General features: G+C 66.7%; 48 protein-coding genes (1 of these 48 cut by a window edge). 24 read left to right on the forward strand and 24 right to left on the reverse strand.

What is annotated here, in order from left to right; genetic code table 11:
* Nucleotides 1–22: 22 nt before the first annotated feature.
* From CFB82_RS34230 to CFB82_RS34245, 4 genes are all read right to left on the reverse strand, one after another.
* Nucleotides 23–1,132, reverse strand: a complete 1,110-nt coding sequence (locus CFB82_RS34230) for a polyamine ABC transporter substrate-binding protein (protein WP_089487025.1) — start codon at nt 1,130–1,132, stop codon at nt 23–25.
* A 242-nt stretch (nt 1,133–1,374) separates the two neighbouring features.
* Entirely contained in the window at nt 1,375–1,596 is a 222-nt protein-coding gene (locus CFB82_RS44240) for a hypothetical protein (protein ID WP_089486846.1), read from the reverse strand.
* Between the two features lie 407 nt (nt 1,597–2,003).
* A complete protein-coding gene (locus CFB82_RS34240) occupies nt 2,004–4,415 on the reverse strand; it encodes a hypothetical protein (protein ID WP_089486847.1) in 2,412 nt (803 codons plus the stop codon).
* Between the two features lie 38 nt (nt 4,416–4,453).
* Complete coding sequence (locus CFB82_RS34245; protein ID WP_256990595.1) at nt 4,454–6,016, reverse strand: SLC13 family permease; 1,563 nt, start codon at nt 6,014–6,016, stop codon at nt 4,454–4,456.
* A 157-nt stretch (nt 6,017–6,173) separates the two neighbouring features.
* Here CFB82_RS34245 and CFB82_RS34250 point away from each other — a divergent pair, with 157 nt between their 5' ends.
* From CFB82_RS34250 to CFB82_RS34300, 11 genes are all read left to right on the forward strand, one after another.
* Complete coding sequence (locus CFB82_RS34250; RefSeq protein ID WP_089486848.1) at nt 6,174–6,914, forward strand: GntR family transcriptional regulator; 741 nt, start codon at nt 6,174–6,176, stop codon at nt 6,912–6,914.
* A gap of 168 nt (nt 6,915–7,082) precedes the next feature.
* Nucleotides 7,083–8,516 (forward strand): pyruvate kinase, encoded by a 1,434-nt coding sequence (pyk, locus tag CFB82_RS34255; protein WP_089448936.1) that lies wholly within the window; start codon nt 7,083–7,085, stop codon nt 8,514–8,516.
* 1 nt (nt 8,517) lies between these two features.
* Nucleotides 8,518–9,258, forward strand: a complete 741-nt coding sequence (locus tag CFB82_RS34260) for a TSUP family transporter (protein WP_089486849.1) — start codon at nt 8,518–8,520, stop codon at nt 9,256–9,258.
* An 11-nt stretch (nt 9,259–9,269) separates the two neighbouring features.
* Nucleotides 9,270–10,187 carry an AEC family transporter gene (locus CFB82_RS34265; RefSeq protein ID WP_089448934.1) on the forward strand — a complete coding sequence of 306 codons (918 nt, stop codon included), beginning with the start codon at nt 9,270–9,272 and terminating at the stop codon, nt 10,185–10,187.
* Nucleotides 10,188–10,708: 521 nt separating this feature from the next.
* The gene (locus CFB82_RS34270; RefSeq protein ID WP_089486850.1) at nt 10,709–11,512 is read left to right on the forward strand and encodes a transporter substrate-binding domain-containing protein; all 804 of its coding nucleotides are present in this window, start codon (nt 10,709–10,711) and stop codon (nt 11,510–11,512) included.
* A 4-nt stretch (nt 11,513–11,516) separates the two neighbouring features.
* Complete coding sequence (locus tag CFB82_RS34275; RefSeq protein WP_089486851.1) at nt 11,517–12,251, forward strand: ABC transporter permease; 735 nt, start codon at nt 11,517–11,519, stop codon at nt 12,249–12,251.
* A complete protein-coding gene (locus tag CFB82_RS34280) occupies nt 12,248–13,015 on the forward strand; it encodes an ABC transporter permease (protein WP_089486852.1) in 768 nt (255 codons plus the stop codon). Before CFB82_RS34275 ends, CFB82_RS34280 begins: the two co-directional genes overlap by 4 nt.
* 26 nt (nt 13,016–13,041) lie before the next feature.
* Nucleotides 13,042–14,424 carry an LLM class flavin-dependent oxidoreductase gene (locus CFB82_RS34285; protein WP_089487027.1) on the forward strand — a complete coding sequence of 461 codons (1,383 nt, stop codon included), beginning with the start codon at nt 13,042–13,044 and terminating at the stop codon, nt 14,422–14,424.
* 101 nt (nt 14,425–14,525) lie between these two features.
* On the forward strand, nt 14,526–16,097 hold the full coding sequence (locus tag CFB82_RS34290) for a sugar ABC transporter ATP-binding protein (protein WP_089486853.1): 1,572 nt from the start codon (nt 14,526–14,528) through the stop codon (nt 16,095–16,097).
* Complete coding sequence (locus tag CFB82_RS34295) at nt 16,094–17,173, forward strand: ABC transporter permease (protein ID WP_089486854.1); 1,080 nt, start codon at nt 16,094–16,096, stop codon at nt 17,171–17,173. Before CFB82_RS34290 ends, CFB82_RS34295 begins: the two co-directional genes overlap by 4 nt.
* A gap of 167 nt (nt 17,174–17,340) precedes the next feature.
* The gene (locus tag CFB82_RS34300; protein ID WP_089486855.1) at nt 17,341–18,411 is read left to right on the forward strand and encodes a substrate-binding domain-containing protein; all 1,071 of its coding nucleotides are present in this window, start codon (nt 17,341–17,343) and stop codon (nt 18,409–18,411) included.
* A 506-nt stretch (nt 18,412–18,917) separates the two neighbouring features.
* Here CFB82_RS34300 and CFB82_RS34305 read toward each other — a convergent pair.
* The 7 genes from CFB82_RS34305 to CFB82_RS34335 form a co-directional block, all read right to left on the reverse strand.
* On the reverse strand, nt 18,918–19,907 hold the full coding sequence (locus tag CFB82_RS34305) for a patatin-like phospholipase family protein (RefSeq protein ID WP_089448927.1): 990 nt from the start codon (nt 19,905–19,907) through the stop codon (nt 18,918–18,920).
* 783 nt (nt 19,908–20,690) lie between these two features.
* Nucleotides 20,691–23,318, reverse strand: coding sequence for a hypothetical protein (locus CFB82_RS34310; protein WP_089486856.1), 2,628 nt, complete (start codon nt 23,316–23,318; stop codon nt 20,691–20,693).
* 96 nt (nt 23,319–23,414) lie between these two features.
* Nucleotides 23,415–24,683: a hypothetical protein gene (locus CFB82_RS34315; RefSeq protein ID WP_143751008.1), complete on the reverse strand. Its 1,269-nt coding sequence runs from the start codon at nt 24,681–24,683 to the stop codon at nt 23,415–23,417.
* 101 nt (nt 24,684–24,784) lie between these two features.
* On the reverse strand, nt 24,785–25,039 hold the full coding sequence (locus CFB82_RS44640; protein WP_089449058.1) for a response regulator transcription factor: 255 nt from the start codon (nt 25,037–25,039) through the stop codon (nt 24,785–24,787).
* Complete coding sequence (locus tag CFB82_RS34325; RefSeq protein WP_089486858.1) at nt 24,943–25,203, reverse strand: response regulator transcription factor; 261 nt, start codon at nt 25,201–25,203, stop codon at nt 24,943–24,945. Before CFB82_RS34325 ends, CFB82_RS44640 begins: the two co-directional genes overlap by 97 nt.
* Nucleotides 25,204–25,535: 332 nt before the next feature.
* Nucleotides 25,536–26,381, reverse strand: coding sequence for a lysozyme inhibitor LprI family protein (locus tag CFB82_RS34330; RefSeq protein WP_179255489.1), 846 nt, complete (start codon nt 26,379–26,381; stop codon nt 25,536–25,538).
* Between the two features lie 88 nt (nt 26,382–26,469).
* Entirely contained in the window at nt 26,470–27,450 is a 981-nt protein-coding gene (locus CFB82_RS34335; protein WP_089486860.1) for a bifunctional helix-turn-helix transcriptional regulator/GNAT family N-acetyltransferase, read from the reverse strand.
* 267 nt (nt 27,451–27,717) lie between these two features.
* On the opposite strand from CFB82_RS34335, the gene CFB82_RS34340 reads away from it, so the two are divergent.
* Complete coding sequence (locus CFB82_RS34340; RefSeq protein ID WP_089448922.1) at nt 27,718–28,092, forward strand: sugar ABC transporter ATPase; 375 nt, start codon at nt 27,718–27,720, stop codon at nt 28,090–28,092.
* 40 nt (nt 28,093–28,132) lie between these two features.
* On the opposite strand, the gene CFB82_RS34345 is transcribed toward CFB82_RS34340, so the two are convergent.
* Nucleotides 28,133–30,568, reverse strand: a complete 2,436-nt coding sequence (locus CFB82_RS34345; RefSeq protein WP_179255490.1) for a PEP-utilizing enzyme — start codon at nt 30,566–30,568, stop codon at nt 28,133–28,135.
* Nucleotides 30,569–30,929: 361 nt separating this feature from the next.
* Here CFB82_RS34345 and CFB82_RS34350 point away from each other — a divergent pair, with 361 nt between their 5' ends.
* Nucleotides 30,930–31,328 (forward strand): surface-adhesin E family protein, encoded by a 399-nt coding sequence (locus CFB82_RS34350; protein WP_143751009.1) that lies wholly within the window; start codon nt 30,930–30,932, stop codon nt 31,326–31,328.
* Nucleotides 31,329–31,489: 161 nt separating this feature from the next.
* Here the strand turns inward: CFB82_RS34350 and CFB82_RS34355 are convergent, their stop codons facing one another.
* The 5 genes from CFB82_RS34355 to CFB82_RS34385 all read right to left on the reverse strand — a co-directional run bounded on the left by CFB82_RS34355 (nt 31,490) and on the right by CFB82_RS34385 (nt 36,669).
* Entirely contained in the window at nt 31,490–32,665 is a 1,176-nt protein-coding gene (locus tag CFB82_RS34355) for an ABC transporter ATP-binding protein (RefSeq protein ID WP_069249814.1), read from the reverse strand.
* Complete coding sequence (locus tag CFB82_RS34360; protein ID WP_089486862.1) at nt 32,662–33,315, reverse strand: ABC transporter permease; 654 nt, start codon at nt 33,313–33,315, stop codon at nt 32,662–32,664. Before CFB82_RS34360 ends, CFB82_RS34355 begins: the two co-directional genes overlap by 4 nt.
* Nucleotides 33,316–33,325: 10 nt before the next feature.
* On the reverse strand, nt 33,326–34,237 hold the full coding sequence (locus tag CFB82_RS34365; RefSeq protein ID WP_089486863.1) for a glycine betaine ABC transporter substrate-binding protein: 912 nt from the start codon (nt 34,235–34,237) through the stop codon (nt 33,326–33,328).
* Complete coding sequence (locus CFB82_RS34370; protein ID WP_089486864.1) at nt 34,234–34,950, reverse strand: ABC transporter permease; 717 nt, start codon at nt 34,948–34,950, stop codon at nt 34,234–34,236. The genes CFB82_RS34365 and CFB82_RS34370 overlap by 4 nt, the downstream gene beginning before the upstream one ends.
* A 624-nt stretch (nt 34,951–35,574) precedes the next feature.
* Nucleotides 35,575–36,669 carry an AraC family transcriptional regulator gene (locus CFB82_RS34385; RefSeq protein ID WP_089486865.1) on the reverse strand — a complete coding sequence of 365 codons (1,095 nt, stop codon included), beginning with the start codon at nt 36,667–36,669 and terminating at the stop codon, nt 35,575–35,577.
* 251 nt (nt 36,670–36,920) lie between these two features.
* On the opposite strand from CFB82_RS34385, the gene CFB82_RS34390 reads away from it, so the two are divergent.
* From CFB82_RS34390 to CFB82_RS43485, 6 genes are all read left to right on the forward strand, one after another.
* On the forward strand, nt 36,921–38,312 hold the full coding sequence (locus CFB82_RS34390) for an APC family permease (RefSeq protein ID WP_089486866.1): 1,392 nt from the start codon (nt 36,921–36,923) through the stop codon (nt 38,310–38,312).
* A gap of 64 nt (nt 38,313–38,376) precedes the next feature.
* Nucleotides 38,377–39,774 (forward strand): aspartate aminotransferase family protein, encoded by a 1,398-nt coding sequence (locus CFB82_RS34395; RefSeq protein ID WP_089486867.1) that lies wholly within the window; start codon nt 38,377–38,379, stop codon nt 39,772–39,774.
* A gap of 30 nt (nt 39,775–39,804) precedes the next feature.
* A complete protein-coding gene (locus tag CFB82_RS34400; protein ID WP_089486868.1) occupies nt 39,805–41,229 on the forward strand; it encodes an aldehyde dehydrogenase family protein in 1,425 nt (474 codons plus the stop codon).
* A gap of 163 nt (nt 41,230–41,392) precedes the next feature.
* Nucleotides 41,393–42,898 carry a M81 family metallopeptidase gene (locus CFB82_RS34405; protein WP_089486869.1) on the forward strand — a complete coding sequence of 502 codons (1,506 nt, stop codon included), beginning with the start codon at nt 41,393–41,395 and terminating at the stop codon, nt 42,896–42,898.
* Nucleotides 42,899–43,026: 128 nt separating this feature from the next.
* Nucleotides 43,027–44,214, forward strand: a complete 1,188-nt coding sequence (locus CFB82_RS34410) for a YncE family protein (protein ID WP_089486870.1) — start codon at nt 43,027–43,029, stop codon at nt 44,212–44,214.
* A 701-nt stretch (nt 44,215–44,915) separates the two neighbouring features.
* Nucleotides 44,916–45,347: a hypothetical protein gene (locus tag CFB82_RS43485; protein ID WP_235986555.1), complete on the forward strand. Its 432-nt coding sequence runs from the start codon at nt 44,916–44,918 to the stop codon at nt 45,345–45,347.
* A gap of 53 nt (nt 45,348–45,400) precedes the next feature.
* Here the strand turns inward: CFB82_RS43485 and CFB82_RS34425 are convergent, their stop codons facing one another.
* Both CFB82_RS34425 and CFB82_RS44245 read right to left on the reverse strand, forming a co-directional pair.
* Nucleotides 45,401–45,985 (reverse strand): class I SAM-dependent methyltransferase, encoded by a 585-nt coding sequence (locus tag CFB82_RS34425; protein WP_256990598.1) that lies wholly within the window; start codon nt 45,983–45,985, stop codon nt 45,401–45,403.
* A 304-nt stretch (nt 45,986–46,289) separates the two neighbouring features.
* Nucleotides 46,290–46,424 (reverse strand): hypothetical protein, encoded by a 135-nt coding sequence (locus CFB82_RS44245; protein ID WP_006767081.1) that lies wholly within the window; start codon nt 46,422–46,424, stop codon nt 46,290–46,292.
* Between the two features lie 398 nt (nt 46,425–46,822).
* Between CFB82_RS44245 and CFB82_RS34435 the strand changes: the two genes are divergently transcribed.
* The gene (locus CFB82_RS34435; protein WP_089486871.1) at nt 46,823–47,272 is read left to right on the forward strand and encodes a hypothetical protein; all 450 of its coding nucleotides are present in this window, start codon (nt 46,823–46,825) and stop codon (nt 47,270–47,272) included.
* 70 nt (nt 47,273–47,342) lie between these two features.
* Nucleotides 47,343–48,155: an alpha/beta fold hydrolase gene (locus CFB82_RS34440; RefSeq protein WP_089486872.1), complete on the forward strand. Its 813-nt coding sequence runs from the start codon at nt 47,343–47,345 to the stop codon at nt 48,153–48,155.
* A gap of 90 nt (nt 48,156–48,245) precedes the next feature.
* On the opposite strand, the gene CFB82_RS34445 is transcribed toward CFB82_RS34440, so the two are convergent.
* Genes CFB82_RS34445 through CFB82_RS34455 form a run of 3 tightly spaced genes read right to left on the reverse strand, consistent with a single transcriptional unit; the run spans nt 48,246 to nt 52,317 of the window.
* Complete coding sequence (locus tag CFB82_RS34445) at nt 48,246–50,234, reverse strand: DUF4034 domain-containing protein (protein WP_256979402.1); 1,989 nt, start codon at nt 50,232–50,234, stop codon at nt 48,246–48,248.
* A 14-nt stretch (nt 50,235–50,248) separates the two neighbouring features.
* On the reverse strand, nt 50,249–51,031 hold the full coding sequence (locus tag CFB82_RS34450) for a DUF1266 domain-containing protein (protein WP_089486873.1): 783 nt from the start codon (nt 51,029–51,031) through the stop codon (nt 50,249–50,251).
* Complete coding sequence (locus tag CFB82_RS34455; protein ID WP_089486874.1) at nt 51,025–52,317, reverse strand: hypothetical protein; 1,293 nt, start codon at nt 52,315–52,317, stop codon at nt 51,025–51,027. The genes CFB82_RS34450 and CFB82_RS34455 overlap by 7 nt, the downstream gene beginning before the upstream one ends.
* 611 nt (nt 52,318–52,928) lie before the next feature.
* On the opposite strand from CFB82_RS34455, the gene ampC reads away from it, so the two are divergent.
* Nucleotides 52,929–54,098: a class C beta-lactamase gene (ampC, locus tag CFB82_RS34460; protein WP_089486875.1), complete on the forward strand. Its 1,170-nt coding sequence runs from the start codon at nt 52,929–52,931 to the stop codon at nt 54,096–54,098.
* 27 nt (nt 54,099–54,125) lie between these two features.
* Here ampC and CFB82_RS34465 read toward each other — a convergent pair whose 3' ends face one another.
* Nucleotides 54,126–54,497, reverse strand: coding sequence for a cupin domain-containing protein (locus CFB82_RS34465; protein ID WP_373452989.1), 372 nt, complete (start codon nt 54,495–54,497; stop codon nt 54,126–54,128).
* A 186-nt stretch (nt 54,498–54,683) separates the two neighbouring features.
* Here CFB82_RS34465 and CFB82_RS34470 point away from each other — a divergent pair, with 186 nt between their 5' ends.
* Entirely contained in the window at nt 54,684–55,346 is a 663-nt protein-coding gene (locus CFB82_RS34470) for an ankyrin repeat domain-containing protein (protein WP_089486876.1), read from the forward strand.
* A gap of 25 nt (nt 55,347–55,371) precedes the next feature.
* Here the strand turns inward: CFB82_RS34470 and shc are convergent, their stop codons facing one another.
* Nucleotides 55,372–57,426 (reverse strand): squalene--hopene cyclase, encoded by a 2,055-nt coding sequence (gene shc / locus CFB82_RS34475; protein ID WP_089486877.1) that lies wholly within the window; start codon nt 57,424–57,426, stop codon nt 55,372–55,374.
* 52 nt (nt 57,427–57,478) lie between these two features.
* On the opposite strand from shc, the gene CFB82_RS34480 reads away from it, so the two are divergent.
* On the forward strand, nt 57,479–57,671 hold the 5' portion of the coding sequence (locus CFB82_RS34480; protein ID WP_089486878.1) for a TetR/AcrR family transcriptional regulator. Its footprint extends 509 nt past the window's final position; the window shows 193 of its 702 coding nt (coding positions 1–193); the start codon lies at nt 57,479–57,481; the stop codon falls past the right edge of the window.

The raw sequence follows: 57,671 nt of genomic DNA on the forward strand, positions 1-57,671 counted from the left end.
ATTCGTGACCGCGGCGCGCGGTTCAGCGGCCCGTCTTCAACTGCGCCCACAGCCGGTTCTGCAGCCGGCGGATCTCCGGCGGCATCGGCTTGAGCAGCGTCATCTTGCTCAGCACTTCGTCGGACGGATACACCGACGAATCGCGCGCGATCGCCGGCTTCACGTACTGCCGCGCGGCCTTGTTCGCGGTCGGATAGAACACCGCGTTGGTGATGCCGGCGTTGACCTTCGGATCCTGCACGTAGTTGATCCACTTCAAAGCGGCGTCGCGATTCGGCGCGTCCTTCGGGATCACCATCATGTCGAACCACAGCAGGCCGCCTTCCTTCGGGTTCGCGAAGCCGATCTCGTACGGGCGCTTCGCTTCGGCGGCGCGGCGGTGCGCGATGCCGACGTCACCCGAATAGCCGAACGCCACGCACAGGTCGTTGTTCGCGAGATCGTTGATGTAGCCCGACGAGTTGAACTGCGTGATGTACGGGCGCACCTTCTTCAGCACCTCGTACGCGGCGCGGTAGTCGGCCGGGTTCGTGCTGTTCGGATCCTTGCCCATGTACTGCAGCGTGGCCGCGAACACGTCGACGGCCTGGTCGAGGAACGACACGCCACAGCTCTTCAGTTTCGCCATGTTGGCCGGGTCGAACACCAGCGCCCAGCTGTCGACCGGCGCCTTGTCGCCGAGCGCCTTCTTCACGGCCTGCACGTTGTAGCCGATGCCGTCGGTGCCGTATGCCCACGGCACGCCGTACCGGTTGCCCGGATCGGCGTCGGCGACCATCTTCATCAGCAGCGGATCGAGGTTCGCGAGGTTCGGCAGCTTCGACTTGTCGAGCGGCTGGTAGACGCTCGCCTGGATCTGCTTGGCCATGTAGTTCGACGTCGGCACGACGATGTCGTAGCCGGAATTCCCCGACATCAGTTTCGCCTGCAGCGTGTCGTCGCTGTCGTAGTTGTCGTAGCGGACGTGGAGGCCCGTCTGCTTCTGGAAGGTCGGGATCGTGTCCGGCGCGATGTAGTCGGACCAGTTGTAGATGTTCAGTTCGCCGGCCGCGTGGGCGGTCGTGCCGGCGGCCGCGGCGGCCGACAGGAGGGCGGCGGTTGCCAGGGCGCGGCGAAGCGTGCGGATTCGCATGATGGAGTCTTCCATTTCGGTGCGCGTGTCGATCCGCTTGGCGCGGGTCGTTGCGCGATGGTTCATCGGATGAAGCGGGCGTGCGCAGCCAACGCTCGCAGTGAGCGAACGCGGTGCACAACGATCAGGAGTCCATTTGACGGCGAGCCGGCTCGCGCGGAACACGAAGCGCGAGCCGATCCCTTCACCGGTCGGGTGACACGGCGAATGGGTCGAACGGAGTCAGGGAAAGAGGCGGGACGCTAAGGCAGCAGCGATGCCACGTCGTCGGTATGGATCGCGACGTACGCACGCGCGGCGACGGCGTTGTGGCGGCGAACGGAGCGGCGGGACAGGATGGTGTAGATCGACAGAGGCAGGCGAGGGCTTTGCCCGCCGTCACTGTCGTCGGGGGACGCGATCGTAGCGCGCAGGTTTCGCGCATCGCCTCGTCTCCACCGCACCAGCGGGCCACGGAATCTCACGATTACTCTCGACCGGGTTGTTGAAAGTATTGAACACCTGACGATTCGCCAGCGGCTGCCGTTTCAGGTTTCGGTCAGCGCATTTGCCGCGCGGCGGCATCGGCTGCATGACACCGATTGAAAGCTCGGCGGACGTCGGAATCGTTGAAACATGACGCTTCCATGAATCATCAGGTAAATCGCTGTAAGGATGTCTCGGGATTTTCCCTAGGGATTGGAGGGCCCATGAGCGCGTTCGGCGCGGTGGTGATGGCGGGGGAACCGCGCAGGCAACGCTGCTTTGGGTGATCAGGAAACGCTCGAAGTGATGAGAATATTCGACGGTTCGCTGCCGCGATCGTCACCAGGCGATCGTCGGAAAGGCCGTCGAAAGATCCCGGTGACAAGGTGGGTCGAGTCGGACGCGCTCAATCTTCGAACGTGATGAACTGCGCCGAAGACCAGACCTTCGCATCATCGCGTTGCCGCCCGAAGAAATACACGGGGCGGTGGCCGAACGAGGCGTTGGCCGGGTCGATCTCGATGCTTCCCGAGAGGTCCGTCGGCAAGGTCTGCTCCGTCAGCCGTTCGATGGCGAGAAACAGCTCGGTGCCACCGAGCTGGTGCGTCGCGGAGCCTGCTGCCAGCAGATCCGCACCACGAATCTCATGACGGAACGTCGGCGCATGCGCAAACGGATTGCCGGCCAGCGGATCGCCGACCTTGATGAAACCGTCAATGGTGCCTTCGACGACGATCGTGGCATGGGCCAGGCCGCCCACTTCGATCTCGACGCTGTCGGCATCGCCGTACGTATCGCTTGCGAAGCCAATGTCGGTCGTCCCGGAACGCCAGGCCGCCTCCTCGAGGTGCTCGAAACCGGTTGATCTGAAATTGTGGATCGTGCCGTTCAGCACGCGGATCGTGCCGCGCCAGGAGGCCCAGCGATAGCGATCGCGAATGCGTGCACCTCCCCAGCGAATCCGGATGTGCCGCTGCGCGTATCCCAGCTCCGCGTGAAGATCGCGTTCCCAGATCACGCCGGTATGGTCGTATGCCGCCACGTATTCCCAGCCTGCATTGCCGAGCAGGCGGTAATCGAGCCTGGCTGGCCCGCGATGCCGGAACGCGTCGCCTTGCCGGTATTCGCCGCATTGAACGAGCAGTGCAGTGTGCTCTCCCGTCGTCGCCCAGGTATGACGGGCGCGAAGCGCCTCGCCGATGCTGCGGCGGTCGAGGGATTCGGCCAGCACGCCGGTCAGCCCGCCACGCACGCCGAACACCTGTACGCCGGGCGCGCCACCGCCGGGCCGCCCGCGATGCTCGTCGCCGCTGGCCGCCACGCCGAGCCGATAGCCGCGCGCGATCACGTCCTGGTAAAGCCAGCCGAAGTGTCCCCACGACGACGCGATCTCGACGAGCCGTTCGAGCTCGGGATGGTGCCAGTCGGGGATATAGCGGCGGCCACCCACGTGCGGCATCACCAGATGATGCGCGGCATCGTCCGCATACGCATCCCACAGTTCCTCGACGGGCCAGCGGCCGAGCTCGACCGCATTGCCCTTCATGTCCTCGTTCCAGACCAGCGTGCGGTTGTGCTCGCCGCGCGCGTTGTACGGGAAATCCGGCCGCGCGTCGCCGAGAAAGACGACATTGTGGTCGCCGCCCGCGGTCGAACTGCCGCACCATTCCTGCACCGGATAGACGACGAAGCGGCCCGGGGCGTTGAACTGCTCGACCGCCTCCACCCCGAGTTGCCAGTTCTCGTCGGTGATCTGGAAATCGTTCGCCGTATAGCCGAGCACGTCGATGCCGCCGATGTCGCGTGCGTAGCGCGCGTTGTACGCCGGGCTGTTGGTGCCGACCGTATCGTGGGCGTGGACGTGCAGGTCGGCGTACAACGCACGGGGCGCAGGCAGCGAAGCGTCGCTCGTGAGCCACGCTTCGGCCGCGCGCACGTCCGGGCGGGCGGGGATGTCGGCCACGATGCGCAGCGTGCCGGCATCGACCGGCAGGTCGTCGACCGCGCAGGTCGCGAGCCCGGCATCGGGCAGCGCGTGCTCGCGTCGGTAGACGGCTTCGCCGCGTACGTCGTATGCGACGACGCGTGCGGTGCTGCCTGCGTCTCGGCACGCATTGCCCCAGCGGTCCTGCAGCGATAGCCGGAATGGCGCGCGCGTGCCGGGCCGCACGAAGCGCGGGCCATTCAGGAGTACGTCGGAAGGTGCGCCGGCACGGATGTCGATCGAGATGTCTCCGGGCACGGCGACGAAGCGCGACGTACCGAGCGGATCGACGTAGAGCCGGAACCGGAAGTTGTCCTCGGCGAAGGTCTGCACACGCGTGCCGGGGCCGCGACGACGATCGCCGAGCCGGATCACGATCCGGTCGCCGGCATTCACGTAACCGTCGACGATGTCGACGATCACGGCCTTCTGGAACGGCCGCTCGTGTCCCTTCTGGTCGAAGCGCACGTTCAGCGCCTGCACGGTGGCCGGGCTCTGGCCCGGCACGGGCGGTGCGGCATGGTATTCGGCACTGATGTAGTTCGCGGCGCTCGGATCGCTGGTCTGGAACAGCGCCCAATCCGAATAGAACTTGAAGGTGGCCTTCAGCCAGCCGCCGTCGGCGATGCCCGACGAGCCGACTTCGTAATCGAGCACGATCTCGCTCCATGCGCCGGCTTCGAGCTGGGCAACGTTGCAGCGCACGCGTCCGGCGAACGGCAGGCGTTTGTGGCGCTCATACAGGCCTTCGGGTGCGACGTGCGGGCCCAGGCGGTCGCGCAACGCGGCGGCGCGGGCATCGACGGTATCGAGGGCGTCGTTGGATTCGTTCATGGTCAATCCAGAAGAAATGGCGAGGGAAATCGAGCGCTTCAATGCGCGAACGGCCAGGGCGCGCCCGGGTCCCAGACGGGGATGCCCATGTACGCGTACCACGGTGCAATCACGCAGAGGCCGTAGACGATCGCGATCAGCACGGACACCGCGCCGACCTTCGCGTAGTCGACCGTCGAGAACGCGCCGCTGCTGTACGCGATGACGCCCGCGGTGATCTGCGTGGGCAGCAGATAGGCGAAGCTGTCGGTGTCGCTGACGAGCATCGTGAAGGCGACTGGATGCAGCCCGAGACGCGGCGCGAGTGCGAGCGCGATCGGCGCGATCATCGTGACGGCCGCGACGTTGGACAGCATGCCGATGCGGATCACGTGCGTACCGAGCATCACGATCGCGATCGCCAACCACCAGCCGTGACCGCGCGCGGCGACATAGATGTGATCGGCGGCCCAGCTCGCGAGCCCCGACGCGCTGATCGCCGACGACAGCGACAGCGCGCCGGCCAGCAGGAACAGCGTGCCCCAGATCGTGCGCTGTTCGACTTCAGCCCAGCCGAAGCGCAGCACGCCGGGCGCGAACAGCAGCGCCAGCGCGATCAGCGCGACGATTTCCGACGGCAGGTGATGCAGCGGCTCGGTCGCCCACAATACGGCGACGGCGGCCAACAGCATGAGCACGGCCCAGTCGTTGCGCGTCGCGCTCGGCTGCGCACGGCGCATGGCCGCGATTGCGCCCGGGCCACCCGGAATCGCGACGGCGCGCGAGCGGAAATGGAATTGCACCCAGGCTTGCGTGATCGCGAACATCCCGAGGTACGGCCACTGGAGCTTGAGCCAGGTCAGATACGAGATCCGGATGCCGAGCTGTTTCTCGAGCAGCCCGGACACGACCATGTTCGGCAGGTGGGCCGTCAGGATGCACATGCCGCTGATCATCGCGCCGTAGACGAGCGTCTGGATCACGATCGCCTTGCGTGCGGCACGCTCGCGCGGCGACTCGCCGAACAGCCGGACGATCCCGTTCGTGACGGGCAGCAGCGTAGCGGCCCGTGCATTCGCGGCCGGCACGACGAGCGCCATCACGCAATTCACCGCGAACATGGCCCAGATCACGCCGTTGGCGGTTCGCACCTTCAGGCGGTCGAGGAGCAACAGGGCGATGCGGCGGTCGAGTCCACACGCCTGCATGATCGCGGAGAACAGGAACGCGGCGAGGCACAGGAACACGACGGGCGCGGCGAAGCCGCTGGCCGCCTTCGGCAACGACGGGCTCGCGTGCGACAGCACGAGCAGCATCGGCAGCAGGATGCCGCTCACGCCAACCGGAACCGCGTCGGTGATCCATACGATCGCAACCCACGACACCACCGCGAGTGTCGCCTTGCCTTCCGCGGACAGATGCGCGGGGGCAGGCAGCCACCATGCGATCGCGAAGAACGCGAGCCACGCTGCGGCGAAGCCGATCGCGGCACGCCAGTGCGCGCGACGCGATCGGCCTGTCGCGTGCGGATCGGCGTGTCGTGCCGCCGGCGATCCGGCCGGTGGCGGCCGGCTGGCGTGCGTGCTGTCGAGCGGCGGCGTGCCGATTGCGTTTTCAGTCACTGGTATGCTCCCCGTGCGTCGGGCCCTGAGACAGCAGGCCCGATCGTCTATCGAGATGTCATAATACGTATTAATACAAGTTGGGCGATCCAATTGCTTTTCATATCGAAATCAGGATTCGCGCATAGCGCGAGCCGAGCACGGAGAGGAAGATTCGATGACGCTGCTGCGTGATGACGCGACGTCGCTTTACGAGCAGATCGCGACAACGCTGCGCGACGAGATCGAGCAAGGCGCGTACGAGCCGACCGGCAAGCTGCCCTCGGAGGCACAATTGAGCGAGCGTTTTCAGGTGAGTCGCGTGACCGTCCGGCTCGCGCTCGACCGGCTGACCGACGCGCGAATCGTCGAGCGCAAGCAGGGCAAGGGCACGTTCGCCGCAAAGCAGCGGCTGCGGCATCGACTGGATGTGCTGCGTGGACTGCACGATTCGATCGCGGGACAAGGCGCGCAGGCACGGATGGAACTGCTGCGCATGGAGACGTGCGACGTGCCGCCCGGCTTGCGATATGCGTTCGCCGCCGACGTGACGCGCTGCGTCTATCTCGAACGCCTGCACTGGGTCGACGACGAGCCCATCGCGCTCGCGCAGACCTGCCTGCTGCCCGAAGCGAGCGACGTCGCTTATGCGCGGGCCGACAGCCTGCCGACTTACGAGCTGCTGGAGCAAGTACTCGGCTGGCGCATTGCCGACGCCGACATGTCGGTGACGGCCGTGGCCGCGCCCGACGATATCGCCGTCCGGCTCAAGACCGCAAAGCAGGCGCCGCTGCTCGTATTGCGGCGCACGTCGCGTCTGGCCGACGGTCGCACGTGTGAATCGACCGTGTTTCATATTCGTCCGGAGCGCTTCGACCTGGTGGTGCGAAGCGGTGTCGAAGCGCGATTTGTCGGTTAAACGTGCGTTTGGCCGCGGGCCGTGGCAATGGCCATGCGCGGTCAGTCGATCGGACAAGGTGCGCGTTTTCTAAATCACTTTCGGATCTAGGTTTCGCATTTTTAATTCTTTCTGAGAATTTCACGGTTCTGTCATATTTCTGTGCACCGAATTCATCGGATCAGAAAAATGTCAAAGACCACCATCATTGCGACGATCGGGCCGGCGTCGAATACCACTGAAACGCTGCTCGCGCTGCACCGTGCGGGGATGACCGTCGCGCGCCTGAACGGTTCGCACGGCTCACTCGACTGGCATCGGGCGACCATCGAGCTGATCCGGCGGACCTTGCCGGACCTCCCGATCCTGCTCGATATTCCCGGGCGAAAGATTCGTACCGTGCAACTGCGCACGGAACCGTCGTTCGAGGTCGGCGGCCGGCTCGTGCTGACGACCGATCTGTCACATGACGGCAGCAGCAAGGTGCCGGTCAACTACGATCGGTTTCATCTGCAGTTGCGCGCCGGGGTGCGCATCTATGCGGACGACGGCACGCTGTCGTTCGTGGTCGAGGCGGTGCGTGGACAGGACGTCCACGTCGTCGCGGAGACGGCAGGAACGTTGAAGAGCCGCAAGGGCATCAACGTGCCGGAGGTCGATCTGGGGCAGCAACTCGTCACGCCCCGCGATCGGGAAATGGTCGCGTTCGCGAAGCACGCGGGCGTCGACTTCGTCGGGATCAGCTTCGTCGAATCGGCGGCACACGTGGCGGCGATTCGAGCGTTGATCGACGCGCCGTCGCCACGCATCGTCGCGAAGGTCGAGAATCAGGGCGGCCTCGATCACCTCGACGAAATCGCCGGCGCGACGGACGTCATCATGATCGATCGTGGCGATCTGTCGGTGGAGACCAGCATCGATCATGTCTCGCTGTACCAGAAACGGATCATTGCGGCGGCGCGGCAGCACGGCAGGCCAGTCATCGTTGCGACCGAGTTGTTGCACAGCATGATCGAGAGCCCGCTGCCGACCAAGGCCGAGATCGGAGACGTCACGAATGCGGTGATCGACGGCGCATCGGCCGTCATGCTGTCCGGCGAGACCGCCGTCGGCAAGTTTCCGGTGGAAGCGGTGGCGAGGCTGCGCAGCATCGTCACGCTTGCTGAAGCCCATCGGCATGCGTCGCTCCCGGCGGCGGGCGGGTTGGCCGACGCGCCGAACGATCTGCGAGCCGCGACGCTTGCGCTGACGCGCACGCTGCCGATCTCGAAGGTCGTCGTGTTGTCGCGCACGGGCTACGCGGCTCGGCTCGTGTCGATGGCCCAGGTGCGGCAGCCTGTCATTGCGGTCGGCAGGGATGCGGCGCTCGCGCGCAGCTGGAACCTGCTGCCGGGCACGACGGCGGTATTCCTGCCGGACCTCGATCTGGCGGCGGACGGCGCCGGCACCGCCGCGCTGAAGTCACTGTGGGAGGGCGGCAGGCTTCAGGTCGACGACGTCGTGCTCGTCGTGCTGGCCGCCAGCGACGATGCACAAGCGTCGTTGAGTTCGCTGCAAACCGTCCGCGTCGGTCAGCTTGCCGCGCAACTTGCGTGGTCCGTGGACAGCGGCGTGGAGGCCTGACATGCACGATCCGCACCTGTTGGTCGGCATCGTCGCGCTGCTTGCGATCGTGCAGTCCGTATTCGGCATGGGCATCCTCGTGTTCGGCACGCCGACACTGCTGCTGATGGGATACGATTTCACGTCGGTGCTCGGACTGCTGCTGCCCGCTTCCGTATCGATATCGGCGGTTCAGGCCGGGTCCGCGCGGCGACGTGCGGTGCCGGCCGCCGAACGGGTCACGATGGTGATCTGCGCGATCGCGGTGCTTGTATCGCTTGCGATGCTGGTGCGCTTGAACCTGAAGGCGCGCGCCGACCTGCTGATCGGTGTCGCAATGCTGAGCGCCGCCGCGATGCGCTATTCGTCGCGCCTGCAGACCAGGCTGCGCAAATTCGTTCACGCGCGCAGCCGGCTGTATGTCGGGGCGATGGGCGTCGTGCACGGCCTCACCAACATGGGCGGTGCGTTGCTCGCCGTCTATGCGGCCAGCCGGTACGATGACAAGCACGCAGTGCGCGCGGCGATCTCGCGCTATTACCTGCTGTTCGGTGCGATCCAGCTCGGGACGCTGGCGCTGCTGCGACCGGCGGCGCTCAGTGTCCAGGGCGTCGCGATGGCACCCGTGGCGGTCGCGATCTATTTCGCGGTCGGCAACGTGCTGTTCGCGCACGCCGGCGCACCCCTGTACGAGCGCGCGATGACCGCATTCATCGGCGTCTACGGCGCGGTCGTGCTCGCGAAGACGCTGGTCTTCGCGTGACGGAGCGGCCCATGCAGAATGTCCTGACCGCACTCATTCCGATCTTCGTGCTGATCCTGGCAGGATTCGTGCTGCGGCAGCGCCGCCTGCTGCCGGACGAATTCTGGCTGCCGTGCGAAACGCTGAACTACTACTACATGTTTCCCGCGCTGATGTTCAGTCAGGTCGCGAAAGCCAATCTGACGCAGTTTCCGGTGCGGCCGATCGCGGTCGCCATCCTCGGCGCGGTGGTCGCGAGCGCGGCGCTGCTCTATGCATGGCGAGCGTGGAGCCGGCAGCCGGGGGCTGTGTTTTCGTCGGTGATCCAGGGGGCGCTGCGACCCAATACGTATGTGGGTGTTGCCGCCGCCGCCGCGTTGTACGGAAGCGTGGGTCTCACGCTCACGTCGATCAGCATCGCAGTCGCGATCCCGTTGCTGAACGTCGCGTCGATCATCATCCTGATGCGTCACGGCAGCGGCGGTGCGCCATCGGCGCGGCAGATCGGCGGCGCATTGCTGAGAAACCCGGTGATCATGTCGGTCGTGCTCGGCGCCGCGTTCAATCTCGGCGGCCTGCCCTTGCCGGGCGTGCTGTCGAGCGTGCTGTCGATTCTCGGCGCCGCATCGCTCCCGCTCGGGCTGCTCGCCGTGGGCGCAGGTCTCGACGTGAAGGCCGCGAAGGCGGCGCGCGGCCCCGTGTTCCAGTCGTCGGTGATCAAATTGCTGCTCGTGCCCCTGCTGACCTTCTGGATCGGCTTCAGCCTCGGCATCCGGGGCCCGGCACTCACGACGATCGTGTTGTTCAATTCGCTGCCGTGCACACCGTCCGCATACATCATGGCGAAGCTGCTCGGCGGTGATCATCGCTTGTCCGCCGGGATCATCACCGTGCAGACCGCGCTTGCGGCCGTCACGATGCCGTTGGTGCTGCTCGTGTTCCACGGTTGAATCGGTTCGCGCCCGCGCCCGCGCCCGCGTCGGCGCGGCGCAATGAGAAAGGCAAAGGCCGGTCGGGTCGCCCTGACTGGCCTTTCTCGTCAGTGACCCGCGTTTCGGACGGGATGCCGAGGGTTGCGCGACGCACACGGGATTCGTTATCTGCGCGCGATAGCGGCTGACACTGCGCGAGCTGATCATCCGTGCGCAGGAGACTGGCCACTGGTCCGTCGCCGGCACGCCGGAACAGCTCGCCGTCGCGATCTGCTCGATACCGACTACGTGGGCGGCGATTTCCGCGCGAATCTGGAGCTGCCGGCGGTGCAGCGCGAAACAGCGCAGGCGTGAGCGGCCGGACAGTGGAACGATGCACCGTGGGGCGCGTTCGACGGTGCGCCATTCCGCCATATCGCGCGATCAGATATCCATCGAAAAAATAACCATTTGGTACACGCTTCGGCAGGCACTAAAGTCACGCATCCCGATGCCGGAGCGACACCGGCGATGTCGACGTTATCCGAGAAGTCTGCCAAATGAATCGTTTGATGCCTTCAACGGTCCGCCGCGCCGCGGCCGCGCTGTTCGTAATCGGCCTTTTGCCAGCCGCCCACGCGGCGCAACCGACGCTGCGCGTCGGCATCGACGCCGAGTCGTACCCGCCGTTCTTCTCGAAGGATGCAACCGGCAAGTGGAAGGGCTGGGAGGTCGACCTGCTCGACGCGGCATGCAGCAAGCTCAATGTACGCTGCGAACTCACCGACATCGCATGGGACGGGCTGATCCCCGCGCTGCAGAACCGCAAGATCGACGTGATCTGGTCGTCGATGACGATCACCGGCGAACGGCAGAAGGCGATCGACTTCAGTCGTGCCTACTATGAGTCGCCGACGGTTTTCGTCGGCGCGAAAAGCGATCGGCGCCGCGTCGATTGCGCAGCGCCGGCAACCTTCAAGGATCGCGTGATCGGCGTGGAGGCGGGCACGAACTTCTCGGCGTTCCTCGATGCACGTTTCAAGCGCGACGCCCAGATCAAGGCGTTCGACAAATTCGACAACGCGCTCGCGGATCTGGTCTCGGGCCGTGTCGATTACGTGCAGGAAGCGAAGGGCTTGTTTACGGCCTTCCTGTCGTCGCGTGACGGGAAGGATTTCGAGGTCAAGGCCACCTGTGCGGACAACCCCGTGCTGGGTCTCGGCATTGGCGCGGGCGTGCGTCAAGGCGATGCATTGCGCGGCCGGTTGTCGACCGTGATCGCGCAACTGCAGCAGGACGGCACGTGGGATGCGATCACCGCACGCTATCCGAACCTGAAGGGTACGATCGAGAAGGGGCGTTGAGTCGATGGCCGCGGACGATTCGCTGCTGGCATTGCTTGCGTTCGGCGACGGCGGTTACGGGCGAATCTTCGCCGGCGCGTTCGCACTGACGCTCGGCGTCGCGTCAGCGTCGTTCTGCGCCGGGACGCTGCTCGGCATCGCGGGCGCGCTCGGCAAGCTGTCGCGGCACACCCCGCTCGTGTGGCTGGCACGGCTTTACACGACACTCGTGCGCGCCCTGCCCGAACTGTTGTGCCTGCTGCTCGCGTTCTATGCAGTCGCACCTGCGCTCGAGTCCGCCTTGCACTGCAGCGGTCTGGTGCCCGATGGCTTCGCATTCGATCCGTTCATCGCGGCCGCGTTGTCGCTCGGCTTCATCCAGGGCGCCTATCTGACCGATATCTTCCGCGCGGCGCTCGTCAACGTACCGGTCGGGCATATCGAGGCCGCGCACGCGTACGGAATGAGCCCGTGGCAAACCTTGACCCGCATCCGGCTTCCGGTTGCAGCGCGGCTCGCGCTGGCGGGCGTCGGCAACGTGTGGCTGAACGCGACCAAGGATGCGTCGTTCATCAGCGTGCTCGGGTCTTTCACGGATCTGCTGAAGGCGAGCCAGCTCGCCGCCGGCGCGACGCGGCATTACGTTTTCTTTTACCTGGTCACGGCCGCGCTGTTCCTGTTGTTGAGCGTCGCGTCGACGGGCCTTTTCGCGATGCTCGAACGTTACGTGAATCGTGGTACGAGGCGCGCCTGCGCATGAATTTTTCGCTGACGTTCCTGCTCGACACGGTGATGCCGAAGCTGCTCGCCGCGGTGCCCACGACCCTGGCGTTGCTGCTGTTGTCGGGTATTGCCAGCGTGGTGATCGGCATTCCGCTCGCGCTTGCGGCGGGTTCGCGTCACGCACCCTACCGCTGGCCCGCGCGCGGCTGGATCATGCTGGTTCGCGGTACACCGCTGCTGGTGCAGCTTTATCTCCTGTATTACGGCTTCGGCCAGATCGTCCCGCGCGAATGGATGCGTGACAGCTGGGCGTCGCCGCTGTTGCGCGACGCGTTCTGGTACGCCGTCGTCGCGTTGAGCGTGAACGAGGGCGCGTATGTCGCGACGATCCTGCGCGGCGCGATTGCCGGGGTGCCGGCCGGCGAAATCGAGGCCGGCCATGCATACGGAATGACGCGGGCGGGTGTACTGCGCCGTATCGTCGGTCCGCGTGCGTGGCGACTCGCGCTGCCGGCGCTCACCGGCGAAGCGATCCTGCTGCTGAAATCGACCGTCCTCGCTTCGACCGTCACGGTGTTCGACGTGATGGGGACGGCCAATACGCTGCGTTTCGAAACCTTGCGAGTTTATGAGCCGCTGGCCGGCGCGGCGATCGTCTATGTCGTGCTGGTCGCGCTGCTGACGATTCCCGCCGCCCGTCTCGAGAAACACCTCAATCGCTACCTGACGCGCGAGCCCGACGATCGCATGCCCGCACGGCGCCGCGGCGCATCGTCCGGCGCATGGGCGGCACCCAACTGATTCCTGCTTTTGCACTGAACACGACGATGTCCGATCCTCGCCCCTTGCTGTTTTCCCTTTATGAACAAGCCAGCGTCGGCTGCGGCGGCGCGCCGAGCCTCTGGACTCATCCCGCCGATGAACGGCTACGCGCGAATACGCTCGCGTACTGGTCGGATCTCGCGCGCACGGCCGAGCAGGCCGATCTCGACATGCTGTTCTTCGCGGACGTGCTTGGCCTGTACGACGTCTATGGCGGGTCGGCCGATGCGGCGGTCCAGTGGGCGGTCGAGGCGCCCGCGAACGATCCGATGATGCTGATCCCGGCGCTCGTCGCGCAGACCGAGCGGCTCGCATTCGGCGTGACCGCGAGCACGACGTATGAACATCCATTCGCGCTCGCGCGGCGCTTCAGCACGCTCGACCACCTGAGCAACGGCCGGATCGGCTGGAACATCGTGACCTCCTACCTGACGAGCGCGGCGCGCAACTTCGGGCTCGACCGGATGATCGGCCACGACGAACGCTACGCCCGTGCGGAGGAGTTTCTCGACGTCGTGTACAAGCTGTGGGAAGGGAGCTGGGCGGACGACGCGGTCGTTGCCGACAAGCGCGAGCCGCGCTACGCGCGCGGCGACCGTGTGCGGTCGATCGAGCACGTGGGCCCGCATTATCGCGTGCATGGCCCGCACGTCTGCGCGCCGTCGCCGCAGCGCTCGCCGGTGCTGATCCAGGCCGGCTGGTCGGGGCGTGGGCGCGAATTCGCGGCAAAGCATGCGGAAGTGGTGTTCGTCGCGAAGTCGAATCCGCACGAGATACGCGCCGGCCTCGATGAAATCCGGCGGCTGGCGGTCGAAAACGGCCGGGCAGCGGAGGATGTGAAGGCGCTCACGGTGCTGCGGATCGTGACGGCGCGTTCGTCGGCCGACGCGAAGGAGAAGTACCACGCGCTGCAGCAGCACTATCACCTGCAGGCTCAACTCGTCAGCTATGCGGGCGATACCGGAATCGACATCGATCGCTATGCAGACGACGAGCCGTTGACGACGCAAACGGAAGGGCTCACGTCCTACGTGGTGCGGCCGGACGGCAGCGGCAAGCCGCTCACCGCCGGCGACGTGCGGCGCAAGTTCGCGAATGTCACGCGCGGCACCGACCTGATTCTCGTCGGCTCGCCTGACGAAGTCGCCGACCAGCTCGCGGAGCATGCGCGGCAATCGACGACGAGCGGCTACATGCTCAATCCGCTCATCAGCCCGGGTACGCTGGACGATTTCGCCGAACTGATCGTGCCGGAACTGAAAAAGCGTGGCCTGTACCGGATGACGTCCCCGGTCGGTACCTTCCGCTCGCGACTCGGCGGCGGCGATCGCCTGCCGGATAGCGCCTATGGCGCATCGTTCCGGTTTCCCGTGCCGGAAGCGGGCTGACGCGCCGATCGATACCGGACGACCCTCAGCGGAGTGGCGTGACATGACCCACGACGACCTGTTTCTCCTGCAACCGCATCGCGCCGACCGGAATCTTCGGTATGAATAGCGCTACGAACGAGACGATGGACGTGACGCGCGACGATCGGCCCCATCGATCGGCGTCACCGCCTGTCCTGAGCGCCAGCGGCATCGCGAAGCGTTTCGATGCGACCGTCGCGCTGTCGGCGCTCGACCTGTCGATCGGCGCCGGCGAAGTCGTCGCGTTGATGGGCGCAAACGGCGCGGGCAAGTCGACCTTCGTCAAGATCCTGAGCGGGGCGCTGCAAGCGGACAGCGGCGCGCTGACGCTACGCGGCGAACCCTATCGACCGGCGTCGCCGCACGCGGCCAAGCGGCTCGGCGTCGCGACCGTGCACCAGTCCGTGGCCGACGCCGTCGTGCCGACGCTGTCGATCGCCGACAACCTGCTGCTGGACCGGCTGTGCGATCCGGCCTCACCGTGGCGCGTGCCGCCGGCCGCGCGGCGCGCCGCGGCGCGATCGCTTGCCGCACGGGTCGGGCTCGACGTCGACCTGACGGCGCCGCTCGCCTCGCTGTCGCTGGCCGACCAGCAGCGCGTGACCCTGGCGCGTGCGCTGGCCGGGCAGCCATCGTTGCTGATTCTCGACGAGCCGACCGCGAGCCTGTCGGCGGCGGAGGCCGAGCGGCTGTTCGTGCTGGTGGACGCGTTGCGCCGCGACGGCGTCGCCGTCCTGCTGGTGTCGCATCGGCTCGGCGATTTGCGCCGCATCGCCGACCGCGCGGCGATCGTCCGCGACGGGCGGATCGTCGCCGATCTGGCCGCGCCGATCGATTTCGACGCGGCTGTGGAAACGATGATCGGCCGGCCGTTGCCGCGTACGCGCGCACCGGCGCCGGAGCGTGCCGGGCTGGCCGGAGCCGGGGCAGGCCCAGGCCCAGGCCCAGGCTTCAGCGTGCGGCAGATGCGGCTGACGCCGGCCAGTACGCCGTTCGACCTCGATGTGCGGCGCGGCGAGATCGTTGCGATCGCAGGCCCGGTCGGCGGCGGCAAGTCGCGCTTCGCGCGGACGATCTTCGGCGCGGTGCGGGCGGCGGCCGGCCAGATGACGCTCGACGGCCGGCCGTGGCGGCCACGAACGCCCGCCGACGCGATTCGTGCTGGCGTATTCCTGGCCGGCGAGGACCGCTGGCGCACGTCGTTGTTTCCCGACAGCGTGCCGTTCGCCTCGATCGCGGGCACGATCGGCTTTCCGTTCCTGTCGCGCTGGTTCGCGAGCGGCGCGGTGCGCCGAACGCGCGAACGCACGGCGGCCGCGGCGGCGATCGCGCGGTTCGGCATTCGCTGCGACGGGCCGGACGATCGCGTCGCGCATCTGTCCGGCGGCAACCAGCAGAAGGTCGTGCTCGCGCGCTGGCACGCCGAGCCGGCGCGGCTGTTGCTGCTCGACGAGCCGTTCCAGGGCATCGATGCGGGTGCGCGCGCCGATATCGTCGATACGCTGCGGCGTCATGCGCATGAGCGCACGACGATCGTGTTCGTCAGCGATCTCGAGGAAGCGGCCGAGATCGCCGATCGTATCGTGCGATTCGATCGCGCGACGCTCGATTGCCTGCCTCCCACTTCTTCCATCGTGCGTGCCTGCTCATGAAACCCGTGACTTCTTCCGCTGTACGCCATGCCGCATCCGTCGAACGGCCGTCGCGCCCCGGGCCGGCGCGCATCCGCGATGTGCTCGAACGAACCGGCATCCTGCTCGTGCTGGGCGTCCTCGTGGTCGTGTTCGCGCTCAGGGAGCCCGCGTTCCTGAACGTCGACAATCTGTTCAGCATCCTGCAGGCGGTGTCGATCGTCGCGTTGCTCGGCATCGGCGTGACGATCACGCTCGCGGCCGGGGGCTTCGACCTGTCGGTCGGCAGCGTGGCCGCGACCGCGCAGATGGCCGCGAGCTACGTGCTGGTCGTCTGGCACGGCAGCGCATGGGCGGCCGTGCTCGCCTGCGTCGTGCTTGGGGTGGCGGCCGGCTTGTTCAACGGCTTGCTGATTACGCGGCTGCGCGTGCCCGACCAGCTCGCGACGCTCGGCACGCTGTTCCTGCTGGCCGGCCTGCAGTTGATCCCGACCGGCGGCCGCTCGCTCGCGACCGGCGGCCGCTCGCTCGCGACCGGCTCCGTGCTGCCCGACGGCACGGACGCGACGGGCGTATTCCCCGACGCCTTTCTCGCGCTCGGCCGGCTGCGCGTGTTCGACGTGGTACCGCTGCCGGTGCTGCTTCTCGCGGCCGTGACGGTGCTGGCCTGCATCACGATGGAAGCGACGCGCTGGGGCCGCGTGATTTACGCGATCGGCGGCAACGAAACGGCCGCGCGGCTGGCCGGTGCGCCGGCCGCGCGCTATCGCGTCGCCGCGTATGTCGTGTCGGGTGCGATCGCGTCGCTGGGCGGCGTGCTGATCGCCGCGCGGGTCGGCCGCGGTGACGTGAGCGCGGGCCACTCGCTGCTGCTCGATGCGGTGGCGGCCGCGCTGATCGGTTACGCGGTGTGGGGCGCGAAGCGGCCCAACGTATTCGGTACGGTCGTCGGGGCGGTGTTCGTCGGCGTGCTGCTCAACGGGCTCACGATGCTGAACGCACCCTACTATATGCAGGATTTCATCAAGGGCGTACTGCTCGTGCTGGCCCTTGCATTTACGTTCGGCATCGGTCGCCGTACGGATGCCCGGGCGTGATGCGTGAGGCCCCCGAGACTCGGCTCGGGCACCCACGGTTCGAATGATCTTCAGGCAGGACCGTTTGTTATCCAAAGTAATATCCATTGCCGAATCGGTCGGTTTGAATTCGCTTGGCGCGCTGATAGATTGAGCCGAAATCGTCCTTGTACGGAGACAGACACGCCATGCGCTCGTTGCTTCGCCGAAAGTCGCGCTTCGAACTGAAACTCGGTGCACTCGTGCTGGGCACCGCGCTCGTGCTCGGTGTGCCCGCGGCCTATGCCGGCCCGCTCAAGGGGGCGCCCGCGCCGTTCGACAAGGGCGGCGTGAAGATCGCGCTCGTCAACTACCTGTCGACCGGCGATTTCTTCCAGGCCTACGAAGCCGGCGCGCAGAAGCAGGCGCGTGCGCTCGGCGTCGATCTGCGCATCTACGAAGGGCGGCAGGACGCTGCCGAGCAGCGCGAGCAGTTGCAGCAGGCGATCAGCAGCGGCGTGTCAGCGATCATCGTCAATCACGGCTTGCCGGAATCGCTGAAGGACGTCGTTCAGCGCGCGCTCGACAAAGGCATCAAGGTCGTCGCGTTCGACGTCGATCTCGCCAATCCGAAGGTGCCGCAGATCGAGCAGAACGATCGCGACCTGGCGAACCTGCTGCTGAATCAGGCGTTGAAGGACAACGGCGACGCGTTCGCGGCAGGGTACGTGTACGTGGCCGGATTCGCGCCGCTCGACCGGCGCGATGCCGCGTGGCGCGATTTCAAGCGTGCGCACCCGAAGGTGCGGGAAAAGGCGCGCTGGGGCACCGTCGACAATCCGATCGCGCAATCGGTCGCGAACCAGGCGGCGGCCGTATATCGCGCGAATCCCGACATTCGGGTCGTGTTCGCGCCGTACGACGAGTTCGCGCGCGGCGCAAAGCTCGCGGCGGACGAGGCCCGGCTCTCGTCGAAAATCCGCATCTACAGCGCGGACGTGTCGACGGCCGACATCGAGGCCATCCGCGCGCCGAACAGCGCGTGGGTCGCGACGGCCGCGACCAATCCGGCGGTCGTCGGCGCGGTGTCGGTGCGGGCCGCGGCGCTGCTGGTCGCCGGGCAGGACCCGGGCGCGCGCATCGCAGTGAAGCCGACGCTGATCACGCGTGACGATCTCGTGAAGAACGACATCCATACCGTGGCCGAACTCGGCGCGAAGTTTCCGGCGTTCCGCGCGAGCGACGCGGCGACTGCCGCATGGATTCCGGCGGTCGACTGATCGCGTCGGCACGCAGCGCACGACGATCACATTCTCAAGACGCGGACGCTGAAGGTGACCGCGCACGCGCTCGGTCGCAGCGGCGTGCGCGAGATCCGGATACGAGTGCGGACTCTTGTGGCCTTTTTCGCGGGTATGCGGCTACTTGGTGAGGTGGCGTGCCAGCTTTCTGCGACATCTGCGGACGATTACGGAGCTGCTGTGCCTGTCGTGGCTGGCAACGGAGGAACGGACATTTTTGTATACCCACAATACGGATCCTCAGATCCAGCTTCAAGCGATGCGATCACGACAACCAGCGCTTCATTGATCATCGCCCATCCCGATCGCCAGCAACACGAACCCCTGTTTTCCCCATCGCGTGATTGACCATGTCGGGGCCGCACGGAACGTAGAACCCGCCCCGGGATTAAACGAGTGCCTGTCTACGCCGATCGCGTAGTATCCGCCCGCATACCTGCAAACCGCCGGAAGCATCGCGGCGAAGCCTGGCTATCGATGCGCCATCAGCGCCAGAATTGCTCCACCCACTGGCACACACGTTGCCACTCGGCGGTTCTCATGTACGCCTGGGCTTCCTTCTCCAGTTCCGGCGCCTTTTGCCATTCGTCCAGGCCGACGAATTGACTGAGCTCGAAATTTCCGCGCTGGTAGTGGGAGTTCAGTATCTGCCCGCACTGTTGTGCGGCGATCGTCGCTGTCGTATCCATCGTCAGCCCGAGCAGGGCTGCTGCCGGTACGCCCCCGCTTTCGAACGGCCACAGCCATTTCGAAACGCCCCAGGCCAACGGGTTGCCGACAGCGTCCCGGGGAATACCTGCGGGGATGGTTCCGGTGCCAAGCGACAGCAGGCGCAGATCGTCCAGATTGCCTGCGCGACGGCTGGCCAGCGCCTCGGCAATGGCGGACACGGAAGGATTGTTCGCAAACACGCCGCCATCGGCGAAATAGCCGAGCCCGGCGATTTCGTACGGCGGGAAATACGTCGGTGCAGCCGACGTGGCAAGTGCGGCATCGGACAGGCTGACATTGCGATAGGTGTTGCCGTTTCCGTTGGAGAGGGTGCACGGAGCCCAGCTCTTGGTCGGCGGATCCCACAGGCGTGCCGAGTTGATTGCGACGAAGTGAGACAGATCGGCCAGCTTGCCGTTGCCGACCAGCGATTTGGCGATCTCCTGTAGCCCGGTGTTGACATACTGGCATTGGTACACGCCGGGTCCAGCCAGGATCGTGTCCTGTTCGGGTGCTTGCTTTTGGGCCAGCCATGCCCCGTTTTCACGAAAGATGACCGAACCCTTCGTCCTATAGATATCGACGATCTCGGAAATGGATACGCCGCGCGCGAGCCCTAGCGCGATCAGGCCGCCCGTGGATGTGCCGGCAAAGCCGTCGGCGCTCGCGATGATCCGACTGCGCTGGTCAAGATCCTGGATGAGCAGGGCAGTGATCAATCCCCGGATACCGCCACCATCGCAACTGAGAATTTTGAAGGTCATCGTGTTTCCTCTTTTGATTGTGAGATGAATATGAATGTCGCAACCCGGCGGGTATCCCGCCCGTGTTGCCGCGGGGATCCCCGCTTCCTGCGCTGTGTCGACGCCAGGAACTCAAGCCAACGGGCGAAGCGTCATGCAGGCGTGATTGTGTTGGGCGTCACCGTTTTATTGCCGATCGATTTGGTACCAGTGATTTATAGAAAATGAAATGACGAATGACAAGGTATGCGAAAGAGGCGAATTTAAATTAAAACAATGCGAATCGAATTGCATATATTTGAAACATTCGAATCCGTCCGGTTTATGGGTGATTGCCTATGCTTCGGCTGGCGGGAGACGCGATGACACGCTTACGCTTTAGCGCGGAGAGAATCCGCCGGTTGGCCTCATCCGATCCTGCCCGTGATTGGGTCGCCGACCAGTCCAGCCCCGGAGTGCGGACTCTTGCGTCTTTCTCGCGGGTATCCGACTACTTGGTGAGGCCGAGTGCCAACTCTTTGCGACATCTGCCGACGATCACGGAACTGCTGTGCCTGCCGTGGCTGGCAACAGAGGGCTGGACATTTAGGTGTGGCAACAGATTGACCGCCCATGAATAGTCACCAGCGGGTTGCCGGCTGCCGGCCGGCATCGTAGTCGTGACGGGTGACCCGCCGATTGATCGTGGACAAATCGCGCAATCGCCCGGCCTGAAAAATCGACCGAACCGGAATTAAACGGCGTAACCGTCCACGGAAACGGGCCCCCGACAGCGGCAGGTTTGCACGCGTAGCAGCACGCATTCTATTCAAGCTGCCGTCCCAGGATCTCATTGACGATCAGCTTCATCGAGTTGCGTCGCAATTGGCGGATGCCGTAGTCCTCGGCGGCAGCGGCAGCCTCAAGGAACCGCAATGCGAGAACTCTCGCGGGCGTGACCGGCCAGCCATTGATCGAGTCGTTGACCTGCCCCGAGCGCAGGCTGGCATCGACCACGCTCACCGTAGCCAGCACGGGCTGCGAGTCTTCGATCACCGTTGCCGGACTCACGACACCGGGCTTCGGTATCACCAGCAATACCGCACTTTCGGCTTCACCGACGGTTTTCGTGTCGATGCGACCCGCGAGCGAGCCCAACCGTGTGGCCAGTTGGTTCAGAATCTGCACACTTTGCGGCAAGCTGGATGGTGTGAGCCACAACTCGAGCTCGATCTGTTCAACCGGCCATGTGCCGTCTGCAAGTTCGGATGACAGGCCTGCGTGCAGCAGATGCAGTCGCGCCGCAAAGGCACCGACGATCGCGACGGTTGCATTGGCGCCCGTGACGTGGCGGGGCGTGGGCGCCAGCGCTGTCACGATGTTCGAGACCAGTTCCCACGCCCCGGTTGGGAGCGGCTTGCCGAGATCCGGCATGCCGAACGCGATTTCGAGACGCTTGAGATCCTTCACGATCGTCGACACGAGCGCGCGAGTACCGGTAAAGACGCCCAGCAACTTTCGGGCATTGGCTCCTTTATCCGAAGCCGATTCCAACTCATCCGAGATCCGCGCCCAGATTGATCTCAAGACATCGGATCGTTCATCGTAAAGCTGGCCGCTCGTCACGAGCGATGCGACATATGTGTCGAGCGCTTCGCCCCACGACCGGTGACCCGGGGCGTCAACGTCGAGCGATTCCAGAAGGGCGTCAAGCGTCCAGATCTGAAGACGGCCCTCGGCGGTGCTGTCGACAGGCTTTAACGCGCCGATGGTTTTCGGGACCTGCTGCTTGAGTCGCGCCAGTTTCTCGGCGACAACGCCGGTGATTGCGTCGCCACCGCTTTGCAGTACAAGACCGAGCCGATCCAGCCGTTTTGCGAGCTTTCTGTCCACCGTTTCGGGTGTTTCCACGGCGTCGCGCAAGATCGTCGAGAAGTCGTCGACGAAGAAGCCCAGTTGCGGCACGGGTACCAACGCTCCGGACACCCCCTTCGTCTTTGTGACGGTAACGTGAGCCCAGTGCTCGCGCAACTCGACCGAGCTTCGCGTGGAGATCCCGATATCGATCAGCTCCCCGTTGATGCCGGTCGGTCGCGCGGTCCCGCTGGCGGCTGCCTGCAGCCCGGCCATGGACATTAGCGTCAGTTGGGACTGTGGCGCACGCGTATCCTGGGCGGCCTCGGCCAGCGCTTCCGCCTGTGCTCCGGCGAGGGTGTATTCGTTGGGCTCTTCGTCTTCGTCGCGCGGCACGACTGCCGCCAGCGTTGCCGTCGCAGGCGCGGCGAGCGCCGCCTTGTTGCCGTACAGCAGTTCGGTATAGCCATAGCGAAGTTCGTCGAGTGTCTTGATCACGGTATCGTTGACCGCAGCGAAAGCCGTGTACCACGCCTCGGCAGGAAGCTCGGGGTCTATCAGCACCCCGGTATCCCAGTCGTTCGTACCCAGTCGCGGCGTGCCGAGTGCCGTGAACATCGCTCGTCCGCCCTTCAGATAGAAGCGGAGGACGGGCCCGGGCCGGCCGAATTTCGCCTGAAGCTTGCGGCTCAGGTTGTCCAGCTGTTCACCAAGCGCGGCGATCTGCTTTTCATGCCAGGCGCAAAGCCATTCCAGTTGTGCAGGGTGCATGGATCCGGTGACCAACCCGCTCGCTTCCTGTTTGATCGCGTGGGTCATGGCCTCGATCGAGGAACCGCCGTGGAAGCGGTGCATCAGTCGATAGAGATAGAACGCGCTGATGTTGTACAGCGAACGGGACGACGCCACCACATTGCCCGGGTCCGAAAGCGGGCGCACGAGCTTGCTCTCGAGTTCGTCGGCCAGTGCCAGCAGGTCGTCGCGTTGCGATACATTTTGACGCTCGTAGATCCAGCGCCGCGCGATATCGGCGGGCTCGGTGTTATCGGGAAAGCCCAGGTATTTCGCTGCCTTTTGCAGCTCGGGAGCCATCGCGTCGGTCGACTTGCCCGGCGCCATCCGCATCAGGAGGCTTACGGCACGGTCGACCACGGTGCCCATTTCGCCGAGTGGGCTGCGGTCGGCGGACGGCTCGTTGATGAGTCGCCGTGCCAGATGGAGCCGGCTTTTGATTGCGTCAAGTTCGTCATCGATGAGTGGCCACCGTCGCAGGTCTGCGTCGATACCGTCATCGTCGACGTTCAGAAGGCGGGGTTTGTCTGTCGTCAGCAAGAAGAAGCGGGAAAGCGCCTGATGCTCAGCGTCTTTGCGGGCATCGTCCCCGCTCGCCGTGGCAGTCAGGCGCCTGACGACTGCCTGATACCCCGTCTCCAGCGACTGAAGCGGATGCACGGCGACCGCTTGCCATCCCGTCATCTGCGCCTGTTGTCCCGTGTTGGCGACGCTCAGGGCATCGGCCGGCATCGATGGGTGCCGGGCCCGGAGGGTCGATGCCGCGTTGCTCGCGAGCGTCGCAAAGTAGCTCTGTATCTCGTCCATGTCATACCTCGGCAAACCATGAAAAAGTGAGGATGCAAAGTGCCGCACGCAACGCAAATGCGCGCGTTGCGTGCGAATCGCTGCGTTGAGTTCCGGTCAGTTCGGTGCGTTCTGTACCGTGACGCCCCAGATCTGGACGAGGCCCTTGTTCAGCGTGTATGTGACGGTCAGGCTGCCGTCGTTATTGATCGTCTTTCCCGTCGTGACCGAGCTCTTCGCGGACGCACTGAAGAACGGCCAGATGCCGAACTCCGCTGCCGCAGTGATCGTCTGCTGGTCGGATGCGCTGTACGACGCGTGGCTGGTCACGCTGATCTTGTAGTCGCTCACCAGGACGAGCTGCGACACGCGTCGCGCGAGCGAACCATTGGGCTGCGAGAAGAACGAATCCCAGTTGCCTGCGCTGGCGCCCGGCGTCCAGACCGTGTTGTCGTTCTTCGCGCTGTAGGCACGCGAGAATTCCGACGACGTGAACCAGGCGCCGGGTTGCGTAGCGAGCGTGGCGAACGAACCGATGTGCCCCTCGATCGACAGGCGGGAGCTCGCGGCTTTCGTATTCAGCTGCTCGAAACTGCCTCGTGCGCCTGCCGAAAAGATGTCGTAGAAGCCGGAAGCCGCCCCTTCGACCCAGACGTGGCTCAGCGAAGTGTTCATCGACTGCGAATCGAATGCGATATCGGCAGACGCACCGTTCGCGATCGCTTGCTGGGCTTCGTCCAGCGTCGCCGAATACTTGTACAGGGAGTAGGGATTGCCGGCGGAATCAACGAACGACTGCTTGTTCGAGGCGTTCGCAACAGCATCCAGCGCGACATTTAGCGGCAGCGTCGCCTGCTGCTTGAAGACGGTCACGGCCGCTGCCGCCTTGTTCGGATCGAGATGCCGGTCAGCCCACTTCTGGAAAAGCTGCAGCTGGGTAAGACTCGAGGTGTCCGCATCCCGATAGGCGATCCATTTCGCATATTGGTCGCCGAGTGCAGTTTGCAGCGTATTGCCTCCTTCGCCGCGGAGCGCATGCAGCAGCATGTCGTAAGCGCTCGCGCGACTTGACAGTCCCGACGCATCGTAATGCGCCACGGCGCTGACGGGCGGAACGGCGTTGGAAATCAGGAAAAGTCCGCTTGAATCGGTCGAGGCGAGCGCCAGCGTCCCCTGCGCAAGCTGGAACGTGTTCTCGTCGAGATTCAGCGCTTGACGGACCACGTTGTACCAGCCGGCGTTCAAGTCCATTACCTGTTTGCTGATGTCGGTCATTTTTTTCTCCAGATAGTCGTCGTTGCTTCGTTGGATGCGCTGCACGGTTCGTTTCGGAATCGGAATGGCAGCACGTGCAAGCACCGGAGGGCGGCCCTGACGGGCGTTCATCTGATGAATGCAGGGGAAATATAGGTCGCCCGACAGCAAATATCTGTGGCTCCGATGGCGTATTGACACGGCGCATCGACAGACCCCCGATCCCCGGTTCTTCAGGGCTGTGACCACCAGACAGACAACTGCACGGCCGAATGAACGCCCACACGGCGAAAGATGTTTTCCCGGTGTTTGCGGACGGTGGCAGGGCTGATCGCGAGCGCCTTCGCGATCTCCTTGCTGGATCGTCCCGAGATGACGAGTTGCGCGATCGTCAGTTCTCGTGCGGAGAGGCTGGCCTTCGCGGGAGGTGAATGGACGGAAGGAAGGGCTTTGGGGCGGTGTCTGCCTGTCGAATTGCCAACGTGCATAGTGCTGCCGCGTTAGGCGCACCCGTTTTCCCCAACAGACGCCGGCGATGCTTGCGAACGGTTTGCTCGCTGATACACAGGCGCGCTGCAATCGCCTTGCAGGCCAACCCATCTGCGATCAGGGACAGCACATCGCGCTCTCGCGGTGTGAGACGGTCGGCCATGACGATTATTGGTATCGCTTCGTTGATGGAACCGACGCAGCGCGACTAGGCCCCGGCCCCACGTCGGCCTTCTTTTTTATCAGGGGTGGCCTAGGAATGTCGCGGGACGTGCTGCTCGTGTCAAGGGCGCGCTGACGGATTCGGGAACGCCGTTCGCGAAGGCATCGGGTGTGCGTCGCGCAGCCCGGCCTGCCGCCTGATTGGCAGGACGCGATCGTGGTGACCGCCGTCATGACCGCGATGCTCGTGTGGGGAATCTTGCGCGTGCAGCGTACCAAGTGATGCGTTGCCTACGCGTCGCGCTTCATGCGCGGCGGCATAGTACGGCCGTGTCAATCGGCGTCGATCTTGTCCGCGGCGTACACGAGTTGTTGAAGGCGCGCGGCGGCTTCGTCGCGTAGTTCGATCGCGACCTGCGGCGGCACGCGGGCCGGGTCGGTCGCCGGGTAAAGCGCGCCGATCAGCGGCGGCTGCGCGGCGACGAACGCCTGCCATTTCCGCGCCGACATCCGCATGGCCTCGCGCGACGCGTGCGGCAGGCGATGCTCGATCACACGGGTCATGTCGTCGATATCCTGGCGGTACAGTGGCGTGGCCTGCGCCGCGCAGCGGCCGAGCGCATCGAGACCCGTGAGCGCTACGCAGTGCTCTCGCTCGAAATGCGCACCGCGTTGCGGGACGGTTGCGACGCGTTCGGGTTTCGCATCGGCCTGCGGCGGCAGGCGACCGGCCAGATCGAAGTTGTGTGTCGCGAGATCAGATTCAAAGCGCTGCAGCGTCAGCGCGCGTTGTCGCGTCACGCGCATTACGTCGTTCGCATTCATCGTTGCGTACATCGTGCCGCGCGTCGTAGCGTAGACGGCGCCGATCAGCTTCAGGTCGGCGTCGCGGCGTGCGAGCCATGCGCGTTGCGCATGCAGCAGCGCCGGGCGGCCGGCAGCCGGCAACGACGCCTGCAGCGCGCGGTAGCTGGTGTTGAGGCGCGCGTCCCACGCACGCTCCGCGTCGTCGATGCATTCGTTCTGGCCGGCCGTCGACGCGTGCGTGGGGTCGTCCAGGCACAGCGTCATTGTTCGGTCGATCGGATCGATATTGGCGGCGACATTGGCTCGCGTGGCAACGGCGGCCGGCACGATGGCGGCCGCGCAGAGCGCGAGGGCGGCGAGACGTTCGAACATGCAGGGCATCGTGGTTGTCGAGGCGGGAAGGTTGCGTCGACAGACTATAAGGGCATTCGCAGCGGAGACAGCGATGTCCCGTCACCCCTCAACCGCCCGACGGCCCCGACCGGCTGAAGCGCTGCTCGACCACCTCGGTTCCCCAATGCGTGCCCGCGGATTCGCTGGTCAACGCAAAACCGAACGACTCGTACAGATGGCGCGCCGAGTCCAGCCCCTTGAACGTCCACAGATAGGTTTCGCGAAACCGCTGCGCGTCGACGAAGCGCATGGCTTCCGTCATGAGCCGGCGCCCGATGCCCGACCCGCGCAGCGCATCGTTCACGATGAACCAGCGCAGGTGTGCGATGCCCGTTGCCGGGTCGCCGTCGATCGCGAGTGAAGCGAGCGTCCGTCCGTCTTCCTGGCATAGCCAAAGCGCCTTGCCGTCGGCCGGCAGCGTACCGGCGAACTCGGCCAGTTCGGTCGCCACCCGCTTTTCGAAAAAGGCGCCGAAGCCCCAGTGTTCCGAATAAAAACGCGCGTGAAGGCTCGCGATATCGCCGATGCAGCCCGGTTGGTAACCTTCGCGGATCGCCGGCGCGTCGAGTGCCGCGACGGGCGCCTTCGCGGCGTTGTCCTGCGCGAGCGCATCGGCATACAGCGCGAGCGAGCGCAGCAGCGCCTGCTGGTCGGCGGGCACCATGCGGCGCAGCGCATTCGATACCTGGTCCGTCGCGAACGTGTCGATTCTCTTCTGGAGCTTTTTTCCGTCGGCGGTCAGGTACAGCTCGATCGTGCGCGCATCGTCGCTCGACACGCGCCGCTCGACGACACCGGCCGCCTCGAGCCGCGCGAGTTGCCGGCTCGTGTTCGATTTGTCCAGCCGCAGGATGTTGCCCAGGTCGCGGGCGTTGATGCCGGGCGCCATCCCGATCTCGAGGATCGCGTGAACGGCCGAAGGCGCCCAGTCGCTGTCGGCCAGCGTCGCGCGCATGAAGCCGAGCTCGCGAACCAGTTTGCGGGAAAAGTCGCGCAGCTCGAGGATCGTGGCTTCGCGAGGCTTGGCGGGAGCGTCGATGAGGTCCATGGTCGGCCCGGAAAGGTTGCGGATCGCAATCAATAATAGTTGCGGGTCGCAACTTGATCAAGGTGGCTTTTCATGGGGACGGGTTATGCCGCCGGAGGGGTTTCCGGAGGCCGGTGTCGGCGTGGACCAGGGCGACGATGAGTGGGACTGGCGCGGATGGCGGCGTGCCGCGAACCGGACGCATACTGGGTGCATCCGGCCTGCCTGTGATGCGAGCACGGGCGTCGGCCGGTCATCGATCCGCGGTGGCGGACAACGGAGCGCACCATGAACCATCTGAAGCCGATGACGATTGCATTGCTTGCCGGATGCGGCATCAGCGCTGGCGCGGCCCACGCTGCCGGCAGCATGGATGCGCCGCCTTGCAGCGCGGCGCATGCGGCGGACCAGGGCCGGATCGCCGCGATGCCGGGCACGTCGGTCCGCAGCTTTTCGACCGCCGGTTGTTCGGGTGCGGTGTTGCAGGGCGAACGAGCCACCGCGACGGTCAATGGCGACCGGGTCGAGCTGCGGGACGGCACCGTCTATGTGAACGGCCGTTCGTACGGCGCCGTCACGCCCGCGCAGACGGTCGAATACGAAGCCGCGCACGACCGGCGCACGTTGAAGGTCGACGGGGTAGTCCGCACGCCGGTACGCTGACCAGCAGTTCAGGCTCAGGCGTATGGCAACCGCTTCGCGTTCATTCGACCAGCGTCAGCTGGCCATCGCTGAGCTGCACCTCGCGCCCGACCCACGCCGCATCGACGCGCGGCAGCACGGCCGACGGTTTGCGCAGCTCGCGCAGCAGCGTCGCGCCGTGCGACAGCCGGCCGCCCATGCGCGCGATCACGGCGCGCGCGGCCTGGTACTGCGCGTGCCGGCCCGGATCGAGCGTGTCTTCCAGCAGGATGTCGTGGCCGAGCACCCCTTGCGTGTGGCCCGGATAGATCATGAAGCCGGCCGCCTCGTCGGTGCCTTCGCTGCCGTCCTGCCAGAAGCTGCCGTTGCGTTCGCGGCGATCGGGATGGGGTGCGAACCACGCGTCGCGATCGGCGGCCGGGATTGCATGATGCAGGCGGAAGAACACGCGCATCAGGTTGTCGCGGTACCACTCGCGCACCTGCAGATACCAGCCGCGCATGCCGGGCGCGCCGAGCGCGTGGAGCACGCGGACCGGCAGCGGCCAGTCGGGAAACGCCTGCAGCGGCAGGCGGGTGGGCGCGGGCCGAGCGGTGCCCGGATCGGTTTCCCACGGCAGGCGATGCGGGCTGTCGTCGAGCTGGCCGTATGCGGTCGGCGGACGGCCCCACAGTGCGCCGCCGCTGCTGGCCAGCGATGACGCGATGCACAGGTTGCCCTGCACGACGAACACGTAGAAGCGCGTGAACCAGTCGGCCAGCTGCCGGCCGTCGGCGTGTTGCTCGACGAGCGTCGCGAGTTCCTGGTCGAAGCGCTGCAAGCCGCGCTCGAGCGTCGGCAGGTGTCCGCGCGCGACGCGCAGCATGCGCCAGAACACCGGCAGCGAACGCAGCAGCCGCAGCGGGCGCCAGCGCAGCGGCGGCGTCGCGCCGCCGATCTCGCCGCTGTAGTTGCCGGCTGACACGCCCCAGTCGGCGAGACGGGCGAGGAACAGGTCGTTGTTGATGTACGACGCGCCGCCATAGAGTGCGGTGAATGGTTCGTTGTCCTGCAGTACGCGAGCATCCCAGCGCGCCATGATCGCCGGGATGCTGCCGGCCGCGCGTCGTTGCGCATACTCGACCAGCCGGCTCGGCTGGGGCGGCAGGATCTCGGCGATGTTCGCGGCGGTCAGGTGTCGATGCCATCCGTAGCTGCTGATCGGACGGTACTGCAGCAGCCACAGCTGCCGGCCGTCCCACGCCCATTCGACGTCGCCCGGCACGTAATGGAACGCGCGCAGCACGCGTTGCAGGAAGGCCCACAGCTGCGTCGCGCTCAAGTTTTGCGCGGTCGGGAACGTACCGCGCTGCCAGGGCTCGCCGAGCCGCGACAGGATCGCGCGTTGCGGGCTGGCCTGACCGTCGGCGAGTGTTTCGAGGTGGCCTTCCACCCACTCGACTTCAACCGCGAGATGACGCACGAACGCGATGCCGGACAGCACGGGCGTGATGAACCGCTGCACGACCGCTTCCTCGAGGCCGCCGTCGAGCAGCTCGGCCACGCGCGCGGCTGCTTGCGCTGCCGGTACGCGCAGGAACGTCGTATGCAGGCCGGCGTTGGCCGCATCGGCCTGGTCTTCACCGTGGCTCGACGAGCGGATCGCCCACTCGGCGTCGGGCTGGCTCGCGAGAAATCCGGGCAGGCGCGGATCGTCGGCGCGGGTCAGCGACAGCGCGGGCGGCACGGGCAGGCCGGCCATCGTCGCCAGCGCCAGGCGCCCGCCCTTGGTATGCGCGACGAAGCCGGCATCGCCTGCTTCGAGCCAGTGCACGAATGCCGCCGGCGCGTCGATCCACGGATAGTGTCCCCAGCCGGCCTGCAGCGTGACGGTGAGGTCGGCGCGCGCGAGGATGGCCGACCACGCGGCGGCCTGGCGCACCCCGAGCACGTTGTCCTGGTCGCCCCACACGAGTTCGATGCGATCGGTGACCCACTCGAGCAGCGGCAGCGCGGTATCGGCGCGCACGAGATCCCAGTGCGGCAGGAACGCCCGGCAGCGCGCATAGCCGGCGCCCATGCGGCGGTACTGTGCGGGCGTCCAGGTCCGGTTCGAGAACTTGCGGGCGAACAGCGTCGGGTAATGCGCGAGCAGCCAGTGGATGGTCTTGCGCAGCGGCTTCGGCGCCATCAGTTTCGGCAGGCGCCGTTCCCACAGAAACGCACCGACGGGCGCGAGCAGCACGCTGCGGCTGAAGTGGCCGGGGCGTCGCTGCAATGCGTGCAGCACCAGCAGCGCATTCACGCCGACCGCCATGATCGCGTGGCCCGGTTCGGTCATGTCCAGCAGCGCTTGCGCATACGCGGCGAGATCTTCGCAGGGCGGCGCGGGGTTGTCGCCGAAGCCCGGCAGTTCCAGCGGCACGGGACGGTAATGCCGGAAGTGGGGCAGTGCATCGTCCCACCAGTCGGCCGCGCTGCCGTTGCCGGCGAGGAGGTACAGGATCGGTTTGCTCATGGAGGCTTCGTCGGCGGGCGATCGTCGCGATGGCGCGTGCCGGGTCGGGGCGGCGCCGTTTGCGGATGCCACGGGTCGTGTCCGTGTTGTCTTGTTCGCGTTGCGCCGGTGCGAGTGGAATGGAAGGGCGGCCCGCTCGGCTTGATGCTTGATTGTTGCCGGCATTTTACGCGAGTCGATTTCATCCAATTCGCGAATCATTCGGCGCGCTGATTTTTTATACGCGCTCGACAGGCATGACCGGATGTCGATTGGAAGAAATGAGCCGAAGCCGGTGAACGATCCGGTTTGAATCGCGCACGTCACGCAACCGGAGAAAGTAGAATCAGGCCGCCGGAATTCACCGGGCCGGATTCGAGGAATGAAAATGAAAAGACGCTGGATTGCGGGGGCATGGCTTGCGCTCGTCGCAAGCGGTGCGTGGGCCGAGAACTGGATCACGCTGGGCCCGGGCCCGGCTATCGCGCTCTATGTGGATCCCGCCTCCGTCGAGCGTCATCCGCTCAATTCGTGGGTGACGGTCAAGATCGTCTATGCCGAGCCTCGCCGTTACTCGGCGCCGTTTCCGGTGAAGAGCCTCGTTTCCGATTGGTCGTTCGGCTGCGACAACAAAACCTGGGCGATGGGCAAGACCAGCATGGTCGGAACGCAGCCGGGCCAGGTCTACGTATCTCGCGAAGATTCGGATGATTACCGCTACGTCGAACGTGACTCCATTCAGACGCTGGTCATGGATTATGTATGCGGGAAACACGGATGACGGCAATGGCGTCCGCTCGCCGGTTCCGGTTTGACGAGGTTCGGATGAAGGCGGGTCAACCGGTGTTTTATCGCCGGACGTAGCCGCACGTTTTCGCCACCGCGCACGTCATCGAATCGCTTCCCCGGGCCGGTGCGATGGCGCGCCGGCCCGGAGAACAGTCAGTGCGTGGCGGTTGCCGCGACCGCATCGGCCGGGCTGCCCGGTGGCTGGCCCGTCTGCCGGCGTGAGCGGCCCGAGCTGAGGTACGCGGCGATCGAGTCCTGCGTGATCTCGCCGAGCCAGGCGCCGTCGGGATCGAGCACCGGCATCCACGACGCGCTGTACTGGTACATCTTCGACAGCACGATGCGCAGGTTGTCGTCCGCCGCGACACCGGCCGGGAAGGGCGTCACGCGCTCGCCGCACACGCCGCCGTCGGTGCGCGCCGCGCGGCGCGTCACATAGCCGAGCGCGCGGCCCGCGTCGTCGAGCACGGTCAGGTAGCGGCAGTCGGTTTCGTCCATCACGGCGAGCGCGTGCGCGAGCGGCGTATCGACTCGTGCCGTTTCGGGTTGCGTGGCGGCGTCGCCGGCCTTCACGAGCAGCAGGCGCTTGAGCGTGCTGTCCTGGCCCACGAACTGCGCGACGAATTCGTCGCGCGGGCGGGCGAGCAGTGTGTCGGGGTGATCGTATTGCACGAGCTGGCCGCGCCGGAACACGGCGATGCGATCGCCCAGCTTGATCGCTTCGTCGATGTCGTGGCTCACCATGATCACGGTCTTGTTCAGTTGCCGCTGCATCTGGAAAAACTCGTTCTGGATCGATTCGCGATTGATCGGATCGACCGCGCCGAACGGCTCGTCCATCAACAGCACGGGCGGATCGGCGGCCAGCGCGCGAATCACGCCGATACGCTGCTGCTGCCCGCCCGACAGTTCGCGCGGATAGCGTTTCAGGTACAGCTTCGGATCGAGTGCGACCATCGCCATCAGGTCGCGTGCGCGCTCGGCGCAGCGCTTCTTGTCCCAGCCGAGCAGACGCGGCACGACGGTGATGTTTTCCTCGATCGTCATGTTCGGGAACAACCCGATCTGCTGGATCACGTAGCCGATGTGGCGCCGCAGGTCGACCTCGTCGAGCTGCGCCGTATCCTCGCCGTTGATCAGCACGCGGCCGGACGTGGGGGCGATCAGCCGGTTGATCATCTTCAGCGTGGTGGTCTTGCCGCAGCCCGACGGGCCGAGGAATACGCAGATCTCCCCCTCGGCCACCGAGAGGCTCACGGCGTCGACCGCGCGCACGGCCTGGCCGTCTTTCCGCGTGAAGGTCTTGGTCAGTTTGTCGAGTTCGATCATGTCTTCTGCACTCCCTTCGGTGTCAATGCTCGCTGCAGCCTCTGCAGGAGCCGGTCGGCGACGATCGCGAGCAGGCTCACGAGCACCGCGCCCACCAGCAGTTTCATCATGCTGCTCTGGCCGATGGCACGCAGGATCAGCGTGCCGAGCCCGCCCGCGCCGACCACGGCGGCGATCGTCATCACGCCGATGTTCATCACGACGGCGGTGCGCACACCCGCGAGAATCACGGGCACCGCGAGCGGCAGGTCGACGAGCCGCAGGCGCTGCCACGACGTCATGCCGATGCCGGTGCCGGCTTCCTTGATGCCCGCATCCACGTTGTGCAGCGCGAGGTAGGTGTTGCGCATGATCGGCAGCAGCGAGTACAGGAACACGGCGGTGATCGCGGGGGCGGCGCCGATCCCTTGGCCGAAGCGCGAGAAGAACGGGATCATCAGGCCGAACAGCGCGATGGACGGCAGCGTGAGCACGATGGTCGCGACGCCGAGCAGCGGCCCGGCAAGCCAGTCGTGGCGATTGATGAGGACGCCGAGCGGCACGCCGGCCACGATCGCGCAGCCTACGGCGATGCCGACCAGCCAGATGTGCTGCAACGTGAGTTGCAGCAGTTCGGGCCAGCTCGACGCGAGATAGTCGAATACGCTCATCGGTTCTCCTTCAAGGCAGCTTGTGCGTGCGCAGGAACGCGTCGGCGACGTCGCGTGGCGACTTGCCGTCGAGGTCGACCTCCTTGGCCATCGCCTGCATCACGTCGTTGTCGAGCGCGGCCGACAGCGCGTTGAGCTGCGTCGCGAGCTTCGGGTTGCGATCGAGCGTGTCCTTGCGCACCACGGGCGTCGCGTTGTACGGCGGGAAGAAGTGCTTGTCGTCCTCGAGCGGCACGATGCCGAAGCCCTTCACGCGCCCGTCGGTCGTGTACACGAGGCCGATCTTCAACTGGTTGTTGTGCAGCGCCGTGTAGACGAGCCCCGGGTCCATCTGCTTCAGCTGCGCGCGGCTGAACTGCATGCCGTAGGCGGCGAGCAGCGGCTTCAGCCCGTCGGGGCGATTCGCGAATTCCGCGTCCATCCCGAACACGTAGTGCTTCGCGGCCGGGTCGGTTTTCAGGTGCTCGGCGAGCTGCGAGACGGTCCGGATGCCGGTGGCCTGCGCAAGCGGGCTGGGCAGGCCGATCGCGTAGGTGTCGTTGAGCGGCGATGCGTCGAGCCAGACGAGCCCGCGCGGCACGTCGAGCGCCTTGACGCGCCGGTACATTTCCTCGGGCGACAGCTTGTCGTTGATCTTGTTGTAGACGAGCGCGGCGGTGCCCGTGTAGTCCCACATGAGATCGAACTGGCCGTTCTCCAGCGCGCTGCGCACGAGCGTGCTGCCGAGACCCGAACGGACTTCCACGTCGTAGCCGCGCGCGCGCAGGTATTGCGCGGTGAGTTCCGCCAGCACGTATTGCTCGGTGAAGTTCTTCGCGCCCAGCACGAGCTTCGCCGCGCATGCCGGTGCACTCGCCGCCATGCACAGCGCGGCGGCGGCGCACAGGCGCGCGAGCGATCGAATGGTGCGGTGGAGCGTCATGCGGCACCTCCGTGGCGGGCGAGCCAATGGCGGCTGCCGGCCGCAACGATGCCATCCAGCACCAGCGCGAGGATCGCGGTGAGCGACGCGCCGAGCAGCAGCAGCGGCTGGTTGTCGAGATAGATGCCGGGGAAAATCAGCGAGCCGAGACTGTCCGCGCCGATCAGGTACGCGAGCGGGGCCGTGCCGACGTTGATCGCCAGCGCGGTGCGCACGCCGCCGACGATGATCGGCAGCGCGTTGGGCAACTCCACGCGCACGAGCGATTGCCAGCCCGTCATGCCGATGCCCTTGGCGGCTTCGCGCAGCGCGGCCGGCACGTTCTTCATGCCTTCGTAGGCATTGCGCGTGATGGGCAGCAGCGACGCGAGAAACAGCGCGACGATCGCGGGCACGTTGCCGATGCCGAAGATGCCCAGCGCGATGGCGAGCACGGCGAGCGACGGGATCGTGTTGCCGATGTTGAAGACCTGCATGAAGCGCTCGGCCTGATGCTGGAAGCGCGGCCGGCTCAGCAGCACGCCGGCCGGTACGCCGACGGCGATCGCGAGCGCCATCGAATAGGCGACCAGCAGCATGTGCTGGCCCGCGTAGTACGCGAGATCGTCCGCGCGCTGGCTGAATGTGTCGGCGCCGATGCCGCGCGCGAGCGCCCAGGCGATGGCGACGATGGCGATCAGGCTGCCCACCAGCTGGACAGTGCGTCGAGTCATGAAGATACACCCCCTCAATCTCGGTGCGGCACACGCGCAGGCGCACGCCGCGTAGACGCCGGATGGCGCCGCGATGGAAGTTCGTGATCCCGGCATGGCCGCGATTTGAACTGACGGAAACAGTCATGCCGGCCGCAACGAGGTGCGACTGGCGGTCGAGTGAACGCAATGCTGCGTTCGTCTGATTGTCATGTTCAGCCCGGCGGCGCCGTAACGGCGAGGCGCGTTCGAGCAGGGCACCGTCTCGTGAAGACGGCATCGATGCGGCTGGCGTGAAGCCGGCCGCTGGAGCCGGAGGCCCCCTTGACGTGGCGAAACGGATGCATGCGCAATGAATTGCGAAATGACATCACGTTGCGCACGAGATCATGCATTTTGTGATGAAGTTGGGGCGAGTATAGAACAATCGAATGATCGCGTCTACCTTGAGGGGCGATCGCGATTGCGTGCCGACGATCGTGCGGTAGCGATGAAGCGGGGGCGGATCCAGTGCACGGAAAATGATTCGAATTCCGAATCGATAGGCGAGGCCGTGGAATTGAAGCGGGTTTCGCGAGCGGCCTCGCTTCGTGCCCTACCGACACGCACCACCGCGTATCCGCACGCAGCCCTGGCGCGTCCGGCTTATTCGCTGACGTCCGGATCGGCGCGCGGCGTCCGGCCGGTCCAGCGTCGATACGCATGACGGAAACTGCGCGGCTCGCTGTAGCCGAGACGTTCCGCGATGGCCGCGACCGTCAGCTCGGGATCGTCGAGCATCCGCACCGCCTCGTCGCGGCGCACGTCGTCGAGCAGCATCTGAAACGTGAGGCCATCCTTGTCGAGCCGCCGGCGCAGCGTGCGCTCCGTCAGGTGCAGTGCATCCGCGAGCGACGTCATCGACTTGAAGCGCGCGAGGTCGCGCGCCATCAGCTCCTTCGCGCGATCGGCGAAGCGCGTGCCGACCGATGCGGCCCACTGCCGTTCGAGCGCCTCGCACTGGCCGTGCAGCGCGTTGAAGCTGACTTCGTTCGCGAGCAGCGGCATCTCGGTGCCGTTCACCGACGTGAATACGAGCCGGTTGTCGCCCGCATTGAACGCGACCTTGCAGCCGAAGTGGCGCGTGTAGTCGGCTGCATTGCGCGGCGTGCGGCGCGCGAGCTGTACCTGCGCGGGCCAGACGGGCTTGCCGACGAGATCGGACACGATCAGGCGCAGGCTCGACAGGCACATGTCTACCTGGAACACCTCGAGATCGGGTTCGCCGTTGTAACGGCTGATCGTCACGCTCATGCCGTCCGCGTGCGCATCGATACGCACATCGAAATACAGCCCCATGAACAGCGGAAACTGGGCCATGCACCGGAATGCCTGCATCACCGACCCGCTGATCAGCATCGCGTAGCCGGCGAGGCCGAGCGTCGACACGTGCAGCCGTGCGCCGATCGACAGCCCGATCGACGGCACGCCGCTGCGCTGCAGCAGGTTGCGGAAGCAGCGCTGCTCCTGGCCGCGATTCACGTGCAGATTCGGCGACGCGACTTCGTCCGCGCCGAGCCCCGTGCCTTCGAGCAGCGCGGCGCCGTCGATATGCCGCACGCGGCACTCGTCCAGCGCGACCGCGATCGCGTGGACCGTGGCGGGAATGTCCTCCTGGCGTCCGGCCGGACGCGCGAGGCCGAGCGACGAGCGCAGGCTGCGCTCGGCCCGGCTCTGGTCTGGATGGGCGCGGCTGTTCATGGTGCGGACGGGGTGACGGGATCGCGTAGAACATAGCCGGAATGTCCGCATAACGCCAGTGCCGCACAGCAGCATGCATGGCTCGACGGCGCGACACGCGGCGATGTGTCCGGAAATATCCCCCGATTACGTCCGCTTTTCTCATTCGTGGCGGATTTTTTGGCGCACCACACTTTCTCTCAGTCGTGCGCCGCCGGCCGTGCCGGGCGAACGAGTGTTGAAGCCGTGAACGCCACCCACGTGAGGACAGCATGGACAACGACAGCCCAGGTCGATACGCATCAGCCGCCCCGACGCATGACTTCGGCGCGCACGCGATGCGAGGCGACGCGGACCCACGCCGCAAGCCGCACCTGCTCGGGCTCGCGACGCTGGTGATTTTCGGCCTTGCGTACATGCTGCCGATGACGGTGTTCACGACCTACGGGATCGTCACGAGCGAGACGAACGGGCACCTGACCGCCGCGTATGCGGTCACGCTGGTCGCGATGCTGTTCACCGCACGCAGCTACGGCCACATGGCGCGGCTGATGCCGAGCGCCGGTTCCGCCTATACGTTCGCGAGCCGCAACTTCGGCACGTCGGCCGGCTTCATGGTCGGCTGGGCGTTGCTGATGGACTACCTGTTCATCCCGATGATCAGCTACCTCGCGATCGGCATCTACATGAAGCAGATTTTCCCGGGTGTGCCGGCGAGCGTATGGATCGTCGGGAGCATCGTGCTGATCACCGGGCTGAACATCGTCGGCATCCGGCTCGTCAATCGCGTGAACCTGATCCTGATCGCGAGCCAGCTCGTGTTCATCGTGATCTTCTTCATCGCTTCCGCGCGGGTCGCGGCGGGCGAAGGGCTGTCGATGGCCGTCGCGCTGCCGTCGTCGGGCGATGCGCGGGCGATCTTCGCCGGCTCCGCGATCCTGTGCCTGTCATTCCTCGGTTTCGATGCGGTTACCACGCTGTCGGAGGAAACACGCGAGCCGAAGCGCACGGTGCCGCGCGCGATCCTGCTCTGCACGCTGGCGAGCGGCGTGCTGTTCATGCTGGTCGCCTACGTCGGGCAGGTGGTGTTTCCCGACTGGCACGCCTTCAAGGATCTCGATTCGGCCAGCCTCGAACTGATGCGACGCATCGGCGGCGGCACGCTGTCGGCGTTCTTCGTCGCGGTGTACGTGGCCGGTTGTTTCGCGAGCGCGATGGCGGGCCAAGCGAGCGTGACGCGCGTGCTGTTCGCGATGGGCCGCGACCGGGTGCTGCCCGAACGCGTCTTCGGCCACCTGCATGCGCGGTTGCGCACGCCGGTGCGCGCGACGCTCGCGGTCGGCATCGTGTCGTTGTCCGCGCTGTTCATCACGCTCGATCTCGCGTCGACGATGATCAGCTTCGGTGCGCTCGTCGCGTTCGCGGTCGTGAACCTGTGCGTGATGCGCAGCTATCTGTGCCGGCCCGAGCATCGCCGCTTCGCGTGCTGGATCACGTTCGGCGTGATGCCGGCGATCGGCTTCGCGATGAACGTGTGGCTCTGGTCGGGCCTGTCGCGCCAGACGTTCTACGTCGGCATCGGCTGGCTCGTGCTCGGACTCTGCCAGCTCGTGTGGCTCACGCGCGGCTTTACGCGCCCGGCGCCGACGCTGTCGATGAATTGAATGACCGGTGGCCGACTGCCGGCCGCCGGCCGCCGGCTCTGAAACCCTGAAGGAGGAACCATCCATGAACGCTGTTGACGTCAATCTCGATGCGGACCTGCAGGCCCTCGGCAAACGCCACCTGCTGATGCATTTCACGCACGCCGATGCGTATCGCGACCACGCGCTCACCGTGTTCGACCGCGGCGAAGGCTGCTGGCTCGTCGACCGCAACGGCAAGCGCTACTTCGACGGGCTGGCTGGGCTGTACTGCGTGCAGGTCGGGTACAGCCACGGCGCGGAAATCGGCGACGCGATCCGCGAGCAGATGGTGCGGCTGCCGTTCGCGACCAACTGGGGTGTCGGCCACGAGCCGGCGATCAAGCTCGCGCACAAGCTCGCGGCGCTCGCGCCGGAAGGGCTGAACCGGGTGTTCTTCACATCGAGCGGCTCGGAGTCGAACGAATCGGCGATCAAGCTGGTGCGCCAGTATCACCAGTCGCGCGGCGAGCCGCAGCGGCGCAAGTTCATCGCGCGGCGCGTCGCGTATCACGGCACGTCGTTCGGTGCGCTCGCGCTGAACGGGATGACGAACTTCCGCAAGCATTTCGAGCCGCTGATGTCGGGCGTGCGGCACGTGAGCAATACGAAGCGCTACGGCCGACCGGTGGGCGAGACGGAAGCGCAGTTCACGCGCCACCTGCTCGACGAGATCGAATCGCTGATCGTGCAGGAAGGGCCGGATACCGTCGCCGCGATCGTCGTTGAGCCGCTGCAGAATGCGGGCGGCAGCCTGACGCCGCCGGCCGGCTATGCGGCCGGGCTGCGCGACATCTGCGACCGGCACGGCGTGCTGCTCGTCGCCGACGAAGTGATCTGCGGGTTCGGCCGGCTCGGCGAATATTTCGGCTCCACGCGCTACGGGCTGAAGCCGGACATCATCACGTTCGCGAAAGGCATCGCGTCGGGCTACGTACCGCTCGGCGGCGTGATCGCGAGCGACGCGGTGGTCGACACGGTGCTCGACGGCCCGCAGCAGATGTTCCTGCACGGCGCGACCTACGGCGGCCACCCGGTTGCATGCACGGCCGCGCTCGCGAACCTCGCGATCATGGCGCGCGAAGGCGTGCTGGAGAGCGTCCGCAGCAACGAAGCGGTATTCCGCCAGACGCTCGACGGCCTGCTCGAACTGCCGTGCGTCGGCGACGTGCGCGGCGACGGCTACCACTACTCGCTCGAACTCGTGACCGACAAGGCCGCGCGCCGCTGGGCGGCCGGCATCAGCGCGCAGGCGTTCGTGTCGACGCTGCTCGCGCCCGCGATCTTCGACGCAGGGCTGCTGTGCCGCGCGGGCGTCGATCACGAAGGCACGCCGATCGTGCAGTTCTCGCCGCCGCTCGTGATGTCGCGCGACGAGATCGTCTGGTTCGTCGCGAAGATCCGCGACATCCTCGTCGACACCTATGCGCGGGCGACGCGCTGAGCGCGGCGTCCTTCATTTCAGGAGCATTCGATGAGAACGTCACAACAGTCCTATATCGACGGCCAGTGGCTCGATCCGGCCGATGCACGATCGATCGACGTGATCGATCCAGCCACTGCACGGCCGTATGCGCAGCTCAGGATCGGCGACTCAGCCGACGTCGATCGCGCGGTCGGCGCGGCGAAGCAGGCCTTCGACACGTATTCGCGCTGGCCGGTGGACGAGCGTGTCGCGCTGTTGCGGCGCGTGCTCGAGATCTACCAGCGCCGCTACGAAGAAGTCGCGCGGACGATCAGCCAGGAAATGGGCGCGCCGATCGCATTTGCGCGTGCGGCGCAGGCCGCGGTCGGCACCGCGCACCTCGAGCAGACGATCCGTGCGCTGCAGTCGTTCCGCTTCAGCACGCAGACCGATTCGCTGCTGGTGTCGCACGAGCCGATCGGCGTGTGCGCGCTGATCACGCCGTGGAACTGGCCGATCAACCAGATCGTGTGCAAGGTCGCGCCGGCGCTCGCGGCCGGCTGCACGATGGTGCTCAAGCCGAGCGAGATCGCGCCGTTCAGCGCGATCCTGTTCGCGGAGATCCTGCACGAAGCCGGCGTGCCGGCCGGTGTGTTCAACCTCGTGCACGGCTACGGGCATGAAGTGGGCGACGCGCTGTCGCGGCACCCGGATGTCGACATGGTGTCGTTCACGGGCTCGACGCGCGCCGGTGTCGAGGTCGCGAAGGCGGCCGCCGATACCGTGAAGCGCGTGCACCAGGAGCTCGGCAGCAAGAGCCCGAACCTGATCCTGCCCGATGCCGATATCGAGGAGGCGGTCACGCGCGGCGCGCGCAGCTGCTTCAGCAACAGCGGCCAGTCGTGCAATGCGCCGACGCGCATGCTCGTGCATGCCGACCACCTTGCGCTGGCCGAGCAGGCCGCGCGACGGGAGGCGGAACGCACGGTCGTCGGCGATCCGCGTTCGACGGAAACCGGCATCGGGCCGGTGGTCAGCCGCACGCAGTTCGACCGCATCCAGCACTTCATCCGGCTGGGGATCGACGAAGGCGCGACGCTCGTCGCCGGCGGGCCGGGGCGGCCGGACGGGCTCGGCGACGGGTTCTACGTGCGGCCGACGGTGTTCTCGAACGTCACGCCGGACATGACGATCGCGCGCGAGGAAATCTTCGGGCCGGTGTTGGCGATCATGACCTACCGCACCGAGGACGAGGCCGTCGCGCTCGCGAACGATTCGGTCTACGGGCTCGCGGCTTATGTGCAGACGAAGGATATCGAGCGCGCGCGCAGGATCGCGGCACGGCTGCGGGTGGGCAATGTCCACATCAACTACCCGCCATGGAACCCGGCCGCGCCGTTCGGCGGCTACAAGCGTTCGGGCAACGGCCGCGAGTATGCGGAGTTCGGCCTCGTCGAGTATCTGGAGACGAAGGGCACGACGGGGTACGCGTGAGCGGCGCGCGGATGCGCTGGCCGGGCGGCGGCGTCCTGATGGGCGCCGCCGCGCCTTTTCATCGATGGACCGATGGATCGATCGGGAGGAATTCGACGATGCAGATGATGGAGACGACCGAAGACAGGCGCAGCGCGACGGCGTGCGCGGAGGGCCGCGTGCGATGAAGATCCTGATCGCCCGGATGAACCATGAGACCAACACGTTCTCGCCGGTGCCGACGCCGCTTGCCGCGTTCGGCCGCAACGGCCCCGACTGGGGCGACGACGCGTATCGCGCGAATCGGGGGATGCGCACCGCGATGGCCGCGTTCCTCGACGCGGCCGAACGTGAAGGCGCCGAGATCGTGACGCCGGTATCGGCGGCCGCGAACCCGAGCGGGCTGGTCGCGGCCGACGCGTACACGGCGATCTGCGACGCGATCGTTGCGGCCGCACCGGGCTGCGACGCGGTGATGCTCGACCTGCATGGCGCGATGGTCGCCGAGCAGAGCGCGGATGGCGAGGGCGACCTGCTCGCGCGGGTGCGTGCGGCACTGCCCGACGCGCCGATCGCGGTCGCGCTCGACCTGCACGCGAACGTCACGCAGAAGATGATCGATCACGCGGACGTGATCGTCAGTTTCAAGACTTACCCGCATGTCGATATGGTTGAGACCGGCGAGCATGCGGCGCGCGTGCTGCTCGACCGGCTGCACGGCCGCGCGCGGCCGGTGCTCGCGTGGCGGCAGCCGCCGCTGATGACGTCGACGCTGCGCAGCGCGAGCGCGGAAGGCGCGATGCGGCGCGCGGTGGAGGCCGCGCGCGCGGCCGAGGCCGACGGGATGCTCGCGGTCTCGGTGCTGCCCGGCTTCTCGCTCGCGGACATTCCCGCGCCGTGCATCAGCGTGGTCGTGGTGGCCGATGGCGATCGGGCCGCCGCCGACGCGGTGGCCGAGCGCATCGCGCGGCAGATCTGGGACGAGCGCGACGATTTCGTCTATCGCAGCGCGCCGCTTGCCGACTCGGTGGCGCAGGCCGCAGCGCTCGCACGCGGTGCGGATCGCCCGGTGCTGATGCTCGATCACGGCGACAACTGCATGTCGGGCGGGCCGTGCGACACGATGGACCTGCTCGAGGCCGCGCTTGCGCACGGGCTGGACGGCATCGTCAGCGGGCCGTTGTGCGACCCGCAGGCCGTCGCGGCGCTGATCGACGCGGGTGTCGGCGCGACCGCCACGGTATCGGTCGGCAACCGCCTGCCGTCGCACGGCGGCGTGCGGCGTGCGCCGTTCCGCGCGACCGGCATCGTGCGCGCGCTCACCGACGGCGAATACGTGATCACGGGGCCCACTTACACGGGCCAGCGTGCGTACATGGGCCGCACGGCCGTGCTCGACATCGGCGCGGCCACGCTGGTCATTACCGAGCGTACGCAGGAGCCGTGGGATCTCGGCGTGTTCGAGAGCGTCGGCGTCGATCCGCGCCGCGCGCGTTTCCTGCTGCTGAAGTCGCGGATGTATTGCCGGCCGGTGTTCGTGCCGATCGCGGCCGCGCTGGTCGAATGCGACAGCCGCGGCGTGACGGGTTCGGACTACGGCCTGTTCCGTTACGAGCGGCTTGCGCGGCCCGTGTATCCGCTCGACGATGTGGGCGAATGGTCGTCGTCCGGCGTGCGACGGATGGATTGACGGAACCCGACCGGGTGCGAGGCGCCGGATTTGCCGGCTTTCGGGCATCATGCGATGGCACCGACCCGTCGAGCAGCAGGGTCGATGCCATCCATTGTGTCCGCAACCGATCCGGAGAATCGACCGACATGCATTCGAATCCTTTCCGCCCGCGCAGCGCGCGCCTGCTCGCCGCGCTGACCCTCGCCACGACGGCCGTTGCCGCCCACGCCGCCGACTGGATCGTGTCCGGCAACGACGGCAAGTACCAGCGCGTCGAGGGCCGCGACACCTATCTGGCTTCGCCGCCCGCCGACACGCTGACGCTGCTCGACGCCAGCACGTTCCCGCCGAAGGTCGCGCTGCAGGTCGACGTCGAGAACGGCATCCAGGGGCCGCCGCAGGCCGTCGCGATCACGCCCGACGCGAAGCTCGCGCTCGTCGGCGCGCCGACGCGCTACGACACGGCCGCGAAGCAGCTCGTGTTCGACACGTTCCTGCAGGTCGTGAATCTCGACGCCGCGCCGCCGTCGATCACGCGCATCGAGCTCGGCACGCATCCGCAAGGGATCGCGATCGATCGCTCGGGCAAGCTCGCGCTGGTCGCGAACGTCGACGGCAGCGTGTCGATCCTGCGCATTGACGGCACGAACGTGACGCTTGACGGCAACCTGAAGATCGGCAAGAAGCGGCTGGCCGGGATCAGCTTCACCCATGACGGCAAGCATGCGCTCGTGTCGCTGCGCGACGAGCAGGGCATCGCGGTGCTGAACGTCGAAGACGGCAAGGTGACCGACAGCGGGTCGCGCCTGAGCACCGGCGTCGCGCCTTACACGATCGACGTGTCGAGCGACAACCGCTGGGCCGTCGTCAGCAACGTCGGGCTCGCGGGGCTGCCGGGCTATACGGGCACGCTGGCGGGCGACGCCGATTCGGTCGCGCTGATCGACGTGTCGCGCATGCCGTTCCGCACGGTCCAGTATCTGACGGTGCCGTCGCTGCCGGAAGGCGTCGCGATCTCGCCGAACGGGAAGTGGATCGCCGTGCAGGCGATGGACGGTTCGAACCTGACGGCCGACAACCCGGGCCGCCACAAGATCGGCAAGGTGCTGCTGTTCGAGATCCGCGACGGGCAGGCCGTGAAGGTGAGCGAGTTGCCCGGCGGCGAAGCCGCGCAAGGCATCGTGTTCACCGCCGACAGCCGGCACGTGATCGTGCAGTTCAACGTCGAACGGCAACTGGCGCTCTATTCGGTCGAAGGCGGCAAGCTGCACGATACGCGCAAGCGGATCGCGCTGACGGGTGGGCCGTCGTCGTTGAGGACGTTGCCGCGCTGACGCGCACGGCATTGACGCGTTCGGTTTCGTCGATTCATGCGGCGCCCGGGTTCGCCGGGCGCCCGTCAAAGCACACCCCCTGTGCGCCGCCCTTGCAACGCAACAAATGGCGGGAATTTGTACTCAAAGCCACTTAAACGCCGGATTGTTTAGTTAAGAAAACTGAAAATTCGGGAAACGTCTTGTAGTGAATAAACAGTCGTTGCGGCACTGTAAGCCCTTGGGAAGCATGTGACGTACCGGGAGACAGGGCGGTGTAGGAGACGGTTGCGGCAGCAACGATCGTCGCCGGGTGTTCGCATGTGAAAGTCAGCATGACGTCGCCTGGGGGACCAGTCGACGTCACGCCGCGCGGCATCGATGTGCCGCGCAGGGCCGCAAGCCAGGCGGCGTGCCGGATGATCGTCGGCGCCGGATCAATCGGTCACCGCGAACAACGTCACGCTGGCGCTCGCGAGCCGACGGCAAGTCGATGAGCGGGCAGGCCGTCGCGCCGGCATTCTGCACGCCGTACGGCACGGTGTGGAATGCGCCCGTATATTTCTACGCGACCTCCGACAAGCCGCTGCGCAAGCAGGCGGGCACCTCGGCGGTGAATACCGCCAGCAACGGCGCGGCGTTCGGGCGGCAATACGCTGGCCGAGAACGTCTATTGGCGGCAGCGCGACGCGGGCGACGACACATACGCGTCGCTCGACACGATGCCGGGTGCGGCCGTGTCCGGCAGTGCATCGTTGGCCGAGGCCGACGACGTGACGACGCGCATCACGGTCGACGTCGCGAACATCGGCGCCGCCGTCGCGCTGATGACGCACCTGCAGGTGTTCGATCCGTCGACCGGCGCGCGCGTGCTGCCGGCGTTCCACAGCGACAACTACCTGAACCTGCTACCCGGCGGGAAGCGGCAGATCACGATCGACCTGCCGCATGCGCGGGGCGCGCCGGTGTCGCGCGTCGCGCTGCGCGTCGACGGGTGGCGGCTCGATCGCCCGAACTGCGGCTGGGGTTCGGCGGCGTGCCGGTCGTGTTCAACGAGCGCGCGCTGGCGGTCGCGCCGGCCGTGCCGACGTTCGCGGCCTGCTGACGGCGGTGTGTGCTGCGTGAGGGCGCGCCAAGCGGGAGCGAGCCGGTGAGCGCCGCGTGAATGCGCGCGGTGGTCGTTGCCTGCCGGATGGCCGCCAGGCCGCTACTGCTTGAGGAATTTGTCGAGCCAGCGCGGTGTCGCAGCGCGATCGAAGACGACGTGCAGCGACTCACCGAATGCGCCATATTCGAGCCCGTGGCGTTGGGCAAGCAGCGTCAGGGACTGGGCGGTGTGAAACGAGATGTGCCCGTTGCGCGGCACGCAGTACCACCACTGATCGATGCCTTGATCGAGGATATCCCGGGTGATCAGCGACGTCTGGAACAGCAGCGCGCCGTCGGGCTTCCGATGGCGCATGATCTGGTCGAAGAGGTCGACCGGCGCCTGATGATGCTCGAACACCTCGAATGACAGGATCGTATCGAAGCTGCCTTCGGGCGGAACCGGGTGCGAGAACGGATCGTACGACGTCACGTCCGTGAAGCCGCGCGATGCCAGTTTCCGTTCCAGCAAGCCCAGCCCCGAGCCGAAATCGAGCACCCGGCCTTCCCGCATTTCCGGAAAGCTGGTGCAGATCAGGTCGGCATGCTGTTGCGGACGGATCTCGAGATACTCGGGGTCGTGGCGCGGGTAGTCGGCGTTATAGACATGCTGCGCGAAATCGTCGTGGGTCCAGCTGTCGAACATCGGGGCCCACGTGAAGCCGCATTGCTCGCACGCATGGTAGTAGACCGGCACCCCCGCATACGGTCGACCTTTTTCCCGGCAATGAAGTCGGCGCCGCAGCGCGAAAAATCGACCAGGCCGCAGATGGGCGCGTGGGCAGCACACACTTTGCAGGCAAGGGCCGCCGGGTGGCGATTCAGGTCGTGATTCAATTCCCGTTCTCCTGTTCTCGCCAGCGACGCGTGCGTCTGACGGATGGTGCGGGAGAGGCTATCACAATCGCATCGGCCATCGCGGCCGTGCGCGGTGGCGTCGCCAGGCGTGTCTACGGGCGCAGCAGGTCGAACCCGCCGAATACGACGACACCGCTCAATACGATCATCGCGACGGAGTGCTGGCCGAAGTAGAGAATCGCGGCGGCAAGCCACGTCGTGATGCAGAAGGCGCCGATGCGGGCCATCGTGTGTTCCTCGAATGCGTGATGAAGTGCGTGTGCGCCGCACGGCGTTCGCCGCTCGACATGGCGAGCGGGGCACACGGGCGGACGGAAAGGCGACCCGCGCAGCCGCGACCGCGGCGCCGGCACGTGCTGCGTGCCGCGCCCGGAAGGGCGGGAGTCGATGCCGGCGGCGTTGCACGCTCGTGCCCGGAGGCGATCGGCGCGCGAATGCCGCTGGCGAAGCCGCGATTTTACCAGCGCCGCGGTGCCGCCAATCTGGCCCTTTCGCGGCTAAAACCGGCGATCCTCGGCCAAATCAGTCCGTCCCCGATACTCAAGTTTCGTGTGACGAATGCCGTAAACATTCTGGAAGGCGTTTCTACTCCGTCATGACGCCTCCCAACACACGGACCGACATCATGCAGATCGACTTCTCCACGACGACGCGATCCCCGCTGGCCGACAGCAGCGCGACCGCAACCCAGCCCGCCGCGACGTCGTCCAGCGGCGACGCCACGAGCACCACCGGCACGACTGACGCGACCGGCACCTCCGGCGCGAAGGATTCGACCGGCGCTACCGGCCAAACGCTCGGCGCATCGGGCGCGTCGTCGGACGACCCGGCGATCAGCCAGTTGAAGGCGCTGATCGAGCGGCTGCAGAAGCAGCTCGCGGCACTGGAGCAGCAGATCGCGAGCGCGGGCCAGCGCGCGAAGGACGACCCGGCCGCGGCGATCGAACAGCAGTCGCTCAGCGCGCAAGCCAGCGCGATCTCGGGGGCGCTTTCGACCGCGATCTCGCAACTCGCGGCGGCGATCGAGAAATCGGGCGGCTCGCAGGCGGGCGGGCTGGTGTCGACGCAGGCCTGACCGGTCGCGGCCGTGCCGGTCGCACGCATTACAATCGCCAGCACGTCTCCCTCGACAGGACGGCTGAACGATGAATGCGGAACGCAACGACGACGACCTCGCCCGCTTCGAGTCGCAAGGCGGCACGCCGCTGCCGGCGGCCGACGAGCAAGGATGGCTGGAACACGACGGCGCGCGCATCTGGCACGCGTCGTTCGGCCATGGCCCGGCGGTCGTGCTGCTGCACGGCGGCCTCGGCCACAGCGGCAACTGGGGCAACCAGGTGCCGGCGCTGCTCGCGGCCGGCTACCGCGCGATCGTGATCGACAGCCGCGGCCACGGCCGCAGCACGCGCGACGATGAACCCTATTCCTACGAACGCATGGCCTCGGACGTGCTGGCGGTCCTCGACGCGCTGCACGTCGACCGTGCGCGCTTCGTCGGCTGGAGCGACGGCGCGTGCATCGCGCTCGTGCTGGCCGATCGCGCGCCGGAACGGGTGGCCGGCGTGTTTTTCTTCGCGTGCAACATGGACCCGAGCGGCACGAAGGAGATCGTGCCGAGCCCGCTGCTCGACCGCTGCTTCGCGCGACACCGCAAGGACTACGCAGCACTGTCCGCGACGCCGGACCAGTTCGATGCCTTCGTCGCGGCCGTCAGCGAAATGATGCGCACGCAACCGGATTACCGCGCGCAGGATCTTGCGGCGATTGCGGTGCCGGTGACGATCGTGCTGGGCGAGCACGACGAATTCATCCGGCCCGAACACGCGGCGTACCTGGCGCGCACGATTCCGGGCGCGACGCTGACGACCCTGCCCGGTGTGAGCCATTTCGCGCCGCTGCAGCGGCCCGAGCGGTTCAACGCGGCGATGCTGGCGTTTCTCGACCGGCTGCCGGGGTAATTCGCGGGACGACCGCGGGCTGACCTTCCGGTCGAGATTCGGACGGCGCGCGCGGCCCGGCCGCGGGCCCGCGCATTCGCCGCCCGGGGCTCAGACCATCGCGTTGTCGGCGCCGGGAATCTCGTGCGCCTTGATCTGCTTGCGCTGCATCTTGAACCGTAGCCTCGCGAGCATGCCGTCCTCGTAGTTGATGCGCGTGATGGTGCGCACGAACTCGTTGTCCGGTGCGATTGCCTGGGCGCCCATGATCCAGCGCACGCCTTCGCGATAGTCGTAGAGCGACTTGTCGCCGATGTCGGCGAGGCAGAACGACAGCGTGGCCATCGCGGCGGGATGGCCGGCTTCGGCATGCTGGCGCAGTTCGTCGAGATAGCGATGGCGCGACGCATGATCGTGGATGTCGCTGATGAACATCAGCATGCTCTCGAGCGCGTCCGTATGCCCCATCTCGTGCGCCTTGCGCGCGGCCTCGACGGCCTCGACCTGCATGCGCGCGCGCTCGGCCCGATCCGTGCTGGTCTGGCCGATGTGGTGGTACGTGTATCCCAGCTTATAAGCGGCCACGTTGCCGCCGGCCTCCATCGACTCGCGGAAGTAGTGGGCGGCGCGGTAGGGGTCGGCCTCGACATGCGTGCCGTCCCTGTAGAAACAGCCGAGCAGGTAGCCGCATGAATCTCCGCCCGCCTCGTAGCCGAGCTGGCAGATTGCAAAGGCATCGGCCGGGCGCCGGTTTTCATCTTCCATCGCGGTGGCGAGCTGGTTCCATGCGAGCGAGCCGGGCTCGTTCAGGCGCGCGGCTTCCAGCCATGCATCGCCGCGCGCATCGTCCTGTGCGAAGCCGAACGTGCCGGTGCGATGCGCGTAGCCGCGCAGGATCATCGCCGACGTGCAGGCGCGTGCGTCCGATGCACGCTCGATCGCGCCGGTCAACCAGTCGCCATGCGGATCGAGGGCGAGCATCAGCCGCAACCCCATCGCCATCGCGCGGTTGTCGTCGATCGGCCCGTTGCGTTCGGCTTCCTGCAGGCGGGCGTACGCCTGTTCGTCTTCGTTGCGCATGAAATGGCTGCGCGCGAGCCAGTGCAGCGTCTCCCAGCGGTGATACGGATGCAGCGCGGCGTTCGCGCGTGCGAGCGTCGCGGCCATCGCGCGGCGGGTAGCGTCGTCGTCATCATCCGAATCCAGCGTCTCGCCGTAGTACTCGTCGCGCCAGATCTCGTGGCGCAACCGGTCCTTCTCGACCGCGTCGAGATGCGCACATGCGTCGGAATCGATGAATGCGCGGACGTGGTCGTGCGAGCCGCCCCAGCGCGGCTGCATGTACCAGATGAACGTGCGCATCGAGAAGTACTGGGTCGGGTGGATGTGCAGCGTCGCCTCCATCCAGTACCACTTTTCCTTGCGCAGCTTCTTGCCCTGGACGGGGCCGGGCAGCGCGTCGGGAAATTCCGCCGGGCAGGCGACCGGCTCGTCGGGATTCAATCCCGAGCGCGCGAGCATGCGCTGCAGTTCGGCGCGCGTGGCTTCGTCTTCGGCGCCGACGTTCAGGTGCAGTTCGGTGACGGGCCAGCGGCGCTCGCGCACGAGCTGCGTGAGCCACTCGGGCTCGCCGAACGACGACACGCTCGTGAAGATCACCTTCGGCGCGCTCCACATCGTCGGCGCGAGCACCAGCGCGCGCAGCGCGGCGACGATCGTCAGCGCCGCGCACGCATGCGCGCCGATCCAGCCGGCTTCGGTCACCGTCTCGGCCCAGCCACCGCCGCGATACTCGTACGCCCAGTGGTGCCAGTAATGCGCTTCGCACAGCCACGCATGCGCGGAGCGCGGGTTCGCGGCTTGCCATGCGCGCAGGCGCGCGAGGCCTTCGGCGCCGGCTTCGATGCACGGTTGCACGTCGGCCGGCAAAGCGTCGACGTACCGCGCTTCGGCGGTGCGGTCGGTGAAGCTGGCGGCGAGCGCGGCATCGAGTTGCATGTCGAGCGCGGCAAACTCGCCTGCGCGCAGCAGCGCGTCGACGTCGCAGATGAACCAGCGGGATTTCGCGGGCGGAATCAGGTCGGCGGGAACGGAGGACATGTCGGTGTCGGCGGTCATGACGAAACGGGTTGGGGATCGAAGATGCGGTAGCGCTTCCACGGCAGCGAAAGCCAGTTTCCGGACGGATTGCGCAGGTGCTCGCGCACTTCCTGCGTCGCGCGCGACGACGCGGGGCCGTCCTGGCCGCTGCCGCGCAGCCAGTGCTGGCGCGCGCGTGCATACGCGAGCCCGAAGTCTTCCCAGCTGTCGAAGCTGTCCTGCGCGCGCTGGGCATTGAGCAGCAATACCACCCACGCATGCTGTTCGGACGCCCAGCCAAGCAATGCGATGCAGCGCACGAGAAACGCGGTGCGCGCGCAATCGAACGCCAGCGCATCGCGCACGCGGCCTTCGGCCGCGAGCTGTTCGTAGAAGCCTTCGTGCGAGCGGCCGACGCCGCGTATCCAGCCGGCGAGGATGGCCGGCACGCGCTGCACGACCTGCCACTCGGGCAGGTCGGCCGGCAGGTCGAGTTCGCGCCGCAACTGGGCGGCGAGCGTGTTGCGCTGCGCGTCGGGCAGGGCGTACACGAGCTCGTCGCAATCGCAGCGCAGCCCGTTGCGGATCAGCAGGATGTCGGCGAGCGCAAGCGACCAGCGGCGGCGGTTCGGCGGCGCCTGGTCGGCCAGTGATTGGGCGAGCTTGACGGCGGCGGTCTGCCGGACCGTGACCGCGGCGTCGGCGCCCGCGACCTGGTCGGCATCGACTTCGCGCACCATCCGCGCGGCGACCCGGACCGACCGCCACACATACCACACGACCCACAGCGCGGCTGCGCCGATCAGCCATTTCAGCATGGCGCGCTCCCGTCCGCCGGCGCAGGCAACGCGAACGTCGCGCACAGCGCGGGATCGATCGCGATGCCTTCGATCTCGAACGCGGTTGTTACCGGCGGTGCGTCGCCGGGCGCTTGCGCGGCCGGCAGCGCATCGGCCGGCAATGCGTGGCGCGCGGCCGCCGCAACGGCCGGATCGATTTGACGAAGCTGGCCGAGCGCATAGGGCGCGTTGCGCAGCAGCAGCCATTGCAGGACGGCCGGCGGGTGCGGGAAATGCTCGACCAGGTGGAAGTTCTGGCTCATCACGCTCAGCAGATGGTCGGGCGAGCGCACGTCGGTGACGAAGGTCCATTCGCCGCCGGCCGCGCCGTTCGTTTCCGGTTCGAACACGAGCCCCATGCCTTCGCAATCGGGATGCCGCTCGCCGCGCGGCGCGAGGGCGCGCAGGAACTGGCGGACGTCGTCGGCATAGCGGCGCACCGGATGGCGGTTCTGCTTGCCCTTGATCTGGTCGATGCGCAGGCCGTTGCCGGTCACCTGCAGGCTGATCGTCACGTGCGGCTGGTTGCCCGCGCCGCGCAGCGTGAACAGGCGCAGCCGGCCTTCCTGCGCGGCTTGCGCGTACTGTTCGCCGTACCCGCCGCGCAGCCGGCGGCGATCCGCGAACTGGCCGAGGCAGTGCTGCATGTAGTACGACTCATAGGCGAGCTCCTCGCGCAGCGCCGCATGATCGCCCACGAATTCGAATACGATCCCGTTCGGCGTGCGCAGCACCTCACGCAGCGCGAGGCCGCTGCTCGGCACCCAGCCCTTGTCGCGACGGGCCTGCATTCGCTGGTGCTCGCGCTCCCACATGTCGAGCGCCATCGCGCACGTGATGCGCTGCAGCTTCTGCGCGAGCCGCGTGCCGGCGCGCGAGCGCAGGAATTCGACCAGCACGCGCTCGCGGTCGGTCAGCAGCATGTGCTCGGGATCGATGAAGTAGAGCGGCTTTGGCTCGGCGGCCGGCAGCGGCGCCGGATCGGCCGCCGCGCCGGAGGCCGGTTGCGGACGGAACCGGCGCACGAGCCAGTCGGGCGCCGGCCGGTCGGCGCCGGCGAGTGCGCGGTAGTCGGCAATCGAATCGAGCGGCTGCGCCTGCTCGAACGCGCCGACGACCCAGCGGAAGAAGTGGTTGCCGAGCCACGCGCGGATGTCGGCCGGATCGCCGCGCTCGGCGCTGCGGCGTGCGATGGCCGCCTTGATGTCGGGCGCATTGACGACATCGCGCGGCCGATAGGCGGACGCGGCCACGGTTTCGGTCACGGGGTTACTCTCCGGTCAGGCAGGGCGTGCGCGGGCCATGCGCGCGGGACCCTGGCGGTTCTTTCGGCTGGCGGGCGAAGCGACGAACGGGCGCGCGAGCGGGGCGCGGCGGCGTGGCGTGTTCCCGCTGCGGGGCGGTCGATGCGTGAAAATCACGCGACCGGGCAGCAGCCAATGACGCGGGAGCAGGCGATCAGCGAATGGCGATTCATTGTTTCTCTCAGGATGGTCTTATTTTTTGCTTCCGCGAGTCTACTGCGATCCGCGCGGGGGAATCAATCGCGCCGCGTGCCTGCGTATGCGGATCTGACAAGACTTATCTCTTTTTCACCGATTTTCGATGCGTTGCGATTCGGCCGCCGGATTGCATGCTGTTAAAACCGACAGGTTTTTCCGGCAAAACAAGGCGCGGCCCGGGAATGGCATCAGGTCAACGCAGTGCTTCGCGTATCTCATAAGTTTTTCTTTAGGCTCGCGCAACATATCGTCGATTGTTGGCGGCGGAGCGACAGCGGATAGTCCTGCTTCGGCGGGCCGGCCACTGCGATTTCCGCACGGCGTGGCCGGAACCGTTGTTCACGCAACCATCAGAAATCAAAGGAACCGCAACCATGCGATTCAACGCGACACGCTTCGCCGCGACCCTGTTCGTCGCCGCGTGCGCCACCGCCACGGCCGGCCGCGCGGCCGCCGTCACACAGGACGACCTCCACGACACCGTCACCCGCCACATCGCGCCGTTGATGAAGCAGTACGCGATTCCCGGCATGGCGATCGGCATCGTCGCCGACGGCAAGCCCTACGTGTTCGACTACGGCGTGATGTCGACGCAAACCGGCAAGCCCGTCACCGGCGATACGCTGTTCGAAATCGGCTCCGTCAGCAAGACGCTGACCGCGACACTCGCGGCCGATGCGCAGGAGGGCGGCGAACTGTCGCTGGCCGATCCCGCGGCCAGGTACCTGCCCGCGGTGCAGGGCAAGCCGTTCGGCGTCGTGACGCTGCTCAATCTCGGGACGCACACGCCCGGCGGCATGCCGCTGCAGGTGCCCGACAGCATCCGCGACGACGCGGGCCTGATCCGCTATCTGGAAGCGTGGCGGCCCGCGTATGCGCCGGGCACGATCCGCACGTACTCGAACGTCGCGATCGGGATGCTCGGGTGGCTCACCGCGAAGGCGATGCACAAGGATTTCGCGGTGCTGATGGAGCAGCGGCTCTTTCCCGCGCTCGGCATGACGCACACGTACATCAACGTGCCCGACGCACGCAAGGCCGACTATGCGCAGGGCTACACGCAGGACGGCAAGCCGATCCGGATGACGGGCGGCATGCTGTGGCAGCCGGCCTATGGCGTGCGGACCACGGCGGCCGACCTGCTGCGCTTCGTGCAGGCGAACATGGGGCTGATCGAAACCGCGCCGCGCCTGCAGCGCGCGCTCGAACGCACGCACACCGGCTATTTCCGCGCGGGGCCGCTGACGCAGGACCTGATCTGGGAGCAGTACCCGTATCCGGTCGCGCTGCCGACGCTGCTCGAAGGCAACTCGATGAAGATGCTGCGCGACGGGATACAGGCCACCGCGATCAAGCCGCCGCTCGCGCCGAGCGCGGATACGTGGATCAACAAGACGGGCTCGACCAACGGCTTCAGCACCTATGTCGCGTTCGTCCCCTCGAAGCGGATCGCGATCGTGATGCTCGCGAACCGCAGCTATCCGAACGAGGACCGCGTGAAGGCCGCGTACGGGATCCTCGGCGCGCTCGACGGCCGGCGGTAACGTTTCCGCCGCCGGGGCCGGTGCTGCTTACGCCGGCGGTTGCTCTTCGTAGGCGACGAAGATCTTCCGCGTGCGCTGGACCACTTCCCACGTGCCGCGAAAGCCCGGCGGAATGACGAAGCGATGGCCGGCGCGCAGGGTTTTCGCGTTGCCTTCCTCATCGGTGATCACCGACGTGCCTTCCAGGATCTCGCAGTATTCCGCTTCGGTGTACGCGACCCGCCAGCGGCCGGGCGTGCTTTCCCAGATGCCGGTCGAGAAGCGGCCGCACGGGCTCGCGAAGCCGGGGGTGAGGGTCTGCAGCGGGTCGCCTGCCAGCAGCTTCTCGGGCGGCACGCGGTATTGCACGGGTTCGCCGTTCGGCGTGAGGGCGTCGGTGATGGCGGTAATGTCGAGCACGGCTGGCATCCTTCGTCGAAGTGAAATGAACGCGCCGACGGCGCGTTCGCATGATTCCATACTTGCGGGCGGGTTTGGCGGTTGCCGGCATTGCTTCTCGTGTCGCGAACGCATGGCCGTGACGAACGCTTATGATGAGCGGACGACGCGCCGGCTGGATGCGCGAGCGGCGAAAGGAGAAGACGGTTGGGCATCACATGGGATGGAATCACGGGCGCTGATGTGCTCGACGACGCGCAGGTCGCGAGCCGGCACGCGTTGGCCGATGCTGCGCGCAACGGCGACTGGGCGACGATGCTCGACTGCATTGCAAAAGAGAACAAGCTCGTCAACGCGACGCGCCTCGGCGGGAAGTCGCTTCATACCCCGCTGCATCAGGCTGCCTACGGCGGCGCGCCGCAAGCGGTCGTCGTCGAACTGTTGCGGCTCGGCGCGTGGCGCATGCTGCGCGATGCAGACGGCGCGCGCCCGGTCGATATCGCGGCGCAGCGCGGGCATCGGCACCTGATCGATCTGCTGACGCCGCAGCCGCGACGCTTCGTGCCCGACGAAACGCTGCGCGACATCCAGCGCCACTTCCACGAGATGATGCTCGGCCGCATCGCACACCTGCGCGTCGACGCGCTGCGCCTGCCCGAACTCGAACCGCTGCTTGAACTCGACGCGCAGGCCGACAGCGTATGGTTCGGGGTGCCGGGCATGGTCGGCGGGTTCGGCTATGCGCTGCACGCCGACGGCGCCACGGCCGTGCTCGTGTCGAAGAGCTGGAGCCGCGTGGTCGGCGGCTCGGGCCAGCGGCACGAGATCACGGCGCACGGCTGCACGCTGGTCGAAGAGGGCTTCGTGTGACGGCCTTGCGCCGTCACGTCACCGCTCAGGCGGCAACGGAGTCCGTTGCCGAGGCAGCCGTCGCTCCGTGCGTGGCCGACGCCCGCGCGGCCGCCGCGCCCGCCAGCCGCCGATAGCGCGCGAGCGCCCACAGCGGGAAGTACGCGGTATAGCCGTGATACTTCAGGTAGAAGATGCGCGGAAAGCCCGGCGCATTGTGCGAGCGGTGCCACCAGAAGCCGTCTTCCTGCTGGACCGACAGCAGATACGCGATGCCGCGCTTCACCGAATCGGATTCGCAGTCGCCGAACGCCATCTGCGCGAGCAGCGCCCACGCGGTGAAGTTCGACGTGCTCTCGCCGCCGTTGGTGCCGCCCAGCTTCGGGTCGATGTAGCTGTCGTTCGTCTCGCCCCAGCCGCCGTCCGCATGCTGCCGTGAGCGCAGCCATTCGATCGCGCGTGCGATATACGGCTGCGACTTGTCCTCGCCGGCGAGCGCGAGGCCGGCCAGCACGCTCCACGTACCGTAGATGTAGTTCGTGCCCCAGCGGCCCCACCAACTGCCGTCGGGCTGTTGCGTGCGCTTCACGTAGTCGATGCAGCGCGCGACCGACGCGCGTTCGTCCGCGCGTTTCGTCACGCCGAAGCACAGCAGCACGCGGCCCGACACGTCCTCGGTCGGCGGATCGAGCAGCGCGCCGTGGTCGGCGAACGGGATCGCGTTCAGGTACATGCGGTCGCAGTCGGCGTCGAATGCCGCGAAGCCGCCGTTGCGCGATTGCAGCCCGCGCATCCAGTCGAGCGCGCGCGCGACGCGCGACGCATACGGGTTCGTGCCGTCCGCGTTGGCATGCGTGCGGCCGCGGCGATCGAGCATCGCGGTGACGACCGCCGTATCGTCGATGTCGGGGTAGTACGGGTTCGCGTACTGGAACGCCCATCCGCCCGGCTGGACATCGGCCGGCGCGTTCTCGATCCAGTCGCCGCGCAGGTCGTTCACCTGGCGTTCGGCCAGCCAGTCGTACGCGCGTGCGATGCGTTCGTCGAGTGCGCGCCGTGCGTCGCCCGGCTCGCCGTCTTCCGCCACCGCCACGCCGCGCGCCTGCTCGAGCGCCATCGTGCTCCACGCGGTATCCCACACCGGCGACAGGCACGGCTGGCAGTACATGCTGCCGTCCGGCCGCGTGACCAGCAGCTTCTCCAGCGCGTTGTCGCAATCGCGCCGCAGCGGATGGTCGTCCGGGTAGCCGAGCACCTGCATCATCTGGTTGGCATACACGATCGGCGGGAAAATGCCGCCGAGCCCGTCCTCGCCGTTCATGCGCTCCGCGCACCACGCCTCGGCATGGCGGATCGCGCGCTGCCGCAGGCGCTTCGGCAACAGCGGCTCGACATGGCGCACCGTGCGGTCGAGCGCGAGGAACAGCCTGCGCATGCCGCGCGCGGGCGGGAAGTACTGGCGTTCCTCGTCCGGCGGCGTGACGAACAGCTCGCGGATCGAGATGTTGCGCGGATTGCGGGCGCGCGCCTTCAGCGAGCACAGCACGAGCAGCGGCACCATCGTCGTGCGCGCCCAGTACGCGACCTTGTACATCGAGATCGGCACCCACTTCGGGAACAGCACGAATTCGATCGGCATGAACGGCGTCGCGCGCCACGGCACCTGGCCGAACGTCGCGAGCAGGATCCGCGTGAACACGTTCGCACGGGCCGCGCCGCCGAGCTTCAGGATCGCGTCGCGCGCGCGGACCATGTGCGGCGCCTGTTCGCTGTCGCCGGCCGCCTTCAGCGCGAAGTACGCCTTCACGCTGCACGACACGTCCGGCGCGCCGTCGACGTACAGATCCCATGCGCCGTGCGTGTCGAGCCGCTGGATCGCGCGCAGGTAGCGCGCCATCTTCTCCTGGCGCACGTCGTCGATCTTGTCCATGAAATGCATCATCAGGATGTATTCCGCGGTGATCGTCGCATCGGATTCGAGTTCGAAACACCAGCTGCCGTCGGGCTGCTGGAGACGCACGAGGGCGTCGCGTCCACGGGCGATGGCGGTGTCGAGCGCGGACCAGGGGGAGGAGGTCGGTGTAGTCATGCGGCGGATCATACCATCCGGCCGGAATGTTTATATCGAGACGCCGGGTGCTACCATCCGCTCCATGAAAAAACACCTCGAACCCGCGCCGCAGGATGCGTCCGCGCCCGTCGAACCGGCTGGAACGGCCGGTGCACGGGCGCCTGAAGCGTCATCGGCGCCAGCTGCCCCCACCGCCGGCGTGCGTCGGAAAAAAGCGCCGGATCAGGTGCGTGCGCAGTTGCTGGCGGCTGCCTCGGAAATCGCGACACACCACG

The sequence above is a fragment of the Burkholderia sp. HI2714 genome, from assembly GCF_002223085.1.
Lineage (GTDB): Bacteria > Pseudomonadota > Gammaproteobacteria > Burkholderiales > Burkholderiaceae > Burkholderia > Burkholderia lata_D.

What these genes read in the sequence shown, in the direction of transcription:
- CFB82_RS34260 (WP_089486849.1), top strand. Translation starts at nt 8,518, where the DNA reads ATGCACGATCCGCACCTGTTGGTCGGCATCGTCGCGCTGCTTGCGATC.
- CFB82_RS34445 (WP_256979402.1), bottom strand. Translation starts at nt 50,234, where the DNA reads ATGTCCTCCGTTCCCGCCGACCTGATTCCGCCCGCGAAATCCCGCTGG.
- CFB82_RS34280 (WP_089486852.1), top strand. Translation starts at nt 12,248, where the DNA reads ATGAATTTTTCGCTGACGTTCCTGCTCGACACGGTGATGCCGAAGCTG.
- CFB82_RS34300 (WP_089486855.1), top strand. Translation starts at nt 17,341, where the DNA reads ATGCGCTCGTTGCTTCGCCGAAAGTCGCGCTTCGAACTGAAACTCGGT.
- pyk (WP_089448936.1), top strand. Translation starts at nt 7,083, where the DNA reads ATGTCAAAGACCACCATCATTGCGACGATCGGGCCGGCGTCGAATACC.
- CFB82_RS34270 (WP_089486850.1), top strand. Translation starts at nt 10,709, where the DNA reads ATGAATCGTTTGATGCCTTCAACGGTCCGCCGCGCCGCGGCCGCGCTG.
- CFB82_RS44245 (WP_006767081.1), bottom strand. Translation starts at nt 46,424, where the DNA reads ATGGCCCGCATCGGCGCCTTCTGCATCACGACGTGGCTTGCCGCCGCG.
- CFB82_RS34335 (WP_089486860.1), bottom strand. Translation starts at nt 27,450, where the DNA reads ATGGACCTCATCGACGCTCCCGCCAAGCCTCGCGAAGCCACGATCCTC.
- CFB82_RS34240 (WP_089486847.1), bottom strand. Translation starts at nt 4,415, where the DNA reads ATGAACGAATCCAACGACGCCCTCGATACCGTCGATGCCCGCGCCGCC.
- CFB82_RS34305 (WP_089448927.1), bottom strand. Translation starts at nt 19,907, where the DNA reads ATGACCTTCAAAATTCTCAGTTGCGATGGTGGCGGTATCCGGGGATTG.
- CFB82_RS34355 (WP_069249814.1), bottom strand. Translation starts at nt 32,665, where the DNA reads ATGATCGAACTCGACAAACTGACCAAGACCTTCACGCGGAAAGACGGC.
- CFB82_RS34275 (WP_089486851.1), top strand. Translation starts at nt 11,517, where the DNA reads ATGGCCGCGGACGATTCGCTGCTGGCATTGCTTGCGTTCGGCGACGGC.
- CFB82_RS43485 (WP_235986555.1), top strand. Translation starts at nt 44,916, where the DNA reads ATGCCGGGTGCGGCCGTGTCCGGCAGTGCATCGTTGGCCGAGGCCGAC.
- CFB82_RS34290 (WP_089486853.1), top strand. Translation starts at nt 14,526, where the DNA reads ATGAATAGCGCTACGAACGAGACGATGGACGTGACGCGCGACGATCGG.
- CFB82_RS34405 (WP_089486869.1), top strand. Translation starts at nt 41,393, where the DNA reads ATGAAGATCCTGATCGCCCGGATGAACCATGAGACCAACACGTTCTCG.
- CFB82_RS44640 (WP_089449058.1), bottom strand. Translation starts at nt 25,039, where the DNA reads ATGCACGTTGGCAATTCGACAGGCAGACACCGCCCCAAAGCCCTTCCT.
- CFB82_RS34395 (WP_089486867.1), top strand. Translation starts at nt 38,377, where the DNA reads ATGAACGCTGTTGACGTCAATCTCGATGCGGACCTGCAGGCCCTCGGC.
- CFB82_RS34370 (WP_089486864.1), bottom strand. Translation starts at nt 34,950, where the DNA reads ATGACTCGACGCACTGTCCAGCTGGTGGGCAGCCTGATCGCCATCGTC.
- CFB82_RS34400 (WP_089486868.1), top strand. Translation starts at nt 39,805, where the DNA reads ATGAGAACGTCACAACAGTCCTATATCGACGGCCAGTGGCTCGATCCG.
- CFB82_RS34250 (WP_089486848.1), top strand. Translation starts at nt 6,174, where the DNA reads ATGACGCTGCTGCGTGATGACGCGACGTCGCTTTACGAGCAGATCGCG.
- CFB82_RS34295 (WP_089486854.1), top strand. Translation starts at nt 16,094, where the DNA reads ATGAAACCCGTGACTTCTTCCGCTGTACGCCATGCCGCATCCGTCGAA.
- CFB82_RS34385 (WP_089486865.1), bottom strand. Translation starts at nt 36,669, where the DNA reads ATGAACAGCCGCGCCCATCCAGACCAGAGCCGGGCCGAGCGCAGCCTG.
- CFB82_RS34325 (WP_089486858.1), bottom strand. Translation starts at nt 25,203, where the DNA reads ATGGCCGACCGTCTCACACCGCGAGAGCGCGATGTGCTGTCCCTGATC.
- shc (WP_089486877.1), bottom strand. Translation starts at nt 57,426, where the DNA reads ATGATCCGCCGCATGACTACACCGACCTCCTCCCCCTGGTCCGCGCTC.
- CFB82_RS34425 (WP_256990598.1), bottom strand. Translation starts at nt 45,985, where the DNA reads ATGTTCGACAGCTGGACCCACGACGATTTCGCGCAGCATGTCTATAAC.
- ampC (WP_089486875.1), top strand. Translation starts at nt 52,929, where the DNA reads ATGCGATTCAACGCGACACGCTTCGCCGCGACCCTGTTCGTCGCCGCG.
- CFB82_RS34315 (WP_143751008.1), bottom strand. Translation starts at nt 24,683, where the DNA reads ATGAACGCCCGTCAGGGCCGCCCTCCGGTGCTTGCACGTGCTGCCATT.
- CFB82_RS34345 (WP_179255490.1), bottom strand. Translation starts at nt 30,568, where the DNA reads ATGAGCAAACCGATCCTGTACCTCCTCGCCGGCAACGGCAGCGCGGCC.
- CFB82_RS34230 (WP_089487025.1), bottom strand. Translation starts at nt 1,132, where the DNA reads ATGCGAATCCGCACGCTTCGCCGCGCCCTGGCAACCGCCGCCCTCCTG.
- CFB82_RS34265 (WP_089448934.1), top strand. Translation starts at nt 9,270, where the DNA reads ATGCAGAATGTCCTGACCGCACTCATTCCGATCTTCGTGCTGATCCTG.
- CFB82_RS34410 (WP_089486870.1), top strand. Translation starts at nt 43,027, where the DNA reads ATGCATTCGAATCCTTTCCGCCCGCGCAGCGCGCGCCTGCTCGCCGCG.
- CFB82_RS34435 (WP_089486871.1), top strand. Translation starts at nt 46,823, where the DNA reads ATGCAGATCGACTTCTCCACGACGACGCGATCCCCGCTGGCCGACAGC.
- CFB82_RS34310 (WP_089486856.1), bottom strand. Translation starts at nt 23,318, where the DNA reads ATGGACGAGATACAGAGCTACTTTGCGACGCTCGCGAGCAACGCGGCA.
- CFB82_RS34340 (WP_089448922.1), top strand. Translation starts at nt 27,718, where the DNA reads ATGAACCATCTGAAGCCGATGACGATTGCATTGCTTGCCGGATGCGGC.
- CFB82_RS34330 (WP_179255489.1), bottom strand. Translation starts at nt 26,381, where the DNA reads ATGTTCGAACGTCTCGCCGCCCTCGCGCTCTGCGCGGCCGCCATCGTG.
- CFB82_RS34365 (WP_089486863.1), bottom strand. Translation starts at nt 34,237, where the DNA reads ATGACGCTCCACCGCACCATTCGATCGCTCGCGCGCCTGTGCGCCGCC.
- CFB82_RS34360 (WP_089486862.1), bottom strand. Translation starts at nt 33,315, where the DNA reads ATGAGCGTATTCGACTATCTCGCGTCGAGCTGGCCCGAACTGCTGCAA.
- CFB82_RS34450 (WP_089486873.1), bottom strand. Translation starts at nt 51,031, where the DNA reads ATGCTGAAATGGCTGATCGGCGCAGCCGCGCTGTGGGTCGTGTGGTAT.
- CFB82_RS34440 (WP_089486872.1), top strand. Translation starts at nt 47,343, where the DNA reads ATGAATGCGGAACGCAACGACGACGACCTCGCCCGCTTCGAGTCGCAA.
- CFB82_RS34390 (WP_089486866.1), top strand. Translation starts at nt 36,921, where the DNA reads ATGGACAACGACAGCCCAGGTCGATACGCATCAGCCGCCCCGACGCAT.
- CFB82_RS34285 (WP_089487027.1), top strand. Translation starts at nt 13,042, where the DNA reads ATGTCCGATCCTCGCCCCTTGCTGTTTTCCCTTTATGAACAAGCCAGC.
- CFB82_RS34350 (WP_143751009.1), top strand. Translation starts at nt 30,930, where the DNA reads ATGAAAATGAAAAGACGCTGGATTGCGGGGGCATGGCTTGCGCTCGTC.